The organism is Rhabdonatronobacter sediminivivens (assembly GCF_013415485.1).
Taxonomy (GTDB): Bacteria; Pseudomonadota; Alphaproteobacteria; order Rhodobacterales; family Rhodobacteraceae; genus Rhabdonatronobacter; species Rhabdonatronobacter sediminivivens.
The window spans coordinates 1-53,585 of the sequence record NZ_JACBXS010000025.1 but is presented as its reverse complement, the minus strand read 5'-3'; the positions used below and the strand labels follow the sequence as shown (position 1 = coordinate 53,585).

Annotated in this window: 45 protein-coding genes and 1 tRNA gene; 19 read left to right on the top strand and 27 right to left on the bottom strand. The window is 66.8% G+C overall.

What is annotated here, in order from left to right; translation table 11 throughout:
• Positions 1 to 138 precede the first annotated feature (138 nt).
• From HUK65_RS12520 to HUK65_RS12510, 3 genes are all read right to left on the bottom strand, one after another.
• Positions 139 to 891: a cytochrome c biogenesis CcdA family protein gene (locus HUK65_RS12520; protein ID WP_179906612.1), complete on the bottom strand. Its 753-nt coding sequence runs from the start codon at positions 889 to 891 to the stop codon at positions 139 to 141.
• 172 nt (positions 892 to 1,063) lie between these two features.
• A complete protein-coding gene (locus HUK65_RS12515) occupies positions 1,064 to 4,123 on the bottom strand; it encodes an Rne/Rng family ribonuclease (RefSeq protein WP_179906611.1) in 3,060 nt (1,019 codons plus the stop codon).
• A gap of 401 nt (positions 4,124 to 4,524) precedes the next feature.
• Entirely contained in the window at positions 4,525 to 5,214 is a 690-nt protein-coding gene (locus HUK65_RS12510; RefSeq protein WP_179906610.1) for a DNA-3-methyladenine glycosylase, read from the bottom strand.
• 74 nt (positions 5,215 to 5,288) lie between these two features.
• Here HUK65_RS12510 and HUK65_RS12505 point away from each other — a divergent pair, with 74 nt between their 5' ends.
• Entirely contained in the window at positions 5,289 to 6,575 is a 1,287-nt protein-coding gene (locus HUK65_RS12505) for a hypothetical protein (RefSeq protein WP_179906609.1), read from the top strand.
• A 6-nt stretch (positions 6,576 to 6,581) separates the two neighbouring features.
• On the opposite strand, the gene HUK65_RS12500 is transcribed toward HUK65_RS12505, so the two are convergent.
• A complete protein-coding gene (locus HUK65_RS12500) occupies positions 6,582 to 7,367 on the bottom strand; it encodes a heme-dependent oxidative N-demethylase family protein (protein WP_179906608.1) in 786 nt (261 codons plus the stop codon).
• Positions 7,368 to 7,436: 69 nt separating this feature from the next.
• Between HUK65_RS12500 and HUK65_RS12495 the strand changes: the two genes are divergently transcribed.
• Positions 7,437 to 8,564: a carboxylate-amine ligase gene (locus HUK65_RS12495; RefSeq protein WP_179906607.1), complete on the top strand. Its 1,128-nt coding sequence runs from the start codon at positions 7,437 to 7,439 to the stop codon at positions 8,562 to 8,564.
• Between the two features lie 161 nt (positions 8,565 to 8,725).
• On the opposite strand, the gene HUK65_RS12490 is transcribed toward HUK65_RS12495, so the two are convergent.
• Both HUK65_RS12490 and HUK65_RS12485 read right to left on the bottom strand, forming a co-directional pair.
• Positions 8,726 to 9,562, bottom strand: a complete 837-nt coding sequence (locus HUK65_RS12490; protein ID WP_179906606.1) for a rhomboid family intramembrane serine protease — start codon at positions 9,560 to 9,562, stop codon at positions 8,726 to 8,728.
• Between the two features lie 21 nt (positions 9,563 to 9,583).
• Positions 9,584 to 11,299: a LysM peptidoglycan-binding domain-containing protein gene (locus HUK65_RS12485; protein ID WP_179906605.1), complete on the bottom strand. Its 1,716-nt coding sequence runs from the start codon at positions 11,297 to 11,299 to the stop codon at positions 9,584 to 9,586.
• Positions 11,300 to 11,424: 125 nt separating this feature from the next.
• Here HUK65_RS12485 and HUK65_RS12480 point away from each other — a divergent pair, with 125 nt between their 5' ends.
• Positions 11,425 to 11,991, top strand: coding sequence for an LOG family protein (locus HUK65_RS12480; protein WP_179906604.1), 567 nt, complete (start codon positions 11,425 to 11,427; stop codon positions 11,989 to 11,991).
• A gap of 244 nt (positions 11,992 to 12,235) precedes the next feature.
• On the opposite strand, the gene rlmB is transcribed toward HUK65_RS12480, so the two are convergent.
• Positions 12,236 to 13,021: a 23S rRNA (guanosine(2251)-2'-O)-methyltransferase RlmB gene (rlmB, locus tag HUK65_RS12475; RefSeq protein WP_179906603.1), complete on the bottom strand. Its 786-nt coding sequence runs from the start codon at positions 13,019 to 13,021 to the stop codon at positions 12,236 to 12,238.
• Between the two features lie 147 nt (positions 13,022 to 13,168).
• Here rlmB and HUK65_RS12470 point away from each other — a divergent pair, with 147 nt between their 5' ends.
• Positions 13,169 to 13,810, top strand: a complete 642-nt coding sequence (locus HUK65_RS12470; RefSeq protein ID WP_179906602.1) for a hypothetical protein — start codon at positions 13,169 to 13,171, stop codon at positions 13,808 to 13,810.
• 87 nt (positions 13,811 to 13,897) lie between these two features.
• Positions 13,898 to 13,981, top strand: a tRNA-Tyr gene (locus tag HUK65_RS12465).
• A gap of 259 nt (positions 13,982 to 14,240) precedes the next feature.
• Here the strand turns inward: HUK65_RS12465 and HUK65_RS12460 are convergent.
• From HUK65_RS12460 to HUK65_RS12435, 6 genes are all read right to left on the bottom strand, one after another.
• Complete coding sequence (locus HUK65_RS12460; RefSeq protein ID WP_179906601.1) at positions 14,241 to 15,545, bottom strand: branched-chain amino acid ABC transporter permease; 1,305 nt, start codon at positions 15,543 to 15,545, stop codon at positions 14,241 to 14,243.
• A complete protein-coding gene (locus tag HUK65_RS12455) occupies positions 15,542 to 16,555 on the bottom strand; it encodes a branched-chain amino acid ABC transporter permease (protein ID WP_179906600.1) in 1,014 nt (337 codons plus the stop codon). The genes HUK65_RS12460 and HUK65_RS12455 overlap by 4 nt, the downstream gene beginning before the upstream one ends.
• Before the next feature lie 5 nt (positions 16,556 to 16,560).
• Positions 16,561 to 17,271, bottom strand: a complete 711-nt coding sequence (locus tag HUK65_RS12450) for an ABC transporter ATP-binding protein (protein ID WP_179906599.1) — start codon at positions 17,269 to 17,271, stop codon at positions 16,561 to 16,563.
• Positions 17,272 to 17,274: 3 nt separating this feature from the next.
• Positions 17,275 to 17,799 carry a hypothetical protein gene (locus tag HUK65_RS12445; protein WP_179906598.1) on the bottom strand — a complete coding sequence of 175 codons (525 nt, stop codon included), beginning with the start codon at positions 17,797 to 17,799 and terminating at the stop codon, positions 17,275 to 17,277.
• A complete protein-coding gene (locus HUK65_RS12440; protein WP_179906615.1) occupies positions 17,796 to 18,590 on the bottom strand; it encodes an ABC transporter ATP-binding protein in 795 nt (264 codons plus the stop codon). Before HUK65_RS12440 ends, HUK65_RS12445 begins: the two co-directional genes overlap by 4 nt.
• A 116-nt stretch (positions 18,591 to 18,706) precedes the next feature.
• Positions 18,707 to 19,888, bottom strand: coding sequence for an ABC transporter substrate-binding protein (locus tag HUK65_RS12435; protein WP_179906597.1), 1,182 nt, complete (start codon positions 19,886 to 19,888; stop codon positions 18,707 to 18,709).
• A 457-nt stretch (positions 19,889 to 20,345) separates the two neighbouring features.
• Here HUK65_RS12435 and urtA point away from each other — a divergent pair, with 457 nt between their 5' ends.
• From urtA to urtE, 5 genes are all read left to right on the top strand, one after another.
• Positions 20,346 to 21,629, top strand: coding sequence for an urea ABC transporter substrate-binding protein (gene urtA, locus HUK65_RS12430; protein ID WP_179906596.1), 1,284 nt, complete (start codon positions 20,346 to 20,348; stop codon positions 21,627 to 21,629).
• Between the two features lie 63 nt (positions 21,630 to 21,692).
• Positions 21,693 to 23,672 (top strand): urea ABC transporter permease subunit UrtB, encoded by a 1,980-nt coding sequence (gene urtB, locus HUK65_RS12425; protein ID WP_407692432.1) that lies wholly within the window; start codon positions 21,693 to 21,695, stop codon positions 23,670 to 23,672.
• A gap of 4 nt (positions 23,673 to 23,676) precedes the next feature.
• Positions 23,677 to 24,879 carry an urea ABC transporter permease subunit UrtC gene (gene urtC, locus HUK65_RS12420; protein ID WP_179906595.1) on the top strand — a complete coding sequence of 401 codons (1,203 nt, stop codon included), beginning with the start codon at positions 23,677 to 23,679 and terminating at the stop codon, positions 24,877 to 24,879.
• Positions 24,879 to 25,619, top strand: a complete 741-nt coding sequence (urtD, locus tag HUK65_RS12415) for an urea ABC transporter ATP-binding protein UrtD (protein WP_179906594.1) — start codon at positions 24,879 to 24,881, stop codon at positions 25,617 to 25,619. The genes urtC and urtD overlap by 1 nt, the downstream gene beginning before the upstream one ends.
• 3 nt (positions 25,620 to 25,622) lie before the next feature.
• The gene (gene urtE / locus HUK65_RS12410) at positions 25,623 to 26,318 is read left to right on the top strand and encodes an urea ABC transporter ATP-binding subunit UrtE (RefSeq protein WP_179906593.1); all 696 of its coding nucleotides are present in this window, start codon (positions 25,623 to 25,625) and stop codon (positions 26,316 to 26,318) included.
• 296 nt (positions 26,319 to 26,614) lie between these two features.
• On the opposite strand, the gene preA is transcribed toward urtE, so the two are convergent.
• The 4 genes from preA to HUK65_RS12390 all read right to left on the bottom strand — a co-directional run bounded on the left by preA (position 26,615) and on the right by HUK65_RS12390 (position 31,198).
• Positions 26,615 to 27,916, bottom strand: coding sequence for an NAD-dependent dihydropyrimidine dehydrogenase subunit PreA (preA, locus tag HUK65_RS12405; RefSeq protein ID WP_179906592.1), 1,302 nt, complete (start codon positions 27,914 to 27,916; stop codon positions 26,615 to 26,617).
• A gap of 13 nt (positions 27,917 to 27,929) precedes the next feature.
• Positions 27,930 to 29,252, bottom strand: coding sequence for an NAD(P)-dependent oxidoreductase (locus tag HUK65_RS12400; RefSeq protein WP_179906613.1), 1,323 nt, complete (start codon positions 29,250 to 29,252; stop codon positions 27,930 to 27,932).
• A gap of 246 nt (positions 29,253 to 29,498) precedes the next feature.
• On the bottom strand, positions 29,499 to 30,629 hold the full coding sequence (gene aroB / locus HUK65_RS12395) for a 3-dehydroquinate synthase (protein ID WP_179906591.1): 1,131 nt from the start codon (positions 30,627 to 30,629) through the stop codon (positions 29,499 to 29,501).
• Entirely contained in the window at positions 30,626 to 31,198 is a 573-nt protein-coding gene (locus tag HUK65_RS12390; RefSeq protein ID WP_179906590.1) for a shikimate kinase, read from the bottom strand. The genes aroB and HUK65_RS12390 overlap by 4 nt, the downstream gene beginning before the upstream one ends.
• 170 nt (positions 31,199 to 31,368) lie before the next feature.
• Here HUK65_RS12390 and HUK65_RS19010 point away from each other — a divergent pair, with 170 nt between their 5' ends.
• The 3 genes from HUK65_RS19010 to HUK65_RS12380 are packed head-to-tail and all read left to right on the top strand — an operon-like array spanning position 31,369 to position 34,003.
• On the top strand, positions 31,369 to 31,503 hold the full coding sequence (locus HUK65_RS19010) for a hypothetical protein (RefSeq protein WP_268839400.1): 135 nt from the start codon (positions 31,369 to 31,371) through the stop codon (positions 31,501 to 31,503).
• A 43-nt stretch (positions 31,504 to 31,546) separates the two neighbouring features.
• Positions 31,547 to 33,061 (top strand): hypothetical protein, encoded by a 1,515-nt coding sequence (locus HUK65_RS12385; protein WP_179906589.1) that lies wholly within the window; start codon positions 31,547 to 31,549, stop codon positions 33,059 to 33,061.
• Between the two features lie 3 nt (positions 33,062 to 33,064).
• Positions 33,065 to 34,003, top strand: a complete 939-nt coding sequence (locus HUK65_RS12380) for a site-specific tyrosine recombinase XerD (RefSeq protein ID WP_179906588.1) — start codon at positions 33,065 to 33,067, stop codon at positions 34,001 to 34,003.
• Between the two features lie 120 nt (positions 34,004 to 34,123).
• Here the strand turns inward: HUK65_RS12380 and HUK65_RS12375 are convergent, their stop codons facing one another.
• A complete protein-coding gene (locus HUK65_RS12375; RefSeq protein ID WP_179906587.1) occupies positions 34,124 to 34,624 on the bottom strand; it encodes a hypothetical protein in 501 nt (166 codons plus the stop codon).
• Positions 34,621 to 36,573, bottom strand: coding sequence for a threonine--tRNA ligase (thrS, locus tag HUK65_RS12370; protein ID WP_179906586.1), 1,953 nt, complete (start codon positions 36,571 to 36,573; stop codon positions 34,621 to 34,623). The genes HUK65_RS12375 and thrS overlap by 4 nt, the downstream gene beginning before the upstream one ends.
• A gap of 143 nt (positions 36,574 to 36,716) precedes the next feature.
• Here thrS and HUK65_RS12365 point away from each other — a divergent pair, with 143 nt between their 5' ends.
• Genes HUK65_RS12365 through argE form a run of 3 tightly spaced genes read left to right on the top strand, consistent with a single transcriptional unit; the run spans position 36,717 to position 39,958 of the window.
• Positions 36,717 to 38,024 carry an MFS transporter gene (locus HUK65_RS12365; protein WP_179906585.1) on the top strand — a complete coding sequence of 436 codons (1,308 nt, stop codon included), beginning with the start codon at positions 36,717 to 36,719 and terminating at the stop codon, positions 38,022 to 38,024.
• On the top strand, positions 38,021 to 38,764 hold the full coding sequence (locus HUK65_RS12360; protein ID WP_179906584.1) for an alpha/beta fold hydrolase: 744 nt from the start codon (positions 38,021 to 38,023) through the stop codon (positions 38,762 to 38,764). Before HUK65_RS12365 ends, HUK65_RS12360 begins: the two co-directional genes overlap by 4 nt.
• A 30-nt stretch (positions 38,765 to 38,794) precedes the next feature.
• Positions 38,795 to 39,958 (top strand): acetylornithine deacetylase, encoded by a 1,164-nt coding sequence (gene argE / locus HUK65_RS12355; protein ID WP_179906583.1) that lies wholly within the window; start codon positions 38,795 to 38,797, stop codon positions 39,956 to 39,958.
• Between the two features lie 328 nt (positions 39,959 to 40,286).
• Here argE and lexA read toward each other — a convergent pair whose 3' ends face one another.
• The 6 genes from lexA to HUK65_RS12325 all read right to left on the bottom strand — a co-directional run bounded on the left by lexA (position 40,287) and on the right by HUK65_RS12325 (position 45,148).
• Positions 40,287 to 40,979: a transcriptional repressor LexA gene (lexA, locus tag HUK65_RS12350; RefSeq protein ID WP_179906582.1), complete on the bottom strand. Its 693-nt coding sequence runs from the start codon at positions 40,977 to 40,979 to the stop codon at positions 40,287 to 40,289.
• Positions 40,980 to 41,046: 67 nt separating this feature from the next.
• The gene (locus HUK65_RS12345; protein ID WP_179906581.1) at positions 41,047 to 42,237 is read right to left on the bottom strand and encodes a molybdopterin molybdotransferase MoeA; all 1,191 of its coding nucleotides are present in this window, start codon (positions 42,235 to 42,237) and stop codon (positions 41,047 to 41,049) included.
• Positions 42,238 to 42,250: 13 nt separating this feature from the next.
• Positions 42,251 to 42,727 carry a cyclic pyranopterin monophosphate synthase MoaC gene (moaC, locus tag HUK65_RS12340; RefSeq protein WP_179906580.1) on the bottom strand — a complete coding sequence of 159 codons (477 nt, stop codon included), beginning with the start codon at positions 42,725 to 42,727 and terminating at the stop codon, positions 42,251 to 42,253.
• Positions 42,724 to 43,536, bottom strand: coding sequence for an indole-3-glycerol phosphate synthase TrpC (gene trpC / locus HUK65_RS12335; protein WP_179906579.1), 813 nt, complete (start codon positions 43,534 to 43,536; stop codon positions 42,724 to 42,726). Before trpC ends, moaC begins: the two co-directional genes overlap by 4 nt.
• Positions 43,533 to 44,570 (bottom strand): anthranilate phosphoribosyltransferase, encoded by a 1,038-nt coding sequence (gene trpD, locus HUK65_RS12330; RefSeq protein ID WP_179906578.1) that lies wholly within the window; start codon positions 44,568 to 44,570, stop codon positions 43,533 to 43,535. Before trpD ends, trpC begins: the two co-directional genes overlap by 4 nt.
• Complete coding sequence (locus HUK65_RS12325; protein WP_179906577.1) at positions 44,567 to 45,148, bottom strand: anthranilate synthase component II; 582 nt, start codon at positions 45,146 to 45,148, stop codon at positions 44,567 to 44,569. The genes trpD and HUK65_RS12325 overlap by 4 nt, the downstream gene beginning before the upstream one ends.
• A gap of 160 nt (positions 45,149 to 45,308) precedes the next feature.
• On the opposite strand from HUK65_RS12325, the gene HUK65_RS12320 reads away from it, so the two are divergent.
• Complete coding sequence (locus tag HUK65_RS12320; RefSeq protein WP_179906576.1) at positions 45,309 to 46,748, top strand: divergent polysaccharide deacetylase family protein; 1,440 nt, start codon at positions 45,309 to 45,311, stop codon at positions 46,746 to 46,748.
• Positions 46,749 to 46,873: 125 nt separating this feature from the next.
• Positions 46,874 to 47,758: an alpha/beta fold hydrolase gene (locus HUK65_RS12315; protein ID WP_179906575.1), complete on the top strand. Its 885-nt coding sequence runs from the start codon at positions 46,874 to 46,876 to the stop codon at positions 47,756 to 47,758.
• Between the two features lie 113 nt (positions 47,759 to 47,871).
• Here HUK65_RS12315 and putA read toward each other — a convergent pair whose 3' ends face one another.
• Positions 47,872 to 51,330, bottom strand: coding sequence for a bifunctional proline dehydrogenase/L-glutamate gamma-semialdehyde dehydrogenase PutA (gene putA / locus HUK65_RS12310; RefSeq protein ID WP_179906574.1), 3,459 nt, complete (start codon positions 51,328 to 51,330; stop codon positions 47,872 to 47,874).
• A 114-nt stretch (positions 51,331 to 51,444) separates the two neighbouring features.
• Between putA and HUK65_RS12305 the strand changes: the two genes are divergently transcribed.
• Positions 51,445 to 51,921, top strand: a complete 477-nt coding sequence (locus HUK65_RS12305) for an Lrp/AsnC family transcriptional regulator (protein WP_179906573.1) — start codon at positions 51,445 to 51,447, stop codon at positions 51,919 to 51,921.
• Between the two features lie 104 nt (positions 51,922 to 52,025).
• Here the strand turns inward: HUK65_RS12305 and HUK65_RS12300 are convergent, their stop codons facing one another.
• Positions 52,026 to 53,180 carry a PQQ-dependent sugar dehydrogenase gene (locus HUK65_RS12300; protein WP_179906572.1) on the bottom strand — a complete coding sequence of 385 codons (1,155 nt, stop codon included), beginning with the start codon at positions 53,178 to 53,180 and terminating at the stop codon, positions 52,026 to 52,028.
• Between the last annotated feature and the right edge of the window lie 405 nt (positions 53,181 to 53,585).

Below are 53,585 nucleotides of genomic sequence, written 5' to 3'. Positions count from 1 at the left end.
AGGGTCGGGCGCGTCCCGGGCTGGTCGCCCGGGACAGGGCTTGTGGAAAGCATGCCGAGGAACAGTTTCCCGGTCCCTTGCCTGAACATCAGGAGGCGGGCGACTTCTTCAGCAGCCTGTTAAGCGGTTTGTGCAGCATCAGCCGATCAGTGCCATGGCCGGAAAGGTCTCCAGCAACCACCAGGAAAAGGCCGAGAACGCCCCGGTGACCAGCGCAATGCCCACCAGCAACAGCAACCCGCCCATGACCTTTTCGATCAGCGCCATATGGCGCTTGAGCTTCTGCATCATTGACATGGACCGCTGCACGAAGATCGCCGCCAGAAGGAACGGAACCCCCAGCCCCAAGGCATAGACCCCCAGCAACACGGTCCCGCGCGCCACTGTGGACTCGGCCGCGGCCATGGTCAGGATCATGCCCAGAACCGGCCCGATGCAGGGTGTCCAGCCAAAGGCAAAGGCCAGCCCCAGCACATAGGCCCCCAGCGCCGATCCGCCCTGATCGCCCGCATCCACCCGCGCCTCACGCATCAGCAGCGGGATGCGGAACACGCCCAGGAAATGCAGCCCGAAGACGATCACCACCACCCCCGCAATCTGCCCGAACAGCTCTGCATTGCGCAGAAACAGGTTGCCCATGGTCGAGGCCGTGAAGCCCAGCAGCATGAACACCGTGGACAGCCCCATCACAAAGAACAGCGCCGGCAGGATGGCGCGGCGCTGCGTGCGGCCCGTGGTGGTGAATTCCTGCATGCTGATCCCGCCCATATAGGCCAGGTAAGGCGGCACGATCGGCAGGACACAGGGCGACAGGAACGACAGGACCCCGGCGCCCAGAGCCACCAGAAGCGCAGGTATCAACGCCGCGTCGATGATGTCGATGCCCAGCATCAGAAGCCTCCGTCATGGCCCGCGCAGCGCATGAGGCGCGTCACAGGGTCTTGCCCCGGTCTTAGCCAGAGCAGCGCCGAAGGTCACGGCGCAGATTGTCACGGTTGCGTAAACAGGTCGGCCTGCGGCCTGCCCGCAAGGACAGGACCGCAGGCCGCGGGATCAAGGGCGATCAGTTGCCGATGCTCCACCAGCCCCGGCGGCGGGGACGCGCTGACTCAGGCTCGGCAGCGGCCGGTTCCTCGTCCTGCGCGGGGTCCGCTTCGTTTGCAGGGTCGGAGGCGGGATCAGGCTGGGCCGGGGGCGCACCGTTGACCGTTTCCGGGGCCGCGGTTTCCTGGGGCGGCTGTTCAGGCGCCGGGCTTTCTGCTTCAGGCTCCGGCACGGAGTCAGGCACAGAGCCGGGCACAGCATCGGACGCCGAGTGGGGCACAGCGTCGGACGCAACCTCGGGCGCGGGCGCCGCTGAAGCGTCCGGACCCTCGGCAACCGGGGCTGCGGTCTCCGGCGCTTCGGCGGGCGCAGGCGCGGCGGCTTCGGCCGCCACGGGGGTGGCCTGTTCCGGCGCGCTTTCGGATGCCGCAGGCTCATGGGCCGGTGCACCCTCTTCGGTGGTTGCCTCAGTTGCCTCGGCGGGCGTGGGTGCCTCCGGCACGGGGTCAGATGCCGACACAGACACAGACGCGGGCGCGGCTGGTTCCGCAGAGCTTTCGCTTACGGCACTGGAGCCGGATGCGGCCTCGGATTCGGCCTGCGCAGCCTCAGGCTGCGCAGCCTCAGGCTGCGTGGCCTCATCTTGCGTGACTGCAGGCTGCGTGACCTCACCTTGCGCAACCTCAGGCTGCGTGACCTCATCTTGTGTGGCTTCAGGCTGCGTGGCCTCAGCTTGCGCAGTCTCGGCCTTCTTGGCCGGGCTGCGCCGACCACCGCGACGGCGCGCGGGTTTAGCCGGGGTTGCGGCTTCGGCCTCGGGCGCCTCGGCGCTGGCAGCTTCGGCGGGCGCGGCGTCCTGCGGGGCCTCGGTCGTCTTGGCATCGGTATCCGCCTGGGCGTCGCTCTGGCCCTCGGCCTGCATGTCGCCCTGCGCGTCATCCCCCCCGTTGCCGCCCCGGCGCCGCCGCCGACGCCGCCGACGCCGCTTGCCGCCGCCGTCCTCGGACCCGTTTTCGGGCGCATTCTCGGCCTGGCTTGCGGGCTCTGCGGGCGCGGCCTCCGCGGGCGCGGGCTCTTCCTCGGGCTCGGGGGTGTCGGCCATATGCGAGCTGTCAACCGAAACCACCGGCGCCGCCACCTGATCGACCACGCGGGTCGCAGTGCGGAATTTCTCCAGCGTGAAGTCGGGGTTGACCATGGAGGGGTCCCCCTCCAGCCGTACGGCCATGCCGTAGCGGGCCTCGATCTGGGCGATATGTTCGCGCTTGTGGTTGATCAGGAAGTTCACGATATCCACCGGCGCGCGCACCAGCACCTCACGCGTGCGGCGGCGCGTGCCCTCTTCCTCGATCTGGCGCAAGACGGTCAGGGCGATGCTGTTGTCCGAGCGGATCAGCCCGGTGCCGTGGCAATGCGGGCAGGGCTGGGTGGTCGATTCCAGCATGCCGGGACGCAGCCGCTGGCGGCTCATCTCCAGCAGCCCGAAGCCTGAGATACGCCCCACCTGAATCCGCGCACGGTCGGTTTTCAGCTTGTCCTTCAGCATCTTCTCGACAGCGGCATTGTTGCGCCGCTCTTCCATGTCGATGAAGTCGATCACGATCAGCCCGGCCAGGTCGCGCAGGCGCAGCTGGCGGGCGATCTCCTCGGCGGCTTCAAGGTTGGTCTTGAGCGCGGTCTCCTCGATCGAGCCTTCCTTGGTGGCCTTGCCCGAGTTGATGTCGATGGCCACCAGCGCCTCGGTCACGCCGATGACGATATAGCCGCCGGATTTCAGCTGCACCGTGGGGTTGAACATCCCCGAGAGGTAGCTCTCCACCTGATAGCGGGCGAAGAGCGGCATCTGCTCCTGATACTGCTTCACGTTGCGGGCATGGGACGGCATGATCATCTTCATGAAGTCCTTGGCCACCCGGTAGCCATCGCCCCCTTCGACCAGAACCTCGTCGATCTCACGACTGTACAGATCGCGGATTGACCGCTTGATCAGGTCGCCCTCTTCATAGATCGGCGCGGGGGCGATGGATTTCAGGGTCAGTTCGCGGATCTGCTCCCACAGGCGGAACAGGTATTCATAGTCGCGCTTGATTTCGGCCTTGGTGCGTTTGGCCCCGGCGGTGCGGATGATCAGCCCTGCCCCTTTCGGCACCTCGATCGATCCGGCGATATCCTTGAGCTTCTTGCGGTCGGCGGCGTTGGTGATCTTGCGGCTGATGCCGCCGCCGCGGGCGGTGTTGGGCATCAGCACACAGTAGCGCCCGGCCAGGCTCAGATAGGTGGTCAGCGCAGCGCCCTTGTTGCCGCGCTCTTCCTTGACCACCTGCACCAGCATGATCTGGCGGACCTTTATGACTTCCTGGATCTTGTAGCGGCGCATCCGGGGGCGGCGACGGGGGCGGACCTCGTCGCTGACATCATCATCCGCAACCGATTCGATCTGATCATCGGTTTCAGCCGCATGGTCGGCCGCGACATAGGGTTCGCGCTCCGAAGGGGTGTCATCGTTGCTGTCGTCATCGGCGGCCGTGTCGGACGTGGCGGTTTCGGCAGGTTCCGGGGCCGCATCATCCGCCGAGGGCTCTGGCGTCTTCGCCTCGGCCGCGGGGGTTGCATTGGCGTCCTCGGCAGGGCGGGCGTCGCCGTCGCCTTCGGGTTCGACAATGTCCATGCCCGCAATCTCGCGGGTTTCCACGGCATCGGGGGATTTGCTGCGTTCGGCCGATGCGCGTCCGCGCCGGTTCGAGGCGCGGCGCACCTTGGGTTTGGGCGCCTCTTCCTCGGCATCCTCGGACAGGGCCTGTTCCTCGGCCAGCAGGGCCTCACGGTCGGCGGCGGGGATCTGGTAATAATCCGGGTGGATTTCGCTGAAGGCCAGGAAGCCGTGCCGATTGCCGCCATAATCCACGAAAGCGGCCTGCAACGAAGGTTCGACCCGTGTTACCTTGGCAAGATAGATGTTTCCGGCAAGTTGACGACGGTTTGCGGTTTCGAAATCGAATTCCTCAACCTTGGTTCCGTCAACCACCACAACCCGGGTCTCTTCGGGATGGGTGGCATCGATAAGCATTTTGTGAGCCATTGTGTTCCAATGCGCCTCATGCGGGATGCCTGCCTTCGCCCGGAACCGGGCGGGGCATGGCAACGCAGGGGGCGGCTTGTCTGGGCGTGGACCGGGGTAGCGCGGGAACTGCATCCGATGCGGCGCGACAGGACCCGGTCCTGTTTCGCTATGTCAATCGGCATTCCTGCGGCACCTGCCATCGCGTTCTTTCCAAGGCGCCACGGCGTGGCGCCGGTTCTGACATGCCCGGGAATGTGATCCATGGGCAAAGCGGCCATCCGGCCAATCCATCTGTTGACACCGCAACCCCGGCCTTGCGGGCCAGTCACAGGCGAAAACAGCGAAATCTTCCGGTTCCGGCGCAATCGCTGCGCGGACCATCATGCGTGCAGCATGGGGTGGAATGGGGGAAAAGACAATCACCTTTTTCGCAGGCGCGGGGAATCCGGCCCGCTGGTGCGCAGGTCGCCTGCATTACGGGCAGCGAAGGGCCGGCTGACAAAGCGTGACCCCGCCAGCCCGAAACGCCAGGGCAGATCGGTGGCGCGCGAAATGCCGATCCGCGGGCCTTCAAGCACGCCCGCGGGTGGGGGGCCGGGAAAGATGCCGAAATCCGGCAGGTCGAAGCGCGCGCCGTCATCCGCCGCAGTCACTCCCAGCGCCTGCGCCAGCCGCCCGGGCCCCGAGCACAGATCCCGCACCCCCCAGCGCGCACCGCGCCGGGCCTGCATCCGCTCCAATCCGAACCGTGGCTCAATCGCGCGCAGCAAAACCGCATGGCCCCGGGCGCAGACCAGATTGAGGCACCAATGCACCCCGTAGGAGCGATAGACATAGGCATGCCCCGGCGGGCCGAACATCGATGCGTTGCGCCGGGTTGGCCCGCAATGGCTGTGCGAGGCCTGATCCCCGGGGGTGTAGGCTTCGGTTTCGACGATCACACCCCCTGCGCCGCGCAGCCGCAGGGTCGCACCGATCAACGCCCGGGCGACCTCGACCGCCGAGGCATCAAACACAACCCTGGGTAGATGGTCGCCCTTTGAAGCGGCGACAGATGGATCGGCGGCCCCGGACCCTGCCGCGTTTTGCCCCGAAGAAAACTCGGACATCTTCCCCCCCTGAAAGATTGGATTTGAAGCGTTAAACTGTCCCCATCAAGGCGTTTTGCGGCTATATTTCCCCCATGACTCAGAACACGCCCAATGCCAAGTTCGTGTTTGACGCTGCGCAACCTGTAGGCGTGGCCCGGCCCGCCGTTGCCGAAAATCCGGCGGGCGCCGGGACCCCGCCCGATGCCGATGCCGGTCGCCATCCATCCCGCCGCGCCTCCTCTGGCGCCGACATGGGCGCCGATCCGCAGGCAATGCCTGATGACCTGCGGATACGGAGCACCATCGCCGATCTGGTCCGGCAGGACAGCCCATCCGGGCCCGATACCCCCGATGCGCAGCCGGTCGCGCGCGCGCCTGCCTCTGCACCACATGACACCGCGCCCTCACCTCAGCCAGAAGCCCCGCCACCCGGCGGTGCCGAAGCGGAACGGGCTCCGGCCCTGCAGGCCCTCTACACCCGCGGCCGGGCGCCTGATCCGCAAGCGCTCTTTCCGCAGTTGCTGAACACGCTTTGCGTCAGCGGCCATGCGATAACCATGGCTGAACTGCGTGGCAACGCCATTCTTCTTGCCCTCGATGGACATCGCATCGCCATCGCGCTTGACGACAGCCCCGCGCCGGAGGCGCCCCCCCTGTTCCGCCCGGAAACCCCTTTCGCCGAGCTTCCCGCTGCGCGGCTGGCGCTGGCGTTGCGCAAGTGCCACTGGCGCCTGCTGATCACCGTCGCACCCGGAATACCTGACCACACCATGCAAGCGGCCACCGATGCCCTGTTTGCCCACCTCCCCCCGCAGATCGTGGTCTGGTTGCCCGGCCAACTGGCCCTCTGCGCCCGGGAATACGCCAGATGTGCGCTGTCGGATCTGAACGCCATGCAACGCGGCGCACCCCTGCCGCATCTGCGCCACCGCTATGAACGCCCGGTCCTGGCAGCGGAATCGCAACGCTGCAGCGTCTTTTCCGGGGCCAAACCGGCACAGCAGTCAGCGCAAGACCGCAGACTGACACAGCGCCGCACCCGGCCCGAAGATGCCAGGTTCCCGCCGGTTCCAGTCGGCAGCCCCGTCATGCGCGGCGCGTCCCGCAGACCGGAAGAGGAGGCGCGGATCGGCCCAGTTTTGCGCTGCCCGGAAGAAGCGCCACCGCCAGCCAGGGCATCCGGGCCACCTGATGAGCTTTCACCCCCCAAACGCTTGAAGCGACTGGCCCTGACGGATGCGCTGTGCGATGCCATCACCATCGACACCGGAACCAGCCAGCCGCAGATGGTCACAACCCTGCTGCTCACCGCTTCCCTGGGCCTGAAGATCAGCAGCTTGATGATTTCGGCCATGGGGGCCGCAGCGGTCACATTTTGAACCGGGTCACAACGGGTGGTCAACCAGCGCCCGGACCTGCGCGGGGGTCAGGGCCTCTTCGGCCACGACCCAGGTATGAATGGCGAACACCACCGCCCCCGTGCGCGGCATTCGGCGCAAGACCTGCCGTTCAGACCGAATCCAGCGGGCGTTTGCGTCTTCGGCACGCCGCGGCGCGGCCTCCGGTCGCGGCTGAAACAGCGCCGGATCGCTGTAGTGCAGCGCATTGTAGCGCATCAGCGGCTGCTCCGGTCGCAGCGCATCGAACAGCCGCTGCACCCTGGCCGCCAGACCTGCGTCATATTCCTCGACCGGCGCATGAACACCGGTCAGCGGGCGCCCGATCTTCTCGGCCAGTGTCCAGCTGGCCGGAAAGCACAGCACGGCCGCGCTCAATACATGTTCGGCGCTGCCCTCGGGGCGGGTGTGGATGCACAGATCTTCCTGCACCAGATGCCCCAGGGTCCAGAGCGGGCGCTCCGCATCCACCGGAACCTCCACCCCATCCGGCCGCCGCCAGCCACCGTCCAGCGCCAGATAACCCCGAAGCGGCAACTCTGCCTGCACCAAGTTCAGCAGTTCCAGCGCCTCAGGTGTCGGCCCATCGCCCACCAGAACCGCCGCAGGGGTTTCGGAGAGCAGCCGCGCGCGCTCGGCCATCTGCGCGCCAAATGCGTCATCGATCACCAGCCACTCGGCCGTATCCACGGGAACCATCCCAGGCAAGCGGCGCAAACGCGCATCCGCCCATCGCGCGACCGGCAGTTCCGCCTGCGCAATTTCTTCCGCCATCTTCGCCGCCTCCTTCATGGATTTGCGCTTGCCTGAATCCCGCCGGCATTGCAATCCTTGCCCATGCACATGGACCACCCCAGCTATTCCGTCGGCATCGAGGAAGAATACCTCCTCATTGACCGCGAAACCCTGGACCTCGCCCCGGCCCCGGACGCGCTGATGGAGGCCTGCCGGACGGAGCTGGAGGATCAGGTCTCGCCCGAGTTCCTGCAATGCCAGATCGAAGTCGGCACCCGTGTCTGCAGCACAATCGCCGAGGCCCGCGCCGACCTTGCCCATCTGCGCCGCACCATCGCCCGGCTGACGGCCGAGTTCGGTCTGGCCCCGCTTGCGGTCTCCTGCCACCCGGTGGCCGACTGGCACCGCCAGCACCACACCGAAAAGACCCGATACATCGAACTTGAACGCGACCTGGCCGGGGTGGCGCGGCGCCTGTTGATCTGCGGCATGCATGTGCATGTCGGCATTGATGATGACGACCTGCGGATCGATATCATGGCACAGCTCAGCTACTTCCTGCCCCATATCCTGGCGCTCTCCACCTCCTCGCCCTTCTGGCAGGGGCAGGATACCGGGCTCAACTGCTACCGGCTGACGGTCTTCGACAACCTGCCCCGCACCGGGCTCCCGCCGGTCTTCGACTCCCACGCCGAATACCTGCGCTCGGTCGATGTGATCCGCCGCGCCGGCGTGATCGAGGACACCTCGAAACTCTGGTGGGACATACGCCCCTCGTCGCGCTACCCCACGCTGGAAACCCGCATCTGCGATGTCATGCCCCGGCTGAACCATACCGCCAGCGTCGCCGCCATCATCCAATGCCTGACCCGCATGCTGGTCCGCCTCAAACGCAGCAACCAGCGCTGGCGCATCTACGACCGTTTCCTGATCGGCGAAAACCGCTGGCGCGCGCAACGCCACGGTGTGCGCGAAGGGCTGATCGACTTTGGCCGCGGCGCGGTCATCCCCTTCCCCGACCTGCTCGAGGAACTCTTCGACCTCATCGCCCCCGATGCCGAAGCCCTCGGCTGCACCGCCGAACTGCACGGCGCCCGCGATATCCTGGCCCAGGGCACCAGCGCCGACCGCCAGCGCCGCGCCTTTGCCCAGGCGATCGAATCCGGCGCCACCCGCCCCGAGGCCCTCAACGCCGTCCTGCGCCATCTGATGGAGGAATACCTCGAAGGCGTCTGACACCCCGGTTCACCTTGCCGCAAGTACTCTCCGGGGGTGAATGCGCGCGCCCCGCGCGCAGAGGGGGCAGAATGCCCCCTCAAACCGCACGCAGTGCCAGAAAACCTGCGCGCGGCACGCGCGCTCCGCTGGATCACCAGACCAGCCGGACGCGCTGACGCTCAGACCAGAAACATCTCCACCAGGACCCAGATCACCAGCAGATAGAGCACCGATTTCACGCCAAAGATCACGCGGCGGGTCATGGGGACCGGCCCCGCGCCTGCATCGCGCGCATGCCCCAGATCAATCAGGAACCGCCCCCAGCGGCCAAAGGGCTGGTCCGGGTAGCGGCTGGCAGGCTGGAAAAGCGGCACATCGCGGTATCGCAGTGCCAGCAACAAGCCCAGTCCGGCCGCAAATCCCCCCAGATGCGCCCAGAAGGCCACCAGCATCTCGGGGTCTTCCGCAGGCAACAGCACTGCCAACAGGTCAAAGCCCACATGCAGCCCCACGAACAGGCTGGCCGGAATCACGATCGGCAGGCGAAAGGCCAGCAGCACCAGCACCCGCGCCCGTGGATGCAACAGCAGATACGCCCCCATCACCCCTGCAATCGCCCCGCTGGCGCCAACCACGGGGATATCGGGCGTCGCTCCAAGGGCCGCCTCGGCCACCCCCCCGGCAATGCCCGCCAGCACGAAGAACAGCGCATAGCGCCAGTGGCCCATGGCATCTTCGATGTTGTCGCCAAAGACCCAAAGCACCAGCATGTTTCCCCCCAGATGCAGCAGGCTGGCGTGCAGGAACATGTAGCTGACCAGCGTCGGCGCCACCTGCAGCGCCGCCCCCTGCCCCGGCTCCAGCACCGCCAGATGCAGCTCCGCAGGTGTCAGCCCGTAGTCCTGATACGAGGGGTTGACGAAGAACAGCACCACGCAGCCGACAATCAGCCCCCAATTCACCCAGGGGCGCCGGATATGATGCGTGGGATTGCTGTCCCCCAGAACGAGGATCATCCCGCGCGCCCTTCTAACGCATCACTCCGGCGCATCGTCGCCCTCGGGGCGGGGGATGGCAAAGACCTGGCCGGGATAGATCAGATCGGGGTTGCGGATCTGGTCACGGTTGGCCTCGAACACGCGCAGATAGAGGATCCCCTCCCCGTAATGCGCGGCGGAAATGCCCCAGAGCGTATTGCCCGGCTGCACGGTCACCGCCCGGACCGCGCCCGGCGCTGCCGCCAGCTCGGGTGCCTCGCGCTGAAATGGCGTTTCGAACCGGGAGCGCACGCTGTCATCGGCGGCCAGTTCATCCACGCGCAGGGTATAGATGCCCTCGTCCACATCCGGCAAGGTGGCGCGCCAGTTGCCATCGGGGGCAGAGCGGGCGCGGGCAACGGCGCGGTTGTCGATATAGATGACCACCTCGGCATCGGCCTCGGGCGCGCGTCCGGCAATCTGCACCTCGCCCGCCGCACCGTAGCTGATGACATCGACCAGCACGTTCTTGGCAAGCTCGGGCGGGGTGGCGGCGCCGTCGCGCTGCAGAACCTCGACCGCGCCCCCGGCACTGATGCGCATCACCGGGGGCGCCACAAGCGCGGGCGCGGCTTGCGCCAGATGCGGGGCCGGAACCTGATCCTCGCCCTCGGGCGGACCTTCCGGGCCACCCGCAGATGCCGCAACGCCCGGCGCGGGGGCTACGGCCTGATCCGGCGGCGCCTCGGCTTCGGCAGACGGAGGCGGAGCGCGCGGCGCCGCACCCCCGGGCGCGCCCGGATCTGCGGGAGCTTCCAGACGCTGCGCGGGCGGCGCATCCGGCGATGGCACGGGCCGAGCCCGGGGCGCTGCATCCTGCACTGCGGGCGCGGCACTGGCGGTTTCAGTCGAAGGATCGGGCGCCACGGTTTCGGATACGTCAGTCTCGGGGGCCACAGTCTCGGGGGCTTCAGTCTCGGCCTCCGCTGTCTCAATTAGCACAGTCTCGGGTGGCGCAGTTTCGGGGGCTCCAGTTTCGGTTGCCAAAGTCTCGGTTGCCGCAACCTCTGGTTCCGTGGCTTCAGAGGGTGGCGCTTCGGGCGTCCGGACCTCTGGGGTCAGCGTCTCGGGGGCCTGCATTCCAGCGCCCGGGTCTGCAGCGACAGGCGCTGCCGCCTCGGACAGGGTCGCAGGCGCATCGACCGGGAGCGACTCCGGCGCGGGGGTGGCCTCGGGGTCTTGCGGCAGGGCGGCCAGTTCCGTCGGAGCAGGCGAAGGCGCCGTCGTGGGCGCCAGCATCACCGTATCGCCGGACCGGACCCGCTGGCCATCGGCAAGCGTCATCTCCAGCGCCAGCAGGCGCGGTTCCGGCGATGGCTCCAGCACGAAAATGGCGGCAAAGGCACCCCCGGCATCAGCGGCAGTGCGCATGGCAGGTGCGTCATCCACCAGCACGGCCACCGCCGCCCCCGGCATTGCCCGCCCCGAAAGGACCACACCCCCCGCAGGATCGCTGCGAACCTGATCGAAGCGCGGCAGATCCGAGGCCGCAGCAGAGGGCGCGGCCTCTGGCGCGGGTGGGTCCTGTGCAAGCCTGGGCGCGGCGGGCGTGGGGGTATCCGGCGTGGGGGCATCCTGAGCGGGTGCGTCCTGAGATGGAGCATCCTGAACAGGTGCGGGCGGCGCGGGCGCACTGCGCCACAGCGCGGCGCCAAACAGCGCCGCACCGGCAAGCACGATACCCGCCAGCGCACCGGCCAGGACAGGCCGCGCCATCATCTCAAGACCGAACCGGGCAGCAGCACCGCATCCCGACCCTTCCGCTTGTTTCCCCCAGTCTGCCCCGCTATCACTGCGCAGAATCCCGCCCTGCACAAGTGTAAACGCAAAGGAACCGCCCCATGCAGCCCCTGACCCGTTCGGTTTGTGTCTTTTGCGGTGCGCGCCCCGGGAATAATCCGGCCCATCTGCGCACGGCGCGCGATGTGGGGGCGATGCTGGCAAGGCGCGGTTGGCGGCTGGTTTATGGAGCGGGGGACCTGGGCCTGATGGGGGAAACAGCCCGCGCGGCCATGCAGAACGGCGGCGCCACATTCGGGGTCATCCCCCGCCACCTGATGGGTGCCGAGGATGCCCGCACCGATCTGTCCACGCTGGTGATCACCGAAACCATGCATGAGCGCAAGAAGGTGATGTTCGCCAATTCCGACGCCATGGTGGTTCTGCCCGGCGGCGCGGGATCGCTGGACGAGTTCTTCGAGGTCCTGACCTGGCGCCAGTTGGGCCTGCATGCCAAGCCGATCATCCTGCTGGACAGCGCCGGCTACTGGGCGCCCCTGACCGGGCTGATCCGCCATGTCATCGACCAGGGATTCGCCGATCCGTCGCTGGCGGGGTTCTTTCACACCGTCGAGGGCGTGGCGGCGCTGGAAGAGCGGCTTTGCGGCGCCCTGAACCAGGCAGCCTAACCCGCCCCCTGCCCCAGCCCCTTGTTCTGCCAATAAAAAACGCCCGGCGCGAAACGCCGGGCGCAGTTGCGGAACGAGGGACAGTAACACATGAGACGCAGATGTTCCGTATCCACGCCTCTATCGCACATAGGCGCCACGCATGACGTTTGAAGAGTATCTCGCACTTATGTGAACAGAGGATGAACCGCGACGCCTGGAACGGAAAACTGCCCAGGGCACGCCGTCCTCGGCGGCAAAGGCCCTATCCGGTTGCGTGCCGCGCCGCGTATAGCGCCACTGCCGCCGCGTTCGAGACATTGAGCGACCCGAAAGCCCCCTGCGCCGGGATTCGCACCAGCGCGTCACATGTGGCGCGGGTGCGCTCGCGCAGGCCCGGCCCTTCGGCCCCCAGCACCAGACCCACGGGCGCATCGGCGAACCCGTCCAGCGTGGGCCCCAGATCGGCGGTTGCCGCGCCATCCAGCCCGACCATCAGATAGCCCATCTTCTGCAGTTTCAGCATGGTGTCGCTCAGGTTGCGCACCCGCAGATAGGGCTGACGCTCCAGCGCCCCGCTGGCGGTCTTGGCCAGGGCGCCGGTTTCCGGGGCGGCGTGACGCTCCGGGGCGATCACCGCCTGGGCGCCGAATACCTCGGCCGAGCGCAGGATGGCGCCGACATTATGCGGATCGCTGACCCGGTCCAGCAGCACCACCAGCCCGCGGCCCACGGCGGGGGGCGCACAGACGGCATCCAGCGCGCCCCAATCCAGCGGGCGCACCTCCAGCGCGGCGCCCTGATGCACCGAACCGGGGTCCAGCGGCACCGGAAAGCGGCGCGCATCGGCCAGTTCCGGCGTCATGCCGCTTTCGGCGATCGCCGCGGCCAGACGGTCGGCGGCATTGCGCGTCACCACCAGACGCCCCCGCCCGCGCGCCGGGTTCAGCAGCGCATCGCGCACCGCATGAAGCCCGAAAAGCCACAGCGTTTCAGACCGTTCGGCACGGCGCGCCTTTTCCTTGTCAATCACCCAGGCGGGTTTCTTCATTGCGGCCTCCGCTGCGCATGCGGCGGCAGAATGCGCCGCCAGCGCGCGGTGTTCAAGCGCGAAGGCTCACTGCACCCTTGGTGAGAATCAGCTTTCTGGTGTATCCTCTGCCCTTGAAATGGCGGGAAGGGCTTCGTGATGACACGCATGAAAACGCGCCCCCAGGACAATCTGCACTGTTTTCACGGCATCGGCCAGTTCTACTGGCTGACGCGCGCCCGCGGGATGGACCCGGAGGTCAGGAACGGCAGGGATGGCTATCACATCCGCTTTCGCACCGAGGCCGAGGCGCTGGACCGCAAGAAGGTGCCGAACCCCGACAGCTTTGCCGTCCAGAACGGTGGGATCATATCACCACAAAAGACCAGGATGCCGCTGGGCTTCTATTATCGGTTCATCGGCAGCAACCGGGGCAATCCAACCGGCAACTGGTGGCTGGAACCCGAGCACTACTTTCTGATCCGCTCCCGCGCCCGGGACCTGGGCATTCCGCTGGCGGTCGCAGCCAGCCGGTGTCTGGTGATCCCGAAAGAATGGGGCGATTGCGGGCGCGTTGTCAGGGCGCAACTGCACACGCGGCTGAACGCTTATGTCGGCAAGGGGAAACCGGCCACCGGATCGGTCAGCCCCGATAACGCGACGCGCGACAAGCGCACCCAACCCGTGCACATGGCCCCCACGCATATCGAGATTAAACAATGGTACGTCCCGGGAGAGCCCGAACTCCTGGCCCGGATGTTCAAGGTCGACAAGACCGTGAATGTGCTTGAAAAGGGCGTTGCCATCTGAGCCTGCACCCCGGGCCCGAAACACCTGCAACAGGGGCGAATTCGCGCCTTGACGCCTGCAGCCGACTTCGGTAATTGACCGCTCAGAGGGCGACGAGCTGCAAGGTGCGGCAGCGGACTGTAACTCCGCCGGGGAGACCCACGCCTGGTTCGATTCCAGGGTCGCCCACCATTCCCATGAAAATAAATGTTTTTTCGCCGGTGATGGTGTGTGCGGACAGGCATGCCCGGGCATTCGGACCCAACCGGTGAAATCCGTTCCCGCGCGGGTTACCGCCATGGGATGCTCGGCATTGCCCGCCTGTTTGCACGGCCATGAGAGCGCCGACACATGGCGGCCGAAGGGGTCGGCGCATGCGTCCTTCGGCCACCGAGGCGCCTGTGTTCCACGGGGCGGCCGTGCAGGAGTTCCACCGCCGCCCCTCGATGCGCTATTTCTCCGGGATCAACCCGCGCGGGCTGAAGCGCAGCACCAGCAGCAGCGCCACGCCCATGGTCAGAAGGCGCATATGTGACGCCGAATCCAGCAGGTGCCGGCGCAGGTCAGAGCCGGGCTCCATCCCCGAGGTGACCATCTCCATCAGCCAGCGGCCCGCGGGCTCCACCTGCACCCAGAGGAACCAGATCACAAAGGCCCCCAGCACCGCGCCCCAGTTGTTGCCGGACCCGCCCACGATCACCATCACCCAGATCAGGAAGGTAAAGCGCAGCGGCTCGTAACTGCCGGGCGTCAACTGGCCGTCGAGCGAAACCATCATCGCCCCCGCCAGCCCACAGACCGCCGAGCCAAGGACAAATATGTTCAGATGGCGCCGCGTGACATCCTTGCCCATGGCGCGGGCGGCGGTTTCATTGTCGCGGATGGCGCGCATCATCCGGCCCCAGGGCGAGTTCAGCGCCTTTTCGGCCAGCCAGATCAGGATCGCCAGCACGATCACGAACAGCACCGAATACCCCAGTGCCGACAGGATCGAGGCGGTTTCCGAAACGCTCCAGCCCAGCCGCCCGGCAAGGTCCTGCACCCAGGGCTGGGGCTGCAGATCCACCGGGCGCGTGACCGGGCGCGGGATGCCGGTGACGTTGTTCACCCCCCGCGCCAGCCAGCGTTCGTGCTTCAGGATGGCGATGATGATTTCCGAAATCCCCAGCGTGGCAATCGCCAGATAGTCCGAGCGCAACCCCAAACTGACCTTGCCCACCAGCCACGCTGCCCCGGCGGCGAACACTGCGCCCACCGGCCAGGCGAGGATCACCGGCAGGCCCAGCCCGCCCAGATACCCTTCGGAGGCCGGGTTGACCGCCTGGATCGCCTGCGTGGCCGGCGCAAAGAAGAACCGCGCCACCAGCCAGCCGACCACGATCACCGCAAAGATCACCATTCCGCGCAGCCGTCCCGGTGTCATGCGCTTGTAGACCACCACCGCCGCCAGGATCGTCGCCACACCCAGCATCAGGCCCAGTATGGCGCCCAGACCGCCAGCGGCCCAGGCTTCGTTCACCGGCGGCATGGCAATCAGGACCGCCGCCAGCCCACCCACAGCCGTGAAGCCCATGATGCCGACATTGAACAGCCCCGCGTAGCCCCATTGCATGTTCACGCCCAGGGCCATGATCGCGGAAATCAGGCTCATGTTCAGGATGGTCAGCGCCAGCTGCCAGCTTTGGAACGCTGCCACCATGACCAGCACCAGCCCCATGGCCGCAAACAGGCCGATATTGCGCCAGTTCACGCTCATATCGATTTCCCCCTGAAGATACCGGTGGGCCGGAAGATCAGCACGATCACCAGAATGGCAAAGGTCACGGCGAATTTGTAGTCAACGGGCAGCAGCTGCAACATGCTGTCGGGGGCCATGTCCTCGGGCATCAGATGGGTGAAGAAGCGCCGCCAGGCATAGGTGATGCCCATTTCCGAAAACGCCACCACGAAGCCGCCGACAATCGCCCCGATGGGCGAGCCCAGCCCCCCCACGATGGCGGCGGCGAACATGGGCAGCAGCAGCTGGAAGTAGTTGATGGGGCGGAAGCCCTTGTCCAGCCCGTAAAGCGTGCCGGCGATCACCACCAGCCCGGCAACGATCATCCAGGTCATGGTCACCACACGTTCGGGGTTGATGCCCGAGAGCAGCGCCAGATCCTCATTGTCGGAATAGGCGCGCATGGACTTGCCCGATTTCGTGCGCGTCAGGAACCAGAACAGGGCCGCCATCACCAGCAGCGCGGTGACGATGGTGATCGCCTGGGACGAGCGCAGCGCCAGCCCTTCGGCCAGACCCGTCCATTCGCGGAAATCCCGGACCGAGAAGATGAAGCGCTCGCCGTCCTCGAACCGCCGCTCCGAAGTCCCGATGAACAGCCGAGTCAGCCCGTTGGTGACGAACATCACCCCCAGCGAGGCCATGACGAAGGTCAGCGGCTTGGCCTTTACCTGCCGAAAGAAGCGATAGACCAGCCGATCGGCCACCAGCAGATAGACGATCATCACCGCAATCCCCACCGGGATCGCCAGCAGCGCGGTGGGGATCACCCCGCCGCCGGTGATGCCGATTGCCTGAAACCCCCAGGTGGTGAAGATCACCACCATGGTGCCAAAGGCCATCACATCGCCATGGGCGAAATGCGAAAACCGCAGGATGGAATAGATCAGCGTGATCCCCAGCGCCCCCAGCGCCAGCTGGCTGCCATAGGCAAACCCGGGGATCAGGACGAAATTTGTCAATGTGACAAGGGCGGATACCGGATCCATCTGCGTCAACCTCCCAGGAAGCTCTTGCGCACTTCGGGGTCAGCCAGAAGCGCCTTGCCGGTGTCGGTGTAGCGGTTGCGCCCCTGCACCATGACGAAGCCCTTGTCGGCGATCTCCAGCGCCTGGCGGGCGTTCTGTTCCACCATCAGGATGGGGATGCCGGTGCGGGCGACCTCGATGATGCGGTCGAACAACTCGTCCATGACGATGGGCGAGACCCCGGCGGTGGGCTCGTCCAGCATCAGCACCTTCGGCTTGGTCATCAGCGCGCGGCCCACGGCCACCTGCTGGCGCTGCCCGCCGGACAGCTCGCCCGCGGCCTGGGCGCGTTTGTCGCGCAGGATGGGAAACAGGTCGAACACCTGCTCGCGCGTGTCCGAGATGTCGTCGTCACGGATGAAGGCGCCCATTTCCAGGTTTTCCTCGACCGTCATGCCGGGGAAGATATTGCCGGTCTGGGGCACAAAGCCCATGCCCGCGCGCACCCGCGCCTGCGGGCTCAGGCCCGTGATATCGGTGCCGTCCAGCCGCACCATGCCCTTGCGCAGCTGCAACATGCCAAAGACGGCCTTCATGGCGGTGGACTTGCCCGCGCCATTGGGACCGACGATCACCGCGATCTCGCCGCGTTCAACGGAAATGGTGCAGTCATGCAGGATGTCGGCACCGCCATAGCCGCCGGTCATCGCATCACCAATCAGATAGGGGTCGGCCATTGCTCAGCCCTCCGGCGCGGGGCGCAACAGGCGCGCCAGCGAGTCGGCTTCGGCCATGAAGCGGTCCTCCTCCATCGGGGTGTCGCTGGACAGCATCAGGGTCAGCCAGCCGCCCTGATCCTCCAGCACCATGACGGCCAAGGGGAAGGCTTCGCCCGCGTCCACCTCGATGAACACGTCATAGGTGATGGTGGCGTGGTCGGTGGTGACAGTCTCGCGCCCGCGGCGCAGCGGCAGAGGGGCGCCCTCGGCGGCGGTGTCCTCGGCCAGTGCAGCCTCCAGCGCGCTCAGCGCGGCCTCGGGCGTGCCGGCCTCACCCGGGGTGATCCAGGAGGTGCTGGCCTCCAGATACAGCGGCGGCGCCTCATAGGAGACGAAATCATCGTCCAACGGCAGGGCGCGGGCCTCGGCCCAGGGGGTGCCTTCGGCACAAAGCGCCACCTGCGCGCCCAGCGGCAGGCAGGGGGACTGGGCCAGCACGGGCAGCGGCACCAGCGCCACGGCCAGCGTCATCATGGGGCGGATCACAGGGTCGCCTCCTCTTCCTTGACAACCTTGTTCTTCAGCCCGGTGCCCAGATAGGCCTCGATCACGGCCTCATTGGCCTTGATCTCATCCAGCGTGCCCTCGGCCAGGACCTTGCCTTCGGCCATGCAGATCACCGGGTCGCAGATGCGGCCGATGAAATCCATGTCATGTTCGATGACCACAAAGGTATAGCCGCGCTCCTGGTTCAGGCGGACGATGGCATCCGCGATGGTGTTCAGAAGCGTGCGGTTCACCCCGGCGCCAACCTCGTCCAGGAACACCACGCGGGCGTCGGTCATCATGGTGCGGCCCAGCTCCAGCAGCTTCTTCTGCCCGCCCGAGATCATGCCCGCCTTTTCATCGGCAATATGGTCGATGGTCAGGAATTCCAGCACCTCATCGGCGCGGCGGCGGATTTCCTCTTCCTCCAGCCGGACCTTGCCGCGTTCGAACCAGGCCGACCACAGGTTTTCCCCCGACTGGCGCGGCGGCACCATCATCAGGTTTTCACGGCAGGTCATGGTGTGGAATTCATGCGCGATCTGAAAGGTGCGCAGCAGCCCCTTCTGGAACAGGGCGTGCGGCGGCAGGCCGGTGATGTCCGCGCCCTCCATGATCACCCGCCCCGAGGTCGGCGGCAGCACCCCCGCGATCACGTTGAACAGCGTGGTCTTGCCCGCTCCATTGGGGCCGATCAGCCCGGTGATCGAGCCTTTTTCAATGCTGAGGCTGGCGCCATCGACGGCATGGAAGCCGCCGAAATGCTTGTGCAGATCCTCGACCCGGATCATGTCCATGGCCGGTCTCCCTGTTGATGCGATCCGTTTGCCGGATTCGGTCTTGGTTCGGAAAAGGCCCGGGGGACGTGGCTGCCCCCCGGGCCCGGAACGCGCTTCGGTGCTGGCGATCAGCGGAAGCGCACGGTCACGAACTGGCCGTCTTCGACGACATATTCACGGTAGGTGCCGGCAGCTTCACCGGGTCCGATCAGCTCCACATCGGTGGCGCCGATGTAGTTGACCTCACCGCCATTGGCCAGGATCTCGATCGCGCGGCCCAGTTCGCCGGGCAGGATCTCCTCGCCCGGGGCGTTGGCCACGTTCAGGATGTTGGCGGCGATGCCTTCGGGCGTGGCTTCGCCCGCGGCCTGCGCGGCCAGGGCCAGCAGGGCGGCGGCGTCATAGCTTTCACCGGTGAAGGAGCTGGCGGTCAGCACGTTGTTGGCTTCGCCCAGCGCGGCGAAGGCGTCTGCCATCTCGCCCTCGGCGCCCGGCAGGGTGCCCACGGTGCCTTCCAGCGCCTCACCCACGGATTCGACCAACTCATCGCCATACATGCCGTCGCCGATGAAGAATGCATCAAAAGCGCCCAGTTCCCAGGCCGTGCGCAGCATGGCGCCGCCACCGTCGGTGTAGCCCAGGATCACCAGCGCATCGCCACCGGCCGATGCCAGGGTGCCGACCTCGGCCGAATAGTCACCGCGCGCGTCCTCATGCGGGATCGAGGTGGTGACGCTGCCGCCAGCGGCTTCGAAGTTTTCGACAAAGGCGTTGGCGAAGCCCGCGCCATAGTCATTGTTGGTGTAGGTCACGGCGACGTTGGAAATCCCACGCTCGGTGATGATCTCGGCCAGAACGGCGCCCTGACGCGCGTCCGACGGCGCGGTGCGGAAGAACATGCCGCCCGAGTCGGTGGTGGTGAACGCCGGCGAGGTCGCCGAGGGCGAGATCATCGGCACACCGGCCGACATCGCCACGTTCTGCAGAACCGCCATGGTCACGCCCGAACAGTCGGCGCCCATGATGCCAACGACCCCGTCCGAGGAGATCAGACGCTCGGCCGCGGCCTGTGCCGCGCTGGCGTCCAGACAGGTGCTGTCAGCCCGGACCGAGCCGATCATCTGCCCGCCCAGGATGCCGCCGGCCTCGTTGATCTCCTGCCAGGCCATTTCAGCCGAATCCGCCATATGCGGCGTGACCGATTCAATCGGACCGGTGAAGCCAAGCAGCACGCCAAACCTGATGTCATCGGCCATCGCGGCACCGGCGCCAAAGGCGATCGCGGTGCTGGCAAGCAACAGTTTCCTCATGGATTCAACTCCCTTGCGTTGGTTTTTGGTCGTTATCGAGCCAGGGTCCCGCCGGAGCGGAAACCGCAGCCACCCAATTCGTTTATCATGGGGTCCATGGCCGGAAAAGAGGCTTTGGCAAGCGGCAAGGCGCGCGCATCGCTGCGCTGCAGCACGTTTTGCGGGCGCTGATCGGAATAAACGCCCAAAAAATGCACAGTGCCGTGCGTGCCACGCCGAAAAGCTGCGCGCCAATGATGTGCCACTTTACCGATACCGCCTGCCACGGCGACAACTGGGGCGTTGACCAAGCGTCAACAGAATTAAGACATGCCCAACGGTCTGATCTTGGCGGATACCGACCCGTTGGGCATGAGCAACATGAACAGCTGCTCTGCCTGATCTGGGGGCAATGCCTAACAATGGCAAGGTTTTTCCCGGGCGACAGACGCGGCCTTATCCAAGGACCCGCATCGATATGGTCAAGAAAACCCTCTACGCATCGGCCGCTGCCGCGGCCTTGATGGCGACAACAAGCCCGGCACTGGCTGATTGCCCCATCAAGGTCGGCGTGCTGCATTCGCTTTCGGGCAGCATGGCGATTTCCGAAACCACCCTGCGCGACGTGATGCTGATGCTGGTCGAACAGCAGAACGCCAATGGCGGGTTGCTGGGCTGTGAGCTGGAGGCGGTGGTCGTGGACCCGGCCTCGGACTGGCCGCTGTTTGCGGAACTGACGCGCCAGCTCATCACGGTCGAGGAGGTTGACGTGATCTTCGGCGCCTGGACCTCGGTCGCGCGCAAGGCCGTGTTGCCGGTACTGGAAGAGCTCAACGGACTAATGTTCTACCCGGTGCAGTATGAAGGGCAGGAAAGCTCTCGCAATGTGTTCTACACCGGTGCTGCGCCCAACCAGCAGGCCATCCCGGCGGTGGACTATTTCCTTGAGGAACTGGGCGTCGAATCCTTCGCGCTTCTGGGCACCGACTATGTCTATCCGCGCACCACAAACGCCATCCTTGAAGCCTATCTGCTGGATGCGGGCATCGCGCCGGAAGACATCTTCGTCAACTACACGCCCTTTGGCCATTCGGACTGGTCCACCATCGTATCCGACGTGATCGCGCTGGGCGCGGGCGGCAAGCAGGTGGGCGTGATCTCCACCATCAATGGCGATGCCAATGTGGGCTTCTACACCGAACTGGCAGCCCAGGGGATCGACAGCTTCGACCTGCCGGTGGTGGCCTTCTCGGTCGGCGAGGAAGAGCTTTCGGGTCTCGATACCTCGCGCCTCGTCGGCCATCTGGCGGCCTGGAACTACTTCATGTCCGCCGATACCGAGGTCAATGACGAATTCATCGCCGCCTGGCATGAGTTCATCGGCGATGACAGCCGCGTGACCAATGACCCGATGGAAGCCCATTACATCGGCTTCAACATGTGGGTGAACGCGGTCGAAGAGGCCGGCACCACCGATGTGGATGCGGTGCGCGAGGCGATGTGGGGCCAGGAATTCCCCAACCTGACCGGCGGCATGGCGGTGATGAACCCCAACCACCACCTGTCCAAACCCGTGCTGATCGGCGAGATCCGCGCCGACGGGCAATTCGACATCATCAGCCAGACCGAGGAAGTCGCGGGCGAGGCCTGGTCGCCCTTCCTGTCCGAAAGCGCAACGCTGACCAGCGACTGGCAGGCGCTGGAATGCGGCATGTACGACACCGCGTCCGAAACCTGCGTGCAGCTGACCTCGAACTACTGAGCGCTGCCACCCGGGCGGGGGGCCGCGTGCCCCCTGCCCGCCCCTTGCCGAAAGTGACCGCCCATGACGCGCCTGCCCCGGACCGCCCTGTTCCTGGCCTGTCTGATCCTGCCCCTGCTGCTGATGCTGCGCCCCGCGCCGCTGGCCGCGCAGGACGCATCCCCCCTGCAGGATGTGCTGCAAACGGTGCAGGAGCAGGTCGCCAGCCCCTCACGCGCGCAGGTGGGCACGGTGCTGGACGCGCTGCAGGCTGCGGACGCGCCCGGAACCCCGGATTTCCTGACCCGCTGGGCCGCGCGTGAAGTCTATGAACGCCCCGAGGACGGGCTGTTCTTCTACGCGGCCGAGGGCGCGGGGCGCGATCTGACCCTGATCGACATCGACACCGGCGCCGAGGCCGGCACCACCACCACCCGCGATGTCAACCAGATCCGCGTCAATGCCGGCGTCCGGCGCGAGATCGAGGCCGCGCTGGTCAGCTTCGAGCTGCTGGCCCCGGACCCGGCGCGGCGCAGCGCCGCGCTGGCCTCGATCGCCCGCAGCCCTGAACCAGACCAGATCCCCGCGCTGGAAGCGGCGCTTGCGGTCGAAACGGATGCTGCCATCGCCACCCGCATGGCCCGCCTGCTGGACCTGCTCAACGCCCGGTTCGCCAGTGACAGTGCCACCCGTGTGGCCGCCATCGACGGCCTTTCGGGCGATATCAGCACCGAAGCCCGGCGGGCGCTGAACCAGATCCTTTCCACCCGGTCGGAATTCGCCACCGAAATCCCCGAAGGCACCAATGTCGCCCGGATCCGCGTGGTGGGCGAGGACATCGACCTGATCGCCGCCTATGAGCGGCTGTCGGATGCCGGGCTGGCCCAGGACCGCCCGGGCCGCAATGCCATCCGCGATGCCCTGCGCGCCAATGTCGTGGATGGCGAGGTCGCGGGCATCCCCGTCCATCGCCTGCACACTGACGAGATGCGCCGCGAGGCCTATCGCGCGCTGGAGGAGGCCGGGACCGTCGCGCCCCTGGTCACCACCGCCGACATGGAGGCGGCGGTCGCGCAGCAAGTCTTCTTCGACGCCTATCTGGAGCCTGACAGCGCCGTGACCGATGCCGCCCGCGCCGCGCTGGACAGCACCCGCGCCACGATCAGCGCCTGGCAATTCCTGGGCATCACGCTCGATGCGCTCTCGCTGGCCTCGATCTTCTTTCTGGCCGCTATCGGGCTGGCCATCACCTTTGGCGTCATGCGGGTGATCAACATGGCCCATGGCGAATTCATCATGATGGGCGCCTATACCGGCTATGTGGTGCAGACGCTGATCCCCGATTACACGGTGTCGCTGGTGGTGGCGCTGCCGCTGGCCTTTGCGGTGACCTTCGCCGCCGGGGTGGCCATGGAACGGCTGGTGATCCGCCACCTGTATACCCGCCCGCTGGAGACGCTGCTGGCCACCTTCGGTATCTCCATCGCGCTGCAGCAACTGGCCAAGAACATCTTCGGCACCCAGGCCCGCCCGCTGACCGCGCCGGACTGGCTGGCGGGCGCGATCCGGTTCAACGATATCGTGTCCATCAGCACGCTGCGGGTGGGGATCTTCGTCATGGCGATCCTGTTCCTGCTGTTGCTGCTGTTCATCCTCAACCGCACCCGGCTGGGGCTGGAGGTCCGCGCCGTGACGCAGAACCCCGGCATGGCCGCGTCCATGGGGATCAACCCGGACCGGATCAACATGCTGACCTTTGGCCTGGGCTCCGGCATCGCCGGGGTCGCCGGAGTGGCCATCGGCATGTATGCGCAGGTCACATCGGAAATGGGGGCGCAATATATCGTGCAAAGCTTCATGACCGTGGTGGTCGGCGGCGTGGGATCGGTCTTTGGCACCCTGGCCGGGGCCGGGCTGATCGGCGCGCTTCAGAAAGGGATCGAATGGTTCAACCCGGCGAATACGCTGGCCGCACAGACCTATATGGTACTGTTCATCATCCTGTTCATCCAGTTCCGGCCAAAGGGCATCGTTGCCCTGAAGGGCCGCGCGGCGGGGGATTGAGGGAATGAAGATCGACGTTTCCAGCCCCGCCGCCCCTGCCCCCGTCCGGCGCAGCTTCCTGCGCGACAATCCGTCGGTGCTGTGGTTCATGGGGCTTCTGGGGCTGTTCACGCTGGGTGTCACCGTGCTGTCCGAAGGGATGGGAGTCGGCGTGATCTCCACCTCACTGGTCAAGGTGCTGGGCATGACGCTGTGCCTGTGCCTGATCGCCGTGGCGATGGATGTGGTCTGGGGCTATTGCGGCATCCTCAGCCTGGGCCATTTCGCCTTCTTCGGGCTGGGGGGCTATGCCATCGGCATGTGGCTGATGTATGCGCGCACGGAAATCGTCATCCGTGACAATCTGGGCCGGGGCACCATCCCGCCGACCGAGGCCGAGGTGTCCGAGGCCGTCGCCGCCCAGATCTTCGGCGTCGTCGGCTCCAGCGAACTGCCGCTGATCTGGAGTTTTGCGGGTTCGCTGCCGTTCCAACTGGCCATGGTGGTGCTGGTGCCGGGGCTGTTGGCGCTGGTGTTCGGCTGGCTGGCCTTCCGCTCCCGCGTGACCGGCGTCTATCTGTCGATCCTGACCCAGGCCATGACGCTGGCGCTGTCGCTCTATCTGTTCCAGAATGATACCGGGCTACGCGGGAACAACGGGCTGTCGGGGTTGCAGAACATCCCCGGCTCGCTGCATCTGCCGCAATCGGTGATATCGGTGTGGTTCTTCTGGGCCTCGGCCTTTGCCCTTGGCGCGGGGTATCTGCTCTTTGCCTGGGTGGTCTCGGGCAAGTTCGGCTCGGTGATCAAGGCGATCCGCGACAACGAGGCCCGCGTGCGCTTCCTTGGCTACAATGTCGAAGGCTACAAGCTCTTTGTCTTCACCCTTACGGGGATCATATCAGGCATCGCGGGCGCGCTTTACTACCCGCAGGCCGGGATCATCAACCCCGCCGAAATCGCCCCCATCGCCAGCATCTATCTGGCCGTCTGGGTCGCCATCGGCGGGCGCGGGCGGCTCTATGGCGCAGTGATCGGGGCGGCGCTGGTGTCGCTGCTGTCAAGCTGGCTCACCGGGGGCGGGGCACCCAATATCGACCTGGGCTTCTATCGCATCGTCTGGACCGACTGGTGGCTGGTGCTGCTGGGCCTGGGCTTCGTGCTGGTCACGCTGTTCTTTCCAAAGGGCATCGGCGGGCTGTTCGACTATCTGGTAAGGAAAAGCTGATGGCCACGCTGCTGGAAGTCTCGGGCGTGTCGGTCACATTTGACGGGTTCCGCGCCATCAACAACCTCTCCATCGCCATGGCCGAGCCTGAATTGCGCGCCGTCATCGGCCCCAATGGCGCGGGCAAGACCACCTTCATGGATATCGTCACCGGCAAGACCCGCCCGGATGAAGGCCGGGTGCTGTGGACCGAACGCCAGATCGACCTGCTGAAACTCTCGGAAAGCCAGATCGCCACGGCCGGGATCGGGCGCAAGTTCCAGAAACCCACCGTGTTCGAGGATCAGAGCGTGCGCGACAACCTGGCCATGGCACTGGCCAACAAGCGCGGGCCGTTGTCGGTGCTGATGTGGAAAGCCTCGGCTGCCGACCGCGCGCGGATACAGGACCTGGCCGAGGAAGTTGGCCTGGCTGCGCGGCTGGACCACCGTGCCGGCCACCTGTCCCACGGGCAGAAACAATGGCTGGAAATCGGCATGCTGCTGGCCCAGGACCCGCGCCTGTTGCTGGTGGACGAACCCGCCGCCGGAATGACCCCGGCCGAGCGCGAACACACCACCGCGCTGCTGACCCGCGCCGCGCGCAGCCGCGCGGTGATGGTGATCGAACATGACATGGAGTTCATCCGCCGCCTGGACTGCCGGGTGACGGTGCTGCACGAAGGGTCTGTGCTGGCCGAAGGATCGCTGGACCATGTCACGCAAGACCAGCAGGTGATCGATGTCTATCTGGGGCGCTGAGACATGTTGAGCGTTGAAAACCTGACCCTGCATTACGGGGCGTCGCAAATCCTGTGGGGCGTGTCGCTGCAGGCGCGGCCCGGCGCGGTGACGGCGGTGATGGGCACCAACGGGGTGGGCAAGACCTCGCTCCTGCGCGCCATCGCCGGGCGCCACCCCTATTCGGGCGGAACCATCACGTTGGACGGGCAGGTGCTGGAGCATCCCTCGGCCGCGCAGGCGGCGCAGGCGGGCATCGCCTATGTCCCTCAGGGGCGCGAGATATTCCCCCTGCTGACCGTAACCGAAAACCTGCAGACCGGCTTCGCCTGCCTGCCGCGGGCCGAGCGCCGCATCCCTGACCGGATCTACGATCTGTTTCCGGTCCTGAAACAGATGAAGGACCGGCGCGGCGGCGACCTGTCAGGCGGGCAGCAACAGCAACTGGCCATCGCCCGCGCATTGATCGCGCAACCCAGGGTTCTGCTGCTGGATGAACCGACCGAGGGCATCCAGCCCAATATCATCAAGCAGATTGGCAAGGTGATCGAACTGCTGCGCGCCGAGGGCCAGATCGCCATCGTGCTGGTCGAGCAATATTTCGATTTCGCCTATGCGCTGGCCGACAGTTTCTGCGTGCTCAACCGCGGCGAGGTGGTCCTGTCACAGAGCGCGCAGGACGTGACCAAGCAAGAGATCCTGGAGCGCGTCTCCATCTGAGACCGGAACACTCGCCCGCACCCTCGCGCCTCGTCGCAGTGCCGACGCGGCAATAGCGCCCCCGTGCCGCACCCACCCACACTGCGCGCCTGCGTCGGGCGCTGCCCGGGGCATGAACGCCCCGGGCAGGAACACAACACGCAGCAAGCCGAGAGAGACTGGCCACCGGCACCCCGCGCCGGATCATCCCCGAACACGCCAACCAGAGCCGCAGCCGCGCAGAATGCGCGGCCCGGCCCAACGGGCGCGGATCGATCTTCGATCGACCCGCGCCGGGCGGGAGCCCCCCTGCCCGGCTATTCGGCCGCCCGGGCCATGGGGTTGTTCGGGTGCATGGTCCAGTCACCATGATCGTCGCGCACCTCCTGCCCCGTGCGCAGGTCCACGGCACCGGCCGGCAGCCGCTCCATGGTGATGCAGTTCTCGACCGGACAGACATTGACGCAAAGGTTGCAGGCCACGCATTCCTCGTCGATCACATCGAACACCCGGTCCGGCGACATGGAAATCGCCTGATGGCTGGTGTCCTCGCAGGCCGCATAGCAGCGCCCGCATTTGATGCACAGGTCCTGGTCGATCCGCGCCTTGGTGACATAGTTCAGGTTCAGATACTGCCAGTCGGTGACATTGGGCACCGCGCGCCCAGAAAGCTCCGACAGCGTCATTCCCTTCTGGTCCAGATAGAGCGACAGCCCCGCCGTCAGCTCCTTGATGATGCCAAACCCATAGGTCATCGCCGCCGTGCAGACCTGCACATTCCCCGCGCCCAGCGCCAGAAACTCGGCCGCATCGCGCCAGGTGGTCACGCCGCCGATCCCGCTGATCGGCAGGCCGGCCGTGGCCGGATCGCGCGCAATCTCGGCCACCATGTTCAGCGCGATGGGCTTGACCGCCGGGCCGCAATAGCCCCCATGCGCGCCCTTCCCGTCGATCGAGGGCTCGGGGCTGAAATTGTCCAGATCGACCGATGTGATCGAACTGATCGTGTTGATGAGCGACACCGCATCCGCGCCCCCGCGCTTCGCCGCTTCGGCCGGTTTGCGGATATCGGTGATGTTCGGGGTCAGCTTGACGATACAGGGCATACGCGAGTGCTGCTTGACCCAGCGCGTCACCATCTCGATGTATTCCGGCACCTGCCCCACGGCCGAGCCCATGCCGCGCTCGGACATGCCATGCGGGCAGCCGAAATTCAGCTCCACCCCGTCGGCCTCGGTCTCTTCCACGCGGGCCAGGATCGCTTTCCAGGATTCCTCATCGCAGGGCACCATCAACGAGACCACCATCGCCCGGTCCGGCCAGTCGCGCTTGACCTGCTTGATCTCGCGCAGGTTGACCTCCAGCGGGCGGTCGGTGATGAGTTCAATGTTGTTGAGCCCCAGCAACCGCCGGTCCGCCCCCCAGACCGCCCCGTAGCGCGGCCCGTTCACATTGACGATGGGTGGCCCCTCGGCGCCCAGGGTCTTCCAGACCACACCGCCCCAGCCCGCCTTGAAGGCGCGCACGACGTTGTATTCCTTGTCCGTCGGCGGGGCCGAGGCCAGCCAGAACGGGTTCGGGGATTTGATCCCCAGGAAATCGCTTCTCAGATCGGCCATGTTCGATCCCTCCTCAGCCCATCAGGCGTGCATGAATATCGGCGGCGGCATCGCGCCCCTGCGCCACCGCCGTGACGGTCAGATCCTCGCCCCCGCCGGTGCAATCGCCCCCGGCCCAGACCATGGGGACCGAGGTCTTGCCCGCGCCATCCACCGCGATCTTGCCGCCCTCCAGCGCCAGCCCTTCGGGCGTGGCCTCCAGCGTCTGCCCGATGGCGCGGAACAGCTGATCCGCTGGTAGGCGGAAGCGCTCGTCGCTGGCCTCCAACCCGTTCGCACCCTGCCGCGTATAGGCGAATTCGACCTCGCGCAGGGCACCATTGCCATGCACGGCCACCGGCATTGCATCGGTGATGATCTTCACCCCCGCCGTCGCCGCATGATCCAGCTCATGGTCCGAGGCTGACATCCGCTCCCGCCCGCGCCGATAGACCATGGTGACATGCTCGGCGCCCAGCAGCTTCGACTGCACCGCCGCATCCACCGCCGTCATGCCACCACCGATCACCACCACATGGCGCCCCACCGGCAGCGCGGACAAATCATCCGTCTGGCGCAATTCGGCAATGAAATCTACCGCATCGCGCACGCCGTCGCGGTCATCCCCGGACACGCCCAGGGCATTCACACCGCCCAGCCCCATGCCCAGAAACACCGCGTCAAACTCCGCGCGCAGCCCTTCCAGCGTGATATCGCGCCCCAGCGCCATGCCCTGGCGCAGGCTGATCCCGCCGATCTCCATGATCCAGTCAACCTCGGACTGGGCGAAGTCATGGGGGGTCTTGTAGGCGGCGATCCCGTATTCGTTCAGCCCGCCAGGCTTTTCGCGCGCCTCGAAGATCACCACATCATGCCCGCGCCGCGCCAACCCATGAGCACAGGCCAGCCCCGCAGGCCCCGCCCCCACAACAGCCACACGCTTGCCCGAAGGCTCGGCCCGCGCATAGGGATGCCCGCCCTGCGCCATCAGCCGGTCCGTTGCATAGCGCTGCAACCGGCCAATCTCCACCGGCTGCCCCTCGGCCGCCTCACGCACGCAGGCCCCTTCGCACAGCGTTTCGGTCGGGCAGACCCGCGCGCACATCCCGCCAAGGATATTCTGGTCAAAGATCGTCTTTGCCGCCGCCTCGGGCTGGCCTGCCTGGATCTGCCGGATGAACAGCGGAATATCGATCTCGGTCGGACAGGCGGTGATGCAAGGCGCATCGTGGCAGAAGTAGCAGCGATCCGCCGCCACCATCGCCTCATGCGGGTCAAAATCCGGATAGAGGTCATTAAAATTGCGCGCATACGCGTCGGCGCTCAAGCGTCCGGGCGCAATCCCGGGCGTCATCATGCTGGTCACTGGCTCTCTCCCCGTCAGGACTGGCTCCGCACACCTTGCCACAGGCGCAAATTTTATCAAACGATAAAATTTGCGCACCAGGCCTATTTTTTTGCCAAAAATACTCTCAGGGGGAGGACACGCCCACCAGGGCGGGCCCCGGGGGCAGAATGCCCCCGCGCACCGGGCTTGCCCGGTGCCAGAAAAAGGAACGGGCCGCGCGTCCGCGCGGCCCTCCTTCAGCGAAAGCCGGAAAGTTCAGCGCGCAGGCAGCGCGTCCTGCAGCATCGCGCGCAACAGATCGCCCGGCACATCATCGCAGACAAAGGCCGCGCCGATATCGCGCGCCAGGATGAAGCGCAGCTGCCCGTCGATGACCTTCTTGTCCTGCCCCATCAGCGCCACCAGCGCCTCAACCGCCGGCAACTCCCCCGGAATATCCGCCAGATCCGCCTTCATCCCCATCGCGCGCAGATGCGCCCGCACGCGCGAGGGCACCTCCTGCGCACAAAGCCCCATCCGCGCGGACAGATCAAAGGCCAGCGCGCAGCCGATCGCCACGCCTTCGCCATGCAGCAGCCGATCAGAATAGCCGGTCGCCGCCTCCAGCGCATGGCAGAAGGTATGGCCCAGGTTCAGCAACGCCCGTTCGCCGGTCTCATGCTCATCGCGCGCAACGATCCCGGCCTTCATCTCCACCGACCGCCGCACCGCATGTTGCCGCGCCGCAGCATCGCCCGAAGCCAGCGCCGGGCCGTTCTCTTCCAGCCAGGCAAAGAACCCGGCATCCCCCAACAGGCCGTATTTCACCACCTCGCCATAGCCCGCCAGCAGATCGCGCGCGGGCAAGGTATCCAGCAGCCCCGTATCCGCCAGCACCAGCGAGGGCTGGTGAAACGCCCCCACCAGGTTCTTGCCCTGCGCGGTGTTGATCCCCGTCTTGCCCCCGACGGAACTGTCCACCTGCGCCAGCAACGTGCTGGGCACCTGCACGAAGCGCACGCCCCGGCGCAGCACCGCCGCCGCGAACCCGGCCAGATCGCCGATCACCCCGCCGCCCAGCGCTACCACCACGTCGCGCCGCTCCACCTGCGCCTCCAGCAGCCATTCCACCGCGCGGGTGAACTGCGGCCAGCCCTTGGTGGCCTCGCCCGGCGGCAGGGCCAGCGCGTCCATGCGAACCCCGGAACGCTCCAACCCGCCGCGCAGCGCATCCAGATGCAACCCGGCGACGGTTTCATCGCAGATCACCGCCACCCGCGGCCGCGCCAGCAGCGGCGCCACATGGCGCCCGGCATCGGCCAGCAATCCGGGGCCGATCAGCACGTCATAACTGCGCGCCCCCAGCGCCACACCAACCCGGTCGATCCCCTGCGCCTGAGCGTTCATCCGCCATACCCCTCCAATACATCCGACCGCGTGGCCAGGGTTTCCAGAACCTTGGCGGCCATGTCTCCGATGGCGTAGCCCGGGCGCGCATCGACAACCAGATCGGCCAGGGCGTAATGCGGCTCGCGCGCGTCCATCAAGGCGGCCAGAGTTGCGCGCGGGTCCTCGGTGCGCAGCAGCGGGCGCGTCGATTTGCCCTTTACCCGGGACCACAACAGCTCCAAGTCTGCGCGCAACCAGACCGACACACCCAGCTTCGAAATCAGCGCCCGCGTGTCGGCATTCAGAAACGCGCCGCCACCCACCGAAAGGATCCCGCGCCGTTCACGCATCAACCGCGCGATCACCTCGGCCTCGCGGCGGCGAAAGAACCCCTCGCCGTCGCGCGCGAAGATCTCGGCGATGGTCATATTGGCCGCACGCTGGATCTCCTCGTCCGAATCAAGAAACGGCACGGCAATGCGCCGGGCGATCTCGCGGCCCACGGCGGTCTTGCCGGCCCCCATCATGCCCACCAGCACCACGGTCTTGTGCAGGCGCACCCCGGTCCCTTTTCCGTTCACCGCCATCCTGCCCAGCCGCACAAGAAAACTTCACTTTGCATTCCCCCTCAATGACGCGATATTGCATCAAGTTCCATAGCCAAAGCGCCTCGGCCGGTCTTTGCCAGGGGTCATGGACGGATGCATCGGGCAGGGTGTCGCATCCGGATGAAAGGAACAGACAAAGGACGACGCGCATGCGCCACATTGTGAAACTGGTTCTGATCCTGGCCGTCCTGGGGGGCATCGGCCTTGTGGGCTTTGCCTATGTCGGTGACCTGAGCCCCCAGCGCAGCCAGGTCAGCGAACCGGTCAGCCTGGATGGCAACTAGGCGCCGCCCCTCCCCGGTCCTCGCTGGGGCGCTCGCGGGAGCGATGGCAGGTGTCGCCCCTGCGGCGGCCGAGGCGCCCCTGTCCGCCATCGACTGGTTGTCGGACAATCTGGCGGCTTCGGCCCCGTTCCACCTGGGCGCGCCGCAGGACGGCCCCGGCGTAAGCCCCGGGGTCACCGACGAACCCATTCTGGTGACCCCTCTGGGCACAGGATCCGATCAGGCAATCGGCCTCTTCCCGGCCGAGCGCGTTGGCCTGCCACACGAATTCTGGGGCCTGACCCCTGCACCGGAACTGGCCGCCCGGGTGCGCGCGCTTTCCACCGACACGCTTCCGGCGGCGCAGCGGGCCATCTACCGCATCCTTCTGGCCGAGTTCTCTCCGCCTGTCGCCAGCGATCCGGCCCCCGAGGGCAACCTGCTGCTGGCACGCATTGACAAGCTGGTGGATTTCGGCGCCCTTGACCAGGCGCTGCAGTTGATCGAGAGCGGGGCCGAAGTCACCCCGGAGCTCTGGTCGCGCTGGTTCGACATCGCCCTGCTGCTGGGGGTCGAGGATCGCGCCTGCGCCTCAGTTCTTGCTCCCAAAGGTGATCTGAGCCCGAACTACGCCGGGCGGACCTTCTGCCTGATGCAAGGCGGTGACTGGGCCGCAGCCATGCTCAGCCTGCAAACCGCCGAAACCCTGGGCGGGATCACGCCGACCGACGCCACCCTTCTGCGCCGGTTCCTCGATGCCGAGGACGCCGAGATGCAGATGTCCCGCCCCATACCCACCGTCAGCACCCCCCTGCAATGGCGCATCCTCGAAGCCATTGGCGAGCCCGTGTACACCCAGTCCCTGCCGCTGGCCTTTGCCCATGCCGATCTGCGCGGCACCGCCGGGTGGCGCGCGCAGCTGGACGCGGCCGAACGGCTGACCCGCGCCGGCGCGCTGGAGCCCAACCGCCTGCTGGGCCTTTACACCGAGGCCCGCGCCGCGGCCTCGGGCGGGATCTGGGACCGGGTGCGCGCGGTCAATGCGCTTGAGGCGGCGCTGACCGCAGGGGACGATACACGGATTGGGGACGCGCTCATCCGCCTCTGGCCACTGGTGCAGGCGGCCGAACTGGAAATCGCCTTTGCCAGCATCTTCGCCAGCCGCCTGGCCCCGGTGCCGCTGGCGGGCACCGCCAGGCAGATCGCCTTTGAAATGGCCCTCTTGGCCCCCGAAGACGCCCTGAGCCCCGACACCCCCCTGCCCGATGACACGCGCGCGCCCTTCCTGGCGGCCCTGGCTCTGGGCACGCCCCTGCCCGCAGCGGCGGCCAATACCCCGGCCGAGGCCGTGGCCGAAGCGCTGGCCGATCCACCGCCTGTGCCCGCAGCCCTCGCCGCCCGGATCGCGCAGGGCCACAAGGGTGACACCGCGCTGGTGGCGCTGGAACGCCTGGCCGAAGGCGCTGCAGGCGACCTGCGCGCCCTGACCGAGGCCCTCGCAACCCTGCGCGCCCTGGGGCTGGAGGGGGTGACCCGGCGCGCGGCGATCGAACTGCTGATCCTGAACCGGACGGGCTGAACCATGCCCGCCGCGCCGAGTTTGGACCACAGGCTCATCTCCCGCTTCCTGGACGCCGCCGCCGCCGAAGCCGGCGCCGCGCGCAACACCTTGCTGGCCTATGGGCGCGACCTGTCGGATTTCGCCGATTGGTGCGCGCGCAAGGGCCTTGATCTTGGCAGTATCGACCGCGCCGGGGTGGAAGCCTACCTGATCGATTGCGAGGCCGAGGGGCTGGCCAGATCCACCCGCGCGCGGCGGCTCTCGGCCATCCGGCAGATGTTCCGCTTCGCCTATGACGAAGGGCTGCGCGCCGATAACCCGGCGCTGCGCATCACCGGGCCGGGCAAGTCCAAGCGCCTGCCCGGCACGCTGAGCCATGCAGAGGTCGAGCGCCTGCTGGAGGCCGCGGGCCGCACCGGGCGCAGCCCTTCCGACCGGCTGCGCAACACCTGCCTGATGGAACTGCTCTACGCCACCGGCCTGCGGGTCAGCGAACTGGTCAGCCTGCCCGTCGCCGCCGTGCGGGGCGATCCGCGCCTGATCCTGGTGCGCGGCAAGGGCGGCAAGGAACGCATGGTGCCGCTGTCCGATCCCGCCCGCGCCGCGCTGCGCGACTGGCTGACCTGCTGGGAGGCCCAGGCCGACGCCCTGCGCGCCCGTCGCCTGCCCGCACCGCGCCACCTGTTTCCCTCGCGCGGCAAGGAAGGGCACCTCAGCCGGGTGCGCTTCTTCACCCTGATCAAGGAGATTTGCGTCACCGCCGGGCTGGACCCGTCACGCGTCAGCCCGCATGTGCTGCGCCACGCCTTCGCCACCCATCTGCTGGCCGGGGGCGCCGATCTGCGCGCCATTCAGGCGCTTATGGGCCATGCCGATGTCTCGTCCACCGAAATCTACACCCATGTGCTTGAAGAGCGCCTCAAACGGCTGGTGCTGGACCACCACCCGCTCGCCGAGTGACACAACCGGACTGACCCGGGCCCGGCCCATGCCGGGCCAGCGCCCCCGAGATGCGCAGGGTGGGTGGGTGGGCGCGGCTCGGGGGCGCTTTTGCGGCAGCAACCTGCGGCGAAACCCGCGTCAGGGTTCCTGCCGGTGGCCATCGTCATCATGGCGGATCAGCCGGGCCGTGACCTCGGGCGCCTCGGGGCACAACACATCCAGAATCGCATCCAGCGTCACCACCGAGAAATGCTCCATCGGGTGTTCGGTCATGCCTTCGGAAAAGCCCGCCCGCCGCGCATACTCCAGAAAATGCGAGACCGTGTAGCGCCGCAACGCCGTGCCGGTATCCTCGCCTTCCTCGGGCAGCGCATAGCTTTCATCGCGCCAGCCCCAGGCCACGCAATCGCGGAACACGATCTGGTAGCGCAGGCTGTCCAGACCGGGTTCGATCGCCTGAACAGGCCCGATGATCCGGTCGATCCGCGCGCTGCCACTGCCCAGCGGCACCATGTCCTCGGAGGGTTCGGCAGCATCGACCCAAAGCGTCACCGCGCCGAATCCCGGCCCCGCGCGCAGATCGTGGAACCGCAGCCAGCGTTCGGCCGCCAGCAGCGCGGTTGCGTCCAGCGCGGTCATGTCCCGCGCTGATCGGGTGGCGTGGCTTCCTGGGACAGGTCAGGGATCAGCGCGTCCAGGCTTCGGGTCTCGGTCCGGTTCTCGCCCAGACGCCGGACAGATACCGTCCGCTCCTCGACCTCGCGCGCGCCGATGGCCAGGATCACCGGCACCTTGCCCACCGAATGCTCACGGACCTTGTAATTGATCTTCTCGTTGCGCAGGTCCAGCTCGGCCCGGATCCCGGCGGCCTGCAGCGCCGCCACCACATCACGGCAATAGTCATCGGCGGCGGATACGATCGAGGCCACCACCACCTGACGCGGCGCCAGCCATAGCGGCAGACGGCCCGAGAAATTCTCGATCAACATGCCGATGAACCGCTCGAACGACCCCAGCACCGCACGGTGCAGCATCACGGGGCGATGTTTCGCGCCATCTGCACCGATATAGGTCGCGTCCAGCCGCTCGGGCAGGTTCGGGTCCACCTGTAGCGTGCCACACTGCCAATCACGCCCGATAGCGTCGGTCAGCACGAATTCAAGCTTGGGGCCATAGAACGCACCCTCACCCTCGAATATCTCATAGCTGTGGCCCGCCGCCACCACGGCATTGGCCAGCGCCGCCTCGGCATGATCCCAGCTTTCCTCGGACCCGATGCGCTTTTCCGGCCGGGTCGACAGCTTGATGCGCCAGGACTCGAACCCCAGATCGGCGTAGATGCCTGACAGGAATTCGATGAAGCGGCGCGATTCCGGCTCTATCTGGGCCTCGGTGCAGAAGATATGGGCGTCATCCTGCGTGAACCCCCGCACCCGCATGATCCCGTGCAGGGCTCCGCTCGGCTCATAGCGGTTGCAGGACCCGAATTCGGCCATCCGCAACGGCAGGTCGCGATAGCTTTTCAGCCCCTGATTGAACACTTGCACATGGCAGGGGCAGTTCATCGGCTTGAGCGCGTTGATGGATTTTTCGCGCGCATGGTCCTCGTCCACTTCGACGATGAACATATGCTCCTGATAATTCTCCCAATGGCCGCTTTCTTCCCACAGCTTGCGGTTGACGACCTGGGGGGTGTTCACCTCGACGTAGCCGCCACGGCGTTGCTGGCGGCGCATGTAATCCTGCAGCGTGGTGTAAAGCATCCAGCCATTGGGGTGCCAGAATATCTGGCCCGGCGCCTCTTCCTGCAGGTGGAAAAGTTCCATCTCGCGGCCAAGCCTGCGATGGTCGCGCTTGGCGGCCTCCTCCAGCATGGTCAGATGGGCCTTCAGATCCTTGCGGTCCTTGAAGGCCACGCCATAGATGCGCTGCAACATCGGCCGCGTGTTGTCCCCCAGCCAATAGGCCCCGGCGATGGACATCAGCTTGAACGCATCGGCGGGCACCTGGCCGGTGTGTTGCAAATGCGGGCCGCGGCAGAGATCCTGCCAATCCCCGTGCCAATACATGCGCAGGGGCTCGCCCTCGGGGATGCGCTCGATCAGTTCCAGCTTGAAGGGCTCCCCCACCGCCGAATAATGCGCGATGGCGCGGGGGCGGTCCCAGACCTCGGTGGTGACCGGTTCGCGGGCGTTGATGATCTCGCGCATCCGCGCCTCGATCTTCGCCAGATCCTCGGGGACGAAGGGCTCGGCGCGGTCGAAGTCATAGAACCAGCCCTTGTCGCGCACCGGGCCGATGGTGACTTTGACATCGGGCCAGATCTCCTGCACGGCGCGGGCCATGATATGGGCCAGGTCATGGCGGATCAGTTCCAGCGCAGGCGCGTCATCGGCCATGGTGTGAATGGCGATGGAGGCATCCGTGTCAATCGGCCATTGCAGATCCCAATGCGCGCCGTTGACGGTGGCCGAAATCGCCTTCTTGCCCAGCGATTTCGAGATGCTCTCGGCCACCTCGGCCGGGGTCACACCGGCGTCGAAGCTGCGCGCATTGCCATCGGGGAAGGTCAGGGAGATCTGGGCCATTGGCCGGTCCTCGTCATTTTGGCGCCCACGGAACGCCCGGTTGCGGGTTATGTCGGGCGTGGGTTTCGCTGGGCGGGGAACGAAAGTCAAGCTGGCCACGTTGGAAAACTTCGCTATCCTCGCCGCATCAACCGGAGTCGCCCATGCCTGAACCCCGCGCAGCCGTCCGGCTGGCATACGAAACGCTGGCCGCCGAGGATGATGGCCGCGTCTGCCGTGACATTTCCGACGAGGCCTGCAATGCGCAGCCGCAGAACTTCCTGCGCCATGCCGGGGCGCTGGGGCTGTCCAAGGCCGCCGACGGGCTGTCTGACCCCAAGCTGGTGCTGTCCTGGCTGATGACACATCTGGGCGCCCCTGCCGCGCTGGTGGGGCTGCTGGTCCCGATCCGCGAGGCCGGTTCGCTGTTGCCGCAACTGTTCACCGCGGCGCGCATCCGGGCGATGGCGCGGCGCAAATGGGCGTGGGCCGGGGCGGCGCTGGGTCAGGGCGCGGGCGCGGCGATCATCCTGCTGGCGGCGCTGCTGCTGGAAGGGCTGGCCGCGGGGCTGGTGATCCTGGCGGGGCTGGCGGTGCTGGCGCTGTCACGCTCGGTCGCCTCGGTCGCCTACAAGGACGTGCTGGGCAAGACCATCGACAAGGGCCAGCGCGGGACGGTGACGGGGCTGGCGGCGTCCTGGTCTTCGGTGGTGGTGATCGGCTTTGCGCTGGTGCTGATCGTGTTCTCGGAGGCGCGTTTTGCGGTGGTGCTGGGCGCGCTTGCGCTGGCGGCGGGGGCCTGGGTGCTGGCGGGGGTGATCTTTGCCGGGCTGGCCGAGGATGCGGGCGCTTCCGATGGCGGCGCCAATGGATGGCAGGCCGCCATAGCCAACCTGCGCTACCTGCGCGAGGATCCGCAACTGGCGCGCTTCATCACCGCGCGCGGACTGCTGACCGCCACCGCGCTGGCCCCGCCCTGGCTGGTGGTGCTGGCCGCGGGCGAAGCCGGCGCCGCACTTGAGGGGCTGGGCACGCTGGTGCTGGCCTCGGCGCTGGCCGGGTTGCTTTCAGGCTATGTCTGGGGGCGGCTGGCGGACAGATCCTCGCGCCGGGTGCTGATCTGGACGGGGATCAGCGGCGCGGCGGGCATGGCGCTGACGCTGGGTTTCTGGGCCATGGGGCTGGCCGGAACGCTCTGGGCCATGCCACTGGCGCTGTTCTGGATCATGGTGGCGCATCAGGGCGTGCGGCTGGGGCGGTCCACCTATCTGGTGGATATGGTTGGCGCCGAGCGTCGCGCCGTCTATACCGCCATTGCGAACACCGTGATCGGGGTGATCTTGCTGGCCAGCGGCGTCTTTGGCGCCATTGCCGGGGCGTTTGGCGCGCAGGTCACGCTGGCGCTGTTCGCGGCGATGGCGCTGGCGGGCGCCTGGGTGGCATATGGACTGAAGGAGCTGGGCGCGGAATGACCGAATTTCTGGAAACCCCGCAGGGGCGGCGCATCGCCTATAACCGCACGCCGGGGCGCGGCCCGGGCGTGGTGTTCCTGGGCGGGCTGGTGTCGGACATGACCGGCACCAAGGCCGTGCATCTGGAGGCCTGGGCCCGCACGCAGGGCCGCGCCTTTCTGCGCTTCGACTATTCCGGCCATGGCGAAAGCTCGGAACGGTTCGAGGATGGCTGCATCGGCGACTGGGCCGAGGATGCGCAACAGGCCATCACCACCCTGACCGAGGGGCCGCAGGTGCTGGTGGGGTCTTCGATGGGCGGCTGGATTTCGCTGCTGATGGCGCGCGCGATCCCCGAGCGCATCACCGGGATCGTCGGCATCGCCGCCGCGCCGGACTTCACCGAGGACAGCATGTGGGCCGATGCCTCGGACGCACAGCGCGCGCAACTGATCCACGAAGGCTTCTTCATGGTGCCCTCGGACTATTCCGACGACGGCTACATCGTCACCCGCCGCATGATCGAGGACGGGCGCCAGAACCTGGTGTTGCGCCATCCTCTGGCCCTGCCCTTTCCGGTGCGGCTGCTGCACGGAACCGCCGATACGGATGTCCCGGTGGCGGTGGGGCTGCGGCTGATGGAACACGCCACCTGCGCCGATCTGCGGCTGACGCTGGTCAAGGGCGCGGATCACCGCTTTTCCACACTCGATTGCCTGGAACTGATCACCGAAACCATTGTCGCGCTGCCCGGGACCTGACCCAAGGCGCCGCCCAGAACCGGAGGGCAGATGCCCCAAACACTCAGCGCCCGCGATATCCTGGACCGCCTGGTGGCCTTTCCATCCGTCAGCCGTGACAGCAACCTGCCCCTGATCGACTGGGTCGAAGGCTATCTGGCCGAACACGGCATCGGCGCAACCCGCGTCCCCTCGCCTTGCGGAACCAAGGCGCATCTCTTCGCGCAGGTCGGCCCGGATGTGCCCGGCGGGCTGATCCTCTCCGGGCACACCGATGTGGTGCCCGTGGATGGGCAGGACTGGACCACCGACCCGTGGCAGGTGACCGAACGCGACGGGCGGCTCTATGGACGTGGCACCTGCGACATGAAGGGCTTTGTTGCGCTGGCCATCGCCGCCATGGTCCAGGCCCGCGGCATGGACCTGAGCCGCCCGCTGCAACTGGCGCTCTCCTATGACGAGGAAGTGGGCTGCATGGCCGTGGTCGATCTGATCCACGCCATGGTCGACACCCTGCCCCGCGCCGAGGCCGTGATCGTGGGTGAGCCGACAACCCTGCGGGTGGTCACCGGCCACAAGGGCGGCACCGGTTACCGCGTGCACATGCGCGGGTTTGAGGTGCATTCATCGATCCTGCATCGCGGGGTCAGCGCGGTCATGGAGGCCGCGCGCCTGATCCAATGGGCCAACGAGCGCAACGCCGAAAATGCCCGCGCCACGCCCGGCCCGCTGGCCGCCGCATTTGATCCGCCCTGGACCACGCTGCATGTGGGCACAATTGCGGGCGGCACGGCCCATAACATCACTGCCAGGGACTGCCATTTCTCTCTGAGCTTTCGCGTCGTCCCCGGCGACGACCCTGAAACCTGGTGCGCCGCATTCGAGGCCGAGGTCGCGCGGATCGAAGCCGACATGAAGGCCATCCGCCCCGAGGCTGCCATCCATCTGGACCGATATTTCGCCCTTCCCCCCCTGCGCCCCGAACGCGGTGGCAGGGCCGAAGAACGCACCCGGCGGCTGAGCGGCGACAACGGCAGTCACGTGGTCAGCTACGGCACCGAAGGCGGCCAGTTTCAGGCACAGGGATACTCCACTGTCGTTTGCGGACCCGGTGATATTGCCCAGGCCCATCAGCCCGATGAATTCATCGAAATCGACCAGTTCAAAGCCGGCGCCGCCTTTCTGGACCGGCTGCTGGCCGAGATGACGGCATAGCGTCCGACGCCCAAGAGGCACACGCCCCGGTCCAGCAGGCACCGAAAACGCTCAGATGCGCCACGTCGCAGGCCGGGTCAGACATGGCCGGTGCCTCCTCGGCCATCGCTTGCGGACCCGCGGCACCGCAAGGCGCACACTTATGACACGGCAGCCACCCGCGCCCAACGCGGCGCATCCGAACGGGTCAGCCCCTGGACCGTTGAAGATCATCGGCACCGATGCCGCTGCCCTGTTTACCCTGCCCGAACACACATGCACGAACCGTCCATTCGCAGGATCCCCGGTTCCGGAACCAGAGACCGCCGCGACAAGTCTGCCGCAAGGCTCAATAGCTCCGGATCAACCCGACAAGTCGCCCCTGCACATTGACCTGATCATCGCGCAACACCCGCGTTTCATAGGCCGGGTTCGCAGCCTCTAGCGCAATCATGCCCTTGGTGCGACGAAACCGCTTGAGCGTTGCCTCATGCCCATCGACCAGCGCCACGACAATATCGCCATTCTCTGCGGTGGACTGCTCCCGGATCACCACGATATCCCCGTCGTTGATGCCCAGATCGATCATCGAATCGCCCTGCACCTCCAGCGCGTAGTGCTTGGATCTGGACGAGATCATCGCGCCCGGCACGCCGATATGGTTGGCCACCTCGCTGATCGCCTCAATCGGCGTGCCGGCAGCGATCCGGCCCATCAAGGGCACCTCCATCGCGCCGGCGGATTGCACAGCCATGCCCCCCGCTGGCCGAGGGGGCGCAGCACGCGCACCGCCCTGAATCACGCTCAGCGGCTCGGACCGCGCCATCTTCTCAGGCAGTTTCAACACCTCGATCGCCCGCGCCCGGTGCGGCAGACGACGGATGAACCCACGCTCTTCCAGCGCCGTGATCAGGCGGTGTATCCCGGACTTGGACCTCAGATTGAGCGCGTCCTTCATTTCGTCGAATGAGGGAGCAACCCCATCCGCCTGCATGCGTTCGTTGATCAAGGACAGAAGTTCGACCTGCTTGCGTGTCAGCATGTAACCCCCCGCGCGGCTGCACAGCACTGATATTCCGCAAACGTTCTATCTGTGTTCGTGCTATGTGTCAACCAGCATGAAGTGGAATATAGCGGACCGGCGCACCCTTGGGTTGTGCGCCGTCCCCGGCGGGACGCAGCAAAAGCGCATCCGCTTCCGCCAACAGGCTGATCACCGCGCTGTCCTGATTGGCAAATGGGGTAATCTGTGGATCAGCTTCACCGGGGTGCAATCGCGCGCGCATGTAATGGGCGCGCGGGCCGTTGGCCGCCACGTCACATCCCAGCCGCGCCGTGCGCGTGGGCGCAGGCCAACTGCCCAGACCCAGCATGGCGCGCAGCACAGGCAACATGAACAGATGACCACAGACAATTGAAGAAACGGGATTTCCCGGCAGACACAGCAACAGGGACTCGCCCAGCTTTCCGGCCATCAAGGGCTTTCCGGGGCGCATGGCGATCTTGTAGAAAGACCGCTCGGCGCCCATGGCATCGGTCACCTTGCTCACCAGGTCATGGTCCCCCACCGAAGCGCCGCCGATGGTCACGATCATGTCCGCACCGGCGGCCAGTTCCAGGACAGTGCGCAGGCGGTCCTCGGTGTCGCGGGCAATGGGCAGGATGCGGGCCTCGGCCCCTTCGGCGCGGGCCATGGCCGCCAGGGCAAAGATGTTCGAGGCGATGATCTGCTCCGCGCCGGGGTCCTCGCCCGGCATTACCAGCTCATCCCCCGTGGCAATGAAGGCCACCACCGGCCTGCGACTGACCTGAAGCTGCGGGACGTTCATGGCCGCAAGAAGCGCCAGATCGACGGGGCGCAGCCGACGCGGCGCTGAAACCGTGTCTCCGCACGAAAAATCAATGGATTGCGGGCGGATGTGCATGTTGCGCGAAGGATCGCGCAGCATCGTTGCCGTACCATCACCGGCCTGCATGTCCTCCTGGATCACAACGCGATCGGCGCCCTCCGGCACGGGCGCGCCGGTAAAGATCCGCACCGCTTCACCCGGATGGAGCTTTCCCGCAAAGCCCCGTCCGGCAACCGCCTCGCCGATGACCCGCAGCACCGTTCCCGTGCGCAGGTCACCGCAGACCGCGTAGCCATCCATGGCCGACGCCGCAAAGGGCGGCTGGTCCCGTCCGGCACGTACCGGAGCGCGCAAGACGCGCCCGTCGGCCTCGATCAGGCCAATCGGTTCCGTCCCCACCGGCGATACAAGGGCGAATATGCGGGCAAGCGCTTCGTCAACGGTGATCATTCTTGTCCTGACTTCAACGCGCCTCGTAACGCCCTGATTTTCCGCCATCCTTCAGCGTCACAGCGATCTCGGTTATGCGCATGGATTTCTCGGCGGCCTTGAGCATGTCATACACTGTCAGCGCGGCAACGCTGACCGCGGTCAGGGCCTCCATTTCCACACCCGTCTGGCCGGTGGTGCGGACCTCGGCGCGCAGGCGGACACCGGGGAGCGCCACATCCGGGGTCAGGTCCAGCGACACTTTCGTAATCGGCAGCGGATGGCACAGCGGGATCAGATCCGCACAGCGCTTGGCCCCCATGATCCCGGCCAGCCGGGCAACCCCCAGCACATCGCCCTTCTTCGCCCGCCCCTCAGTCACCAGCGCAAGGGTTTCCGGCCGCATGATGACGCTGCCTTCGGCGATGGCCACCCGCGCGGTCACGTCCTTTTCGGACACATCAACCATATGCGCGTGGCCGTCGGAATCGAAATGGGTGAGCGCCATCACATTCCCCCTTCTGCTGTCAGCGGATTGGCCAGCAGGCGCCGAGTGGCGGCGGCGACATCGGCCTCGCGCATGAGGCTTTCGCCGATCAGGAAGCAGCGCGCGCCATAAATGGCCATGTCGGCCAGGTCCTGCGGCGTGCTCAGCCCGCTTTCGGCCACCAGAAGACGATCCGCTGGAGCAAGGCGTGCAAGCCTTCGGGTCGTGTCAAGGCTTACCTCGAACGTATTGAGATCACGGTTATTTATTCCCAGAAGCGGCGATTTGAGGGTCGCTGCACGTTCCAGTTCGGCGTCATCATGCACCTCAACCAGAACATCCATGCCCCAGTCCTGCGCCGCGGCCTCCAGTTCCATCGCCTGGGCATCCGAAACGCTGGCCATGATGATCAGGATGCAATCTGCCCCCAGCGCGCGGGATTCGACCACCTGCCACGGGTCATAGAGGAAATCCTTGCGCAGCACAGGCACGTCGGTGGCGGCGCGGGCCTGCACCAGGAAGTCATCCGCCCCCTGGAACGAGGGTTCATCGGTCAGAATGCTCAGACAGGTCGCGCCCCCGTCGGCATAGGCCTGTGCCAGCGCGGGCGGGTCGAAATCAGGGCGGATCAAACCCTTGGAAGGGCTGGCTTTCTTGATCTCGGCAATCAAACCGTAACCCTGACGCTGGGCGTTTGCCAGCGCTGCGGCGAACCCGCGGGGCGCATCGGCGGCGCGGGCGGCGCCCTCAAGATCGGCCAACGGGCGCGCGGCCTTGCGGGTGGCGACCTCTTCCAGCTTGTAGGCTTTGATCTTCTCCAGAATGGTGCTCATGATTGCGCCTTTACCGGGGGGTCAGAGGGGGCGAGGCGCGCGAGCGCTTCCACCTTATGCAGTGCGGCACCGGAATCTATGCTTTCGCGTGCGATATCAGCACCTTCGGCCAATGTCTTCGCGCGTCCGGCAATCACCAGCGCGGCTGCTGCGTTCAGCAGCACCGCATCGCGGTATGCCCCTGGCGCGCGATTCAGCAGCCCACGCAGGGCGCGGGCGTTATCGGCCGGAGTGCCGCCCAGGATGGCCTCGAACGGATGTTCGGGCAGGCCCGCCTCTTCGGGGTGCAGATCGAACTCGGTGATCTCACCGTCCTGCAGCGCGGCCACACGGCTGGGGGCCGAGATCGACAGCTCATCCGTGCCATCGCCGCCATGGACCAGCCAGGCGGCCTCGGACCCCAGGGTGCGCAGGGTTTCGGCCATTGGGCGGATCAGATCGGCGGAAAACGCACCCGTCAACTGGCGCTTGACCCCGGCGGGATTTGTCAGCGGTCCCAGGATGTTGAAGATCGTTCTTGTGCCCAGCTCGGCCCGCACGGGGCCGACATGGCGCATGGCCGGGTGGTGCATGGGGGCCATCATGAAGCCGATGCCAACCTCGGCCAGGGCGCGTTCAACCACATCGGCACCGACCATGACATTGATCCCCAGCGCCCCCAGCGCATCTGCCGCGCCGGATTTCGACGACAGGTTGCGATTGCCATGCTTGGCCACCGGCACCCCGGCGCCCGCCACCACAAAGGCCGCAGCGGTCGAGATATTCAGCGTGCCCTTGCCATCGCCCCCGGTGCCGACAATATCCATGGCGCCTTCGGGGGCGCGCACCTTGTTGCAGCGCGCCCGCATGACTGCGGCGGCCGCGGCATATTCATCCACGCTTTCGCCACGGGTGCGCAGGGCCATCAGGAACCCGCCCATCTGCGCCGGGGTCGCCTGACCTTCGAAGAAGATGGCAAAGGCGGCCTCGGCTTCCTCACGCGTCAGGGGGCGGGTGACGGCGGCGGCGATCAGGGGTTTGATGTCATTGGTCATGCGGCCACACTGGCCCGGTCCAGAAAATTGCGCAACATGGCATGGCCGTGTTCGGAGCGGATGCTTTCAGGGTGGAACTGCACCCCTTCGATGGGCAGGCTGCGATGGGCCAGGCCCATGATGGTGCCATCCTCCAGCCAGCCGGTGATCTCGAGGCACGCGGGCAGGCTCTCGCGGTCGACGATCAGCGAATGGTAGCGGGTGGCCGAAAACGGGCTGGGCAGACCATCAAAGACGCCCTTGCCGGTATGGTGCATGGTTCCGGGCTTGCCATGGACGATCTGCGGCGCGCGCACGACCTTGCCGCCAAAGGCCTGGCCGATGGTCTGATGGCCCAGGCATACGCCCAGCAGCGGGATGCCCGCTTCGGCTGCGGCCAGGGTCAGGGGCAGGCAGATCCCGGCGGCATCGGGGTCACATGGACCGGGCGACAGCACAATCGCCGCAGGCCGCAAGGCCATGGCCGCCTGCACGTCCAGCGCGTCATTGCGCTGCACTTTGACCTCGGCGCCCAGTTCGCCCAGATAATGCACCAGATTCCAGGTGAAGCTGTCATAGTTGTCGATCAGGAGCAGCATGTCGGCAATCCTCTCGGCCCGGGCCGTTGGCAGGCACGGCGTTGCGCCTACATGCCCGCAGGCTTGGCCCGGGGTCAAGACCGCGCGGTTGAGGTTTGCCCCGCGTCTGCATTTGTGAAACAACCGATGCGATGGCGGGTGTGCATGTTCGGAGGGCGCTTTGGGCAAGGGGTTTGTGTCAGGCCTGATCTGGGGCGGCGTGACCTTTGTCGCCGGGTTCCTGGTGCTGGCGGTCCTGCTTGATCCGCCTGTGCCCGAGTTGCCGGACCCGGCAGAAAGGCTGGTCACCGCCTTGCCGGAACCGCCCGGCGATGCCGCGCCGGTGACCGAGCCTCCTGCCCCCGGAGCTGAAGCGGCAAGCGATGCGGGCCGCCCCGCGCCTGCTGCGCGCCCGCGCGGCAACAGCACGGCGCCGGACCTGCCCGCGCCCCCGTCCCGCCCCCGGCCACAGACCGTCACCACCCCCGCGCCCGAGCCCACACCGCCGGAGCCGCGGGCGCAAAGCGCCTCGGGCGCTGCGCCTGATGCGCTGCGCTCCTTGCCCCTGGCCCCGCGCGCGCCGCTCGGCGACAGCCCCGCCGCCGAGCCTGCCGCCCCCGCACGCCCCGGCGACACCGCCCCGCCCCAGAGTGACACCGGCCGCGCCCCGTCCGAGGCCAGCGTCCCTCTGCCGCGCGCCGAGGCCGGGGAACCGCCCGTCCTGCCGCGTCTGACCCGCCCGCCCCGGCCCGTCAGCGATTCGCCCGGCTTGGTGCAACTCGATGACCCCGCACCCGCCGCGCCGCAGGCCCGATCCGAAGACGACCCTGACCAGATCACCCCGCGCGCGCGCATCCGCACCGACCGGCTGCCGCGCATCGGTGATCCGCCCCCCCAGCAGGACGCCGCCCCCGAGGCGGAAGCGGAGGAAACGCAGCCGCTGGACCTGCCCGCTGTCCTGCGCCATGCGGCCCCGGCGGACCTGGACCCGGACCTGCCCCGCATGGCGATTATCCTTGTCGATGACGGGATCAGCGCGGAACTGCGCAGCGATCTCAAGGCCCTGCCCTTCGCCGTGACAATCGCGCTGGACCCCATGGCCGAAGGCGCCGCCGAGGCCGCTGCGGCCTATCGCGCGGCAGGGATGGAGCTGCTGATCCTGGCCAGCGCCCTGCCCACCCGGGCCACCGCCAGCGACCTCGAGATCACCTTCGAGAACCATTTCGCCACCATCCCCGAGGCTGTGGGCGTGATCGACCTGCCGGAAGGCGGGTTTCAGAGTGACACGCGCCTTGCGCAACTGGTTGTGCCGGTGCTGGAACGCGACGGCCATGCGCTGGTGAGCTTTGCCCGCGGGTTGAACCCGGCCGCGCGCATCGCCGCAGGTTCGGGGCTGGCACAGGGGCAGGTGTATCGGGTGCTCGATGATGATGACCAGTCGATTTTCGTGATCCGGCGCTTTCTGGACCGCGCCGTATTCGAAGCCGGGCGCGAGGGCAGCGTGATCGTCCTGGGCCATGCCGAAAGCCCCGAGACGCTGCCCGGCATCCTGTCCTGGCGGATGGAGGGGCGCGCGGATGAGGTAACGCTGGTGCCGGTCTCGGCGGCGCTGGATGGATGATGCGACACCTGTGGCCGATCGCGCGAATGCAGCGCCCATGCGTCGCGCCCACCCACCCACCCCGCGCCGCATGGGCGCTGCCCGTGCAGACGCACGGGCGCGCGCTGGCTTGAACGGAGGCACCAATGTTCAACGGTTTTGCCGAGCACCGGATCACGACACCCGAAGGCATGGACATATTTGCGCGCAGCGCCGGGGCGGGTCCGGCGGTCCTGCTGCTGCATGGCTATCCGCAGACCCATGCCTGCTGGCACCGCGTTGCACCGGGACTGGTGGAGGCAGGGTTTCATGTGGTGGTCAGCGATCTGCGCGGCTATGGCCGGTCCTCGAAACCCGCCGACAGTGACGACCATGCGGTCTATTCCAAGCGCGCCATGGCCGCCGACCAGGTGGCGCTGATGGCCGCACTGGGACATGCACGCTTCATGGTGGCCGGCCATGACCGGGGCGGGCGGGTGGCGCTGCGCATGGCCCGTGACCATGCCCGCGCCGTCCAGCGGCTGGCGGTGCTGGACATTGCCCCCACCGACCAGATGTATGCCGCCACGGATATGGAGTTCGCGACGGCCTACTACCACTGGTTCTTTCTGATCCAGCCCGCCCCCCTGCCTGAACGGATGATCGGCGCCGACCCCGAATTCTACCTGCGCAAGAAACTGGGGCACTGGAGCCGAAGCGCGGCCCCGGTCTTCGATCCGGCAGCCGTCGCCGACTATCTGCGGGCGTTTTCGGACCCGGCCTGCATTGCCGGCAGCTGCGCCGATTACCGCGCCGCCGCCAGCATTGACCTGGACCATGATGCCGCCGATGCCGGGCGTCTGCTGGAGATGCCGGTCATGGCACTCTGGGGGGATCGCGGCTTTGTCGGGCGCAAGTTCGATGTGCTGGACTGCTGGCGCAAGGTGGCGCGCAACGTGCGGGGCCATGCTGTCCCCCAGGGCCATTTCCTTCCCGAAGAAGCGCCCGCGGAAACCCTGGCCGCGCTGCAGGATTTCTTCAGCGAAGCCTGACAGCTTTCCCTGCCCGGCGCCTGCGCCGGGCAGAGCGCCCCGAGGCGCGCAGGGTGGGTGGGTGGGCGCGGCTCGGGGCGCTGCTTGCGCGGACGCCCGAATTGGCGGGCGGCTTATGGATCGGCGCCAACGGCGGCCAGAAGCTGCGCATTCCCCCCCGAGGCCGTGGTATCGATGCACAGATGCCGCTCCAGCAGCGCATACGCCCGGTCCGGCGCCCCCCCGATCAACGGCAGGATAGGCCCGTCGCGCAGGGCCAGAGCGCGGGTAAGGGCGCGGCCTTCTTCGGAGCTTCCCCACCAGATCACGCCTGAAAACCCCTGCAGTTCCGTCAGTGCCTCGGGCGGCAGGCGGCCTTCGACCACCACCGCCGCTCCGCCAAAGCCCCGCACGGCCTCCGCCTGCGCCTCGGCGGTCTGAGCCCCGGGGCCAAGGCACAGGACCGGCGCGCGCGCCACCATGGTCAGGCGGTTCGATTCGCCCGTGGGGCCGGGCAACTCGGCCTCAATCCGGGTTTCGGGGGGCGTGGCGGCGTCAAGTGCCTTCTGCACCGCACCGGGCGTGGTGTCTCCGCCCCATGCACCCTCCATCCGCAGCGGGCTGCCTGCGAAACGGGGCACGTAGTTCGGCCCGCCCGCCTTTGGCCCTGTCCCCGAAAGACCCTCACCGCCAAAGGGCTGGCTGCCCACCACCGCACCGATCTGGTTGCGGTTGACATAGGTGTTGCCCACGCGCACGCGCTCCACCACCTCCTGCACGCGATTGTCGATGCGCGTATGCAGGCCAAAGGTCAGCCCGTAGCCGGTGGCGTTCACATCGTCGATGACCTTCTGCAGGTCCGCCGCCTTGAACGTGGCCAGATGCAGAACGGGGCCGAAGATTTCACGCTCCAGCGCCTTGATCCCCGGCACGCGGATCACCGTTGGTGCCAGGAAATGCCCGGATTTCGGGGCGCGCAGCTCCTTCAGCACCCGGCCCTCGGCGCGGGCGGCGTCGATATAGGCGCGGAAATCGGCCTGCGCGCGGGCGTCGATCAGGGGGCCGACATCGGTGGACAGGTCCCAAGGATCGCCCAGCGTCAACTCCTCCATGGCGCCGAACAGCATTTCGGTGAAGCTTTCGGCCACATCTTCCTGAACATACAAACACCGCAGGGCCGAGCAGCGCTGCCCCGCCGACTGGAAGCTAGAGGCCAGAATGTCCCGTACCGCCTGTTCCGGCAGCGCCGTGCTGTCCACCACCATCGCGTTCAGCCCCCCGGTTTCGGCGATCAACGGTGCCGCCGGGTCCAGATGTTCGGCCATGGCGCGGCGGATCGCCTGCGCGGTGCCGGTCGATCCGGTAAAGGCCACGCCTGAAACACGCGGGTCCGAGGTCAACGCGCGGCCCACCACGCCCCCCTCGCCCGGCAGGAATTGCAACGCGGTTCGCGGCACCCCGGCCTCGTGCATCAGTTCCACCGCCAGATGGGCGATCAGGGGCGTCGCCTCGGCCGGTTTGGCCAGCACCGCGTTCCCGGCAGCCAGCGCCCCCGCGATCTGGCCGGTGAAGATTGCCAGCGGGAAGTTCCAGGGCGAGATGCAGGTGAAGACCCCGCGCGGGGGCGCGGCCAGCTTGCGCGCCTGCACGGCGTAGTAATGCAGGAAATCCACCGCCTCGCGTAGTTCGCCCACGGCATCAAGCTGGGTCTTGCCCGCCTCGCGCGCGACGATGGCGAATATCTTGCCGAAATCGCGCTCATAAAGGTCGGCCACACGTTCCAGCACGCGGGCGCGTTCCCCGGCGCTGGCCTGCCAGGGGCGCGCGGCGTCCAGCGCGGCGGCGATATCCTGCGCGCTGGCCTGGGTCACATGGCCCACGGTGTCGCCGGGGTCGGCGGGGTTGATGATGGGCGCAGTTTCGCCGCCCGTCGCCTCCCCGGCCAGGATCGGCGCTGCCGAAAACTGCGCCGTGCGGAAGGGGGCGCGGGCGGCCTCGATCTCCTCCAGATCGCGGGCGCAGGTCAGGTCCCAGCCGCGCGCGTTGCCGCGTTCGGGGGCGAACAGTTGCGGGCCGGTGCGGATCAGCGGGTTGGGGAACGCCGCCACCCCCTCCAGCGCTTCAAAGGGACAGGCGGCCACGGTCTCGGGCGCGACCTCCTCATCGACGATCTGGTTGACGAAGGAGGAATTCGCCCCGTTCTCCAACAATCGACGCACCAGATAGGCCAGCAGGTCCTTATGCGCCCCCACTGGCGCATAGATGCGGCAGCGGATGGCGTGATCGGCCATGACCAGATCATAGAGCGATTCGCCCATCCCGTGCAGGCGCTGGAATTCATAGTCCCGCCGATCCCCCGCCATATGCAGGATCGCCGCCACCGTATGCGCGTTATGCGTGGCGAATTGCGGATAGAGCCGGTCGGCCCGGTCCAGCAGGCGCCGCGCATTGGCAATGTAGTTCACATCGGCGCCCGCCTTGTGGGTCAGCACCGGGAAGCCATCCAGCCCCAGCACCTGCGCGCGCTTCACCTCGGTGTCCCAATAGGCGCCCTTGACCAGCCGCACCATCAGCTTGCGGTCCAGTGCCTCGGCGGTGGTATGCAGCCAGTCGATGGCCGCCCCGGCGCGCTGGCCATAGCCCTGCACCACCACGCCGAACCCGTCCCAACCGGCCAGACGCGGATCCGCCAGCACCGTGCCGATAACCTCCAGCGAGAGTGCGAGGCGGTCGGATTCCTCGGCATCCACATTCAGGCCCATGCCCAGCCGCGCGGCCATGCGCGCCAATTCGCGCAGGCGGGGCACCAGTTCGTCCATGACGCGGGCGCGCTGCGCAACCTCGTAGCGCGGATGCAGCGCCGAGAGCTTGACCGAAATCCCCGGATTGTCGCGAATATCCCCGGAGGTCGCGGCCTTGCCGATGGCCTTGATCGCCTGCGCATAGGCGTCGAAATAGCGCTGCGCATCGGCATCGGTGCGCGCCGCCTCGCCCAGCATGTCATAGCTGTAGGTGTAGCCCTTCGCCTCCATCCCCCGCGCGCGCTTCATGGCGGCAGCGATGGTTTCGCCCAGCACGAACTGGCGGCCCATCTCCTTCATGGCGCGGCCCACGGCGGTGCGGATCACCGGCTCGCCCAGCCGTTTGACGGCGGCGCGCAGATGCCCGGCCATGCCCGGCTCACGGTCCTCCAGCACCCGGCCCGTCAGCATCAAGGCCCAGGTCGAGGCATTGACCAGCGAGGACGAGGAATGGCCCAGATGCCTGCCCCAGTCCGAAGGCGCGATCTTGTCCTCGATCAGCGCATCCATGGTGTCGGCATCGGGCACGCGCAGCAGCGCCTCGGCCAGACACATCAGGGCGATGCCTTCCTCGGTGGACAGGCCGTATTCGGCCAGAAACACCTCCATCAACCCGGGGCTGGAGGCGCCGCGGATACGCCGCACATAGTCCGCGGCCACCCCGGTGATCGCCGCACGGGCCGGGCCGTCCAACCCGGCATCGCGCCGCGCGGCTTCCAGAAGCTGCGCCTCGGACGCCAGTTGATCATGCGTGATGGAACGGGGGATCGGCGGAAGGGCGATGCGCGACATGGGGACGCTCCTGCATTATGGGCATTTTTGCCAGTATATCCGCCCGGACGCTTTCTTTCTTCCTGATCTTCGGTAAAATCAAAGTCGTTCTGGCCATAATTACGGGGGCACACCATGCAAAAGGACCGAACCGACCTGGACCGCTTCGATCAGGCGATCCTGCGGGTGCTGTCCGTGGACGGGCGGGTGTCGGTGACCGAACTCGCGCGCCGGATCGGACTGTCAAAATCCCCCGCCCAGGCCCGGCTGAAACGGCTGGAGGCCGGGGGCGTGATCACCGGCTACCGCGCCCAGATCGATCCGCGCCGGATTGACGCCGCCCATGTCGCCTTTGTCGAGGTCAAGCTCTCCGACACCCGCGAAGCCGCCCTGGACGCCTTTGCCAGCGCCGTGCGCAAAGTGCCCGAGATCGAGGAATGCCACCTGATCGCCGGGGCGTTCGACTACCTGCTGAAGGTGCGCTCCAGCGACATCGCCAGCTACCGCCGCGTGCTGGCCGAACATATCTCCAGCCTGCCGCATGTCATGTCCACCTCTACCCATGTGGTGATGGAGGCGGTGAAAGAAACCGGCGATCAGGCGGTCCTGTGAAATCAATGTGGCCGTGCATCGCACGGCCACAGCGCCCGTGGCGCGCGGGGTGGGTGGGTGGGCGCGCGGCACGGGCGCTTCCCACACCACCACAGGCCCCGGCCTCAGTCGGACTCGGCCGGCACCAACCGGAACAACGGCACATCCTCGCCATCGGCGATGACATAGATGAACCCGTCCTCGGGGCCGACCTCGATCTCGCGGATGCGCAGGTCCAGATCCTCCACCAGCCGCTCGGGCGAGGACACCTGCTCTCCATCCACCGAAAACAGCCCGATGTAGCGATGGAACAGGTTGCCCACCAGCATCCGGCCCTGCCAGTCGCCAAAGGCATCGCCATCATAGAAGGTCATGCCTGAGGGCGGGAAATGCGCATCACGCCCCGGCGGCCAGTGATAGGCGGGCATGACAAAGCCGTCCCCCTCCTGATGCGGATTGGCGAATTGCTCACCTGTGCGGTAATCCACACCAAAGGCCGCCAGCGGCCAGCCATAGTTGCCGCCGCGCTGCACCAGATTGACCTCATCCCCGCCGGCTTCGCCATGCTCGGCCAGCCAGATCTCACCCGTGTCCGGGTGCACGGCCATGGCCTGGATGTTGCGGTGCCCATAGGACCAGATCGCGCCCGCAGCCCCTTCGACATCGACGAAGGGGTTATCCTCGGGGATCTCGCCATCCATGGTCAGGCGGATCACCGCGCCGTTCTCGCTGCTCAGGTCCTGGGCGATGTGATCGGGGCCGAACTCCTTGGAGTTGCGGTCGCCGAAACCCACGAACACATGCCCGTCATGGAACACGATGCGCGAGCCGAAATGCCCGCTGCTGTCCACCCCGGGCGAGACAACATGCAGCACCTCCAGATCGCTCAGCGCGCCGTCGTCGCGATCCAGCACGGCCCGGCCCAGATGGGTGGTGGTGCCTTCGCCATCCTCATGCTCGGCCACCCAGGTCATGTAGACCATGTGGCTGTCCTCGAAATCCGGCGCAGGCGCCACATCCAGCAGGCCGCCCTGCCCGTCGCTGATCACATCGGGGGCGCCGGAGACTTCGGTCACTTCGCCGCTGTCATGGTGCCAGAGCGCCACCGACCCGCCGCGCTTGGTGATGATCAGATCCTGCGTGCCGGGCAGGAAAGCCATGCCCCAAGGCCGGTCTAGCCCCTCGGCCAGGATTTCGACCTCATAGGGGGCGTCGGCGACAGCGGGCAGTGCCAGCAGCGTTGCGGTGACCAGAGCGGTTGAATTGCGGAACAATCGCATCGAAACCTCCATCATTGTTGCCATACATTAACGCAAATGGGGTGGCTCCGGTTCAGATCAATCGCTGTGCCCACACCCGCAGACCCTGTGCGCTGGCGCACCAACAGCGCCCGGCGTTCGCCACCTGACACAAGATACCCCGTGACTGCTGAGAGCCCTGAGACGGCAGTCGGGGCCCGTACAGTCCGAAGAAAGTAGGGCACCTCGATTTTTGCCTTTCAGGGCCGGTTCGGCGGCCTGAAGCCTTCAGGAAGCGGCTTGGCGTGGGGCTTCGGAGTTTGATCGCGGAGCGTTCTGCCTGGTCGCGGCAGGTTTCGGCCCCTGCGGCCTGAGAGGCCAATCGGAAATGAGTTGAGTGAATTCAGCAGGTTGTGATTCTGTTCAGTTGCGACACAGAACGGAGAT

Excerpts from the sequence above, each read along its gene's own strand:
- HUK65_RS12520 (WP_179906612.1), bottom strand. The coding sequence starts at position 891 with ATGCTGGGCATCGACATCATCGACGCGGCGTTGATACCTGCGCTTCTG.
- HUK65_RS12515 (WP_179906611.1), bottom strand. The coding sequence starts at position 4,123 with ATGGCTCACAAAATGCTTATCGATGCCACCCATCCCGAAGAGACCCGG.
- HUK65_RS12510 (WP_179906610.1), bottom strand. The coding sequence starts at position 5,214 with ATGTCCGAGTTTTCTTCGGGGCAAAACGCGGCAGGGTCCGGGGCCGCC.
- HUK65_RS12505 (WP_179906609.1), top strand. The coding sequence starts at position 5,289 with ATGACTCAGAACACGCCCAATGCCAAGTTCGTGTTTGACGCTGCGCAA.
- HUK65_RS12500 (WP_179906608.1), bottom strand. The coding sequence starts at position 7,367 with ATGGCGGAAGAAATTGCGCAGGCGGAACTGCCGGTCGCGCGATGGGCG.
- HUK65_RS12495 (WP_179906607.1), top strand. The coding sequence starts at position 7,437 with ATGGACCACCCCAGCTATTCCGTCGGCATCGAGGAAGAATACCTCCTC.
- HUK65_RS12490 (WP_179906606.1), bottom strand. The coding sequence starts at position 9,562 with ATGATCCTCGTTCTGGGGGACAGCAATCCCACGCATCATATCCGGCGC.
- HUK65_RS12485 (WP_179906605.1), bottom strand. The coding sequence starts at position 11,299 with ATGGCGCGGCCTGTCCTGGCCGGTGCGCTGGCGGGTATCGTGCTTGCC.
- HUK65_RS12480 (WP_179906604.1), top strand. The coding sequence starts at position 11,425 with ATGCAGCCCCTGACCCGTTCGGTTTGTGTCTTTTGCGGTGCGCGCCCC.
- rlmB (WP_179906603.1), bottom strand. The coding sequence starts at position 13,021 with ATGAAGAAACCCGCCTGGGTGATTGACAAGGAAAAGGCGCGCCGTGCC.
- HUK65_RS12470 (WP_179906602.1), top strand. The coding sequence starts at position 13,169 with ATGAAAACGCGCCCCCAGGACAATCTGCACTGTTTTCACGGCATCGGC.
- HUK65_RS12460 (WP_179906601.1), bottom strand. The coding sequence starts at position 15,545 with ATGAGCGTGAACTGGCGCAATATCGGCCTGTTTGCGGCCATGGGGCTG.
- HUK65_RS12455 (WP_179906600.1), bottom strand. The coding sequence starts at position 16,555 with ATGGATCCGGTATCCGCCCTTGTCACATTGACAAATTTCGTCCTGATC.
- HUK65_RS12450 (WP_179906599.1), bottom strand. The coding sequence starts at position 17,271 with ATGGCCGACCCCTATCTGATTGGTGATGCGATGACCGGCGGCTATGGC.
- HUK65_RS12440 (WP_179906615.1), bottom strand. The coding sequence starts at position 18,590 with ATGATCCGGGTCGAGGATCTGCACAAGCATTTCGGCGGCTTCCATGCC.
- HUK65_RS12435 (WP_179906597.1), bottom strand. The coding sequence starts at position 19,888 with ATGAGGAAACTGTTGCTTGCCAGCACCGCGATCGCCTTTGGCGCCGGT.
- urtA (WP_179906596.1), top strand. The coding sequence starts at position 20,346 with ATGGTCAAGAAAACCCTCTACGCATCGGCCGCTGCCGCGGCCTTGATG.
- urtB (WP_407692432.1), top strand. The coding sequence starts at position 21,693 with ATGACGCGCCTGCCCCGGACCGCCCTGTTCCTGGCCTGTCTGATCCTG.
- urtC (WP_179906595.1), top strand. The coding sequence starts at position 23,677 with ATGAAGATCGACGTTTCCAGCCCCGCCGCCCCTGCCCCCGTCCGGCGC.
- urtD (WP_179906594.1), top strand. The coding sequence starts at position 24,879 with ATGGCCACGCTGCTGGAAGTCTCGGGCGTGTCGGTCACATTTGACGGG.
- urtE (WP_179906593.1), top strand. The coding sequence starts at position 25,623 with ATGTTGAGCGTTGAAAACCTGACCCTGCATTACGGGGCGTCGCAAATC.
- preA (WP_179906592.1), bottom strand. The coding sequence starts at position 27,916 with ATGGCCGATCTGAGAAGCGATTTCCTGGGGATCAAATCCCCGAACCCG.
- HUK65_RS12400 (WP_179906613.1), bottom strand. The coding sequence starts at position 29,252 with ATGATGACGCCCGGGATTGCGCCCGGACGCTTGAGCGCCGACGCGTAT.
- aroB (WP_179906591.1), bottom strand. The coding sequence starts at position 30,629 with ATGAACGCTCAGGCGCAGGGGATCGACCGGGTTGGTGTGGCGCTGGGG.
- HUK65_RS12390 (WP_179906590.1), bottom strand. The coding sequence starts at position 31,198 with ATGGCGGTGAACGGAAAAGGGACCGGGGTGCGCCTGCACAAGACCGTG.
- HUK65_RS19010 (WP_268839400.1), top strand. The coding sequence starts at position 31,369 with ATGCGCCACATTGTGAAACTGGTTCTGATCCTGGCCGTCCTGGGGGGC.
- HUK65_RS12385 (WP_179906589.1), top strand. The coding sequence starts at position 31,547 with ATGGCAGGTGTCGCCCCTGCGGCGGCCGAGGCGCCCCTGTCCGCCATC.
- HUK65_RS12380 (WP_179906588.1), top strand. The coding sequence starts at position 33,065 with ATGCCCGCCGCGCCGAGTTTGGACCACAGGCTCATCTCCCGCTTCCTG.
- HUK65_RS12375 (WP_179906587.1), bottom strand. The coding sequence starts at position 34,624 with ATGACCGCGCTGGACGCAACCGCGCTGCTGGCGGCCGAACGCTGGCTG.
- thrS (WP_179906586.1), bottom strand. The coding sequence starts at position 36,573 with ATGGCCCAGATCTCCCTGACCTTCCCCGATGGCAATGCGCGCAGCTTC.
- HUK65_RS12365 (WP_179906585.1), top strand. The coding sequence starts at position 36,717 with ATGCCTGAACCCCGCGCAGCCGTCCGGCTGGCATACGAAACGCTGGCC.
- HUK65_RS12360 (WP_179906584.1), top strand. The coding sequence starts at position 38,021 with ATGACCGAATTTCTGGAAACCCCGCAGGGGCGGCGCATCGCCTATAAC.
- argE (WP_179906583.1), top strand. The coding sequence starts at position 38,795 with ATGCCCCAAACACTCAGCGCCCGCGATATCCTGGACCGCCTGGTGGCC.
- lexA (WP_179906582.1), bottom strand. The coding sequence starts at position 40,979 with ATGCTGACACGCAAGCAGGTCGAACTTCTGTCCTTGATCAACGAACGC.
- HUK65_RS12345 (WP_179906581.1), bottom strand. The coding sequence starts at position 42,237 with ATGATCACCGTTGACGAAGCGCTTGCCCGCATATTCGCCCTTGTATCG.
- trpC (WP_179906579.1), bottom strand. The coding sequence starts at position 43,536 with ATGAGCACCATTCTGGAGAAGATCAAAGCCTACAAGCTGGAAGAGGTC.
- trpD (WP_179906578.1), bottom strand. The coding sequence starts at position 44,570 with ATGACCAATGACATCAAACCCCTGATCGCCGCCGCCGTCACCCGCCCC.
- HUK65_RS12325 (WP_179906577.1), bottom strand. The coding sequence starts at position 45,148 with ATGCTGCTCCTGATCGACAACTATGACAGCTTCACCTGGAATCTGGTG.
- HUK65_RS12315 (WP_179906575.1), top strand. The coding sequence starts at position 46,874 with ATGTTCAACGGTTTTGCCGAGCACCGGATCACGACACCCGAAGGCATG.
- putA (WP_179906574.1), bottom strand. The coding sequence starts at position 51,330 with ATGTCGCGCATCGCCCTTCCGCCGATCCCCCGTTCCATCACGCATGAT.
- HUK65_RS12305 (WP_179906573.1), top strand. The coding sequence starts at position 51,445 with ATGCAAAAGGACCGAACCGACCTGGACCGCTTCGATCAGGCGATCCTG.
- HUK65_RS12300 (WP_179906572.1), bottom strand. The coding sequence starts at position 53,180 with ATGCGATTGTTCCGCAATTCAACCGCTCTGGTCACCGCAACGCTGCTG.